Genomic DNA, 57,671 nt, shown 5'->3' with positions numbered 1-57,671 from the left:
TAATATTTCTTTTTCCAGGTTGATAAGCGTATCAGCCGGGGATTCACCAACAACTTCAAACTCCGGATTAGCTGCGCCTATCCCCGTTATTCCGTTTTCAAGTTTTATTTCAAGAAAAACATTCTCTACATCTTCAATCTGCTGCCTGGCAATAGTATATGGTTTTTTTAACCGCAGGTTTTTGATAAACGCATTTGCCTCTATAATCTTCATATTAATATTTTGCTGTTGTTCACTAAAGAAGCAAGTACAGGAACAAGTGTTGTTACTCCTTTTTCTAAAGGAAGCAATACCGGCAATCCAAGATCGGTTTCGTATTTTTTTTGAAACTGTTCCGCTTCGGCAAGGTTACAATGTTCAGTATTCAGCGCTATTGCAATAACTTTTGAACCATATTTTTCTATCAGTTCGATTTCAGAAGACAGGGAGTGTATTTTCCCCAATGCAGGCTTAAAATCGTAATATTCCCGTTTAGGCGCATGCAACAGCACTACCGATTTTGCACAGCCTGAAATCAACATTTCAGCACCACAGGGTCCGCTGGGATTGCGTAGGGCAGCCTGACCTTCTATAAAAATAATCTCCGCACCTGTTTCTTTAACGCAGCTTAATACAGCATGTTCCAGTTCCCCTGAAACAAAATCATTTGGTGTGGCATCCAGTACAAAACCATATTTACCTCCCTGCAACCAGCCGGTTTGCCCGGTATAAATCATTGCCGCCTTTATACCGGCGGCATTGCAGGCATGCATTAAAAAGCGGGTTGTTGTGCGTTTACCTAAGCCGCAGTCTGTTCCAAGTACGGCAACTATGGGTGTGGTAAGTGATAAAATATCGCCCGACCAGAAATGAAGTTCTTTCATCTTTTTCGGTCTTCGTATATCCGTTAACGTTACTCCTTTCAATTTTGCAAGCGCTACTATATCTTCATTGTCACTTAACAGGTCGTGTAATCCGTTCACTACAGATAATCCCAGTTGTATGGCTTCTTTTACCTCATCCAGTAATGCTCCGGGAAAAATACCTCCGGAGGTGGCTACACCCACAATACAATGAACAGGCTGCACGACTGCTACAGCTTCCGCTACTGTTGCAAATACCGGTATATTGCGGGAACGTCCATCCAGTATTTCGCCTGCATCCCTGCCTGCGTGTACAGCATCTACCAGACCGGCAATTGTATAACGGTTGCTTTCCCGTATAAGACCATGCGCGGTTTTTGCATCTTCAGTAGCCAGTAAGCCGTTGGTTAAAATAATTGCCTTTTCCATAAACTTCAATTTGTGCTGAGCCAAAAATAAATTAATATACTAATTTAAACTACTGTTGCTGTTCATCACTGGTTTCCAACCTTGCGGTTTACACAATCGTATATCTTCCATTCATTGGCTTGTCATGGTTTTGTCGGTTTTTACTTTATCAAAAAAATACATTACCTGTCATGCAATGGTTATTCAACTTTTCCTGTCAGCCAGTTGTTTCGCTTTCTCATAACCTAAAAATGCTGCTATGATAAAGAAGCTAATTCCCATTATATGTGTGTGTTGTATTTCTGCCTGCACGGTTGATCCTCCACCTCCAAAAGAAACAGAAGGATATGTACCTGTGTATGCCGAAAAGGCAAAACCATCATCTGTCAGCTTTCAACAACCACAGGCTATTGAAAATGCAGGAAAGATTTATGTGAAAGATAAACTCTTATACCAGGTAGAAAATGGGAAAGGCATTCATGTAATATCTATTGCGGACCCTTCCAAACCGGTTAGAGAAGGATTTATTCCGATAGCCGGTGCACAGGAAATCAGCATCCTGAACAATTCACTTTATACCAATACTTATAATGACTTACTGGTGCTTGATATCAGTTCGCCGGAAAATATTACTATAACAAAGTATATAGAGAATGCCTTCACGTTAGTGTCGACAGTTACACCGCCCGAAAGCGGTTATTTTGAATGTGTTGATCCCGCGAAAGGAATGGTTATTGGCTGGACGAAGAAGAAAATTTATTCACCCAAATGCAAATACTAAAATGAAATTACGATATCTGTATATATTGGTGTTTATTCTGCTTGCAGCTATAGGCTGTGAAAAAGACAGTAACAGAAGCGTTGCTGCTACGGGTAAAGGCGGATCAACAGCAAGGTTTACTATTTCCGGAATGCACCTGTATGTGGTAGACGGAGATGAGCTGCACACCTTCAGCCTGCAAAATCCTGCTGAGCCAGAACAGGTAAACTCCCTTCAACTGGGCTGGAATAATAGTATTGAAACTATTTTTCCCTGGAAGGATAAGCTGTTTATTGGTTCTACAGATGCCATGTATGTTATTTCCATCAGTAATCCCGGGCAACCGGTTGTTGAAGGTACTGCTTCGCATATACGTGCCTGCGACCCTGTGGTGGCCGATGATAAATATGCTTATGTAACTGTTAGAACAGGTAATAACTGCAGTGGTGATATTAACGCGTTATATGTGTATGATGTAAGTGCGGGTGCCGGATCGCCATCCAGGGTATTCGGTCAGGATATGAATAATCCACATGGTTTGGGCCTGCATAATAATTATTTGTATGTGTGCGATGGCGCGGCAGGCCTGGACGTGTTTAATGTACAGGATGGCGCTAATCCCAGGCTGGTTACTACTAAAAAAGGATATACTTTTTTTGATTGCATTCCGGTGGATAATGTGCTTATTTGTATGATAGAAGGAGGGATGGTATTGTATGATATCAGCACCCCGGCAAACCCGGTGGTATTATCCGAAATAAAAAAATGATCTCTGCAATAATGAAAAAGCATTTTCTTTCATTTTTATTTGTTATATCCTTCTTCGGTTTATATGCACAAAAAAACAACAAATCTGAATTGTTGTACAGTTGGCCGGTATCGGTAACACCCTTATCGCTTTGGGATAGTGATATAAGTGCTTCGGCGGGAGCAGAATACCGTTTTCATCCTTCTTTTTCAGTACGTTTTGCAGCCGATTATATTTATGGTGATTATGGGTATGAAAAAACTGCAACGAGTGGAGTGCGGCTGAGACATGAACTTCGCTATTATATTGCGGGAAACAGGCTTATCAACAGCAGATCAAAGGCCTGGCCGTATCTCTCGGTTTCTTACGGTAATAAGTGGGTAACCACCAGGTTTTCCGGGTGGCACTATTTTTACGAAAATGATCAATCCTATCAAAGATGGCAATCTTATAATGCACACAACAGGGAATGGTACTTATTGGGCAGGGCTGGCATGCAAACCGTATTTGGAAAGGATAAAAGATGCCTGTTTGATTTCAGTATCGGGGCAGGTGTCTCACACAATAGCGTTTCATTTTCTTTTCCTGATGGAGATGACATGCGTCCGGAAGTTTCTGCAAACAGTGATAATGATTTTGTAGAAGCCAGCCGCAACAGGTACAATGGCAGATTCAGGGCTTTTAATATAGAAGCTTGTTTTGGATACCGGTTGCTGAAATGATAAATAGCCAAAGCCTGCACTGTATTTTATTTGCGTATTCGCAGTATTACAGCTTTCTATATCGCTTTACTAAAGGTTTTAATGCCGGTAGTTACTTTGTTTTTTTGCAGGTAAAGGTCAAAGACGCTGCAAATATTCCTGATAAAATAATTTCCTTTTTGTGTCAGTTCCAATGCTTCGTCATTGTATACTACCAAACCATCTTTAACCGGTTGCTCAAGCAGTGGAAAACAAATTTCGCGCAAAAGCGGAAGGTTTTCCGGGCGAAACCTGGTATAACCATTGCAGGAGATGTTTTTAATATAATTGCGGAAGACTACATCCTCCTCATCCAGGAAGTATCCCCGGTTTATTGCAAGCCTCCCGTTATTGATATTATCATAGTAATCATGCAAAGTTTTTTCGTTCTGTGCAAAAGCATTTCCTGTATCGCTGATAGAAGATACACCAAGACCCAGCAGAATGCCTGTATCCTGCACTGTATATCCCATAAAATTCCGGTGTAATTTGCCTTGTTGTTTCGCAATGTATAATTCATCTTCCGGCAATGCAAAATGATCCATTCCCACATCGTAATAACCTGCAGATACCAGGAGTTTTTTTCCAAGCAGGTATAATTGGATTTTTTCTTCTGCCGAAGGAAGATCAGATTCGTCAAACAACCGCTGTGCCTTGCTTGTCCATGGCACATGTGCATAACTGTAAAAAGCAATACGCTCAGGTTTGAGCGATATAACTTCACGAATGGTATTTTCAATACTTTGTTTTGTTTGCAGCGGCAATCCGTAAATGAGATCAAAGTTTACCGATGTAAAACCTGCCGCTCTTGCCTGTTCCGTAGCATACCTTACCTGTGACGCTGGTTGTATGCGATTGATTACCTGCTGAACCTTCGGATCAAGATCCTGCACGCCATAGCTGATACGCCGGAAACCCAGGCTATATAAGGTATCGAGGTGCTGCCTTGTAGTATTATTGGGATGTCCTTCTATACTAAAAGCATGATCGGGGTGTGTATGGCTGTCGTCTAAAAATATATGGAGAAGGCGCTCAAGGTTTTCCGGTGAAAAGAAAGTAGGTGTTCCGCCGCCAAGATGTATTTCCCTGATGAGCGGTTTTTCCGCCATTAAAGCCTTGTAGAGCTTCCATTCTTTTTCAATGGCATCAATATAATTATCCTCGACAGAATGATTGGTAGTGATTTTTTTATTGCAGCCGCAATAGGTGCAAAGCGATTCACAGAATGGCAGGTGAATATACAGGCTGATGCCGGTGTTGCTGTTTTGCAGGGAAAACTGTTTGCTGAATGTTTCCGACCAGGAGTTTTTATCAATATTATTTTTCCAGAAGGGTACTGTAGGGTAGCTGGTATAACGGGGAATTGGCTGGTTATACCTTGTAATTAACGCATGATCGAATGTGGAATCTGACATAATGGGCAAAATTCCTATACATTCTTCAGTTATAATATGATTTTGATTATACTAACCGGGTGATTTTAATTAGGTATGTGCCTTTGAATATTTTGTTAACCGCAAAGATCACAAAGCATGTTACAGAGACAGCAAAAGGGGTGCTTTTGCCTGGTCAAATTATAGCCTTCGTTGTTTTCTCTAAAACGCTGTGCGTCTTTACGGTTATTTATAACAATCTTAAAGCTACTTTTTTACAAATTTTCCAACCGCACGTCCTGCTGTAGCATAGCATTCAGAAAGACGCTCGCCGGTATCATAATCATTTCCCCAGAAGGATTTTCCCGGAGCTTTGTCTATACTGATCTTTGCAAGCACTTTACTTTTATTGGCTGTTTCTACAATAAGCGCTTCGCCATTGATGGTAGCATTTTTTCTGGTAATGCCAATATTAAATCCTGGCTCTAAAAAAGTAGTATGGAATATAATGGTATACTTTGAATTTTTATTCAGGGTAAGGTCACTGTACTTGGTAAACAGTTCATCAAACTTAGGTTCAAACCTGTTTTTCCTGTCTGCAATCCAGCTTTTAGCCCAATTATCGCCGCGACCGGGTTCTTTTTGATTATACTCTTCCGTTTTAGCTTTAATGTAATCTTCTTCTTTATCGTATTTACCTACGCCAATATTTTCATAGGTAAATTCTGTGTTAACAGATTTTTGGTCTTTAAAATCGGCAGGAATATCTCCTTCTAAAACTTTAATTCTTTGCGCAAAACTGCTTATTGAAATGCAGAGTGCAAGAATAAGTAAAGGTAATTTCAGATGTTTCATTTGAATAGTTGTTTAAGTATTTTTTCGAATTAATTAGAGTGCTATGCAATAACTGTAAAGTCCTGAATTGTTACCAAACGATTTATGAAATATTTTAGTATTAATCTTATATAGTTATTTGTTAATGAGTATAAAACCATGTTGTATTCCTTTATAATTGTTATAGATAAGGATATGCTGCATGGTAGTTCCGGGATACCCGGATTTAAACATCTGCGCAGGTAGCCTGCCATGACAAATCAGCCAAAGCGCAACTGCCGTGGATGTTGGAAACTCGCCTGTCATATGCTTATACCTGGCTATGGAAGTGCGTTGATGAAAAATGCTTTCTACACCCGTATAATATTTTAACAACCTGTTGTCTCCATTCTCACCATTCAGCAGCAAGTCTATATTTTCGGGTGCAATTTTATTTTTTTTCAGGAAAACCGTTAGTGCGTTTTTTACCAGCAGCACATCTGTTGTATGAATGGTATAAATGTCTTTGATCTGTGCAGATGCATTAACGTTATTATTGTTAACCAGAAACATTGCAGCTCCTTCACCTGCCATACTGCCTTCAGATGCGGTATCGTATAAACCTGTATTGGTAATCTTTTCTTTTTTATACCAGCCTTCCAGGTAATCAATATTATAATTATACGCAGATATTTCATCTACGCCACCAACAAGGTATTTTGCTTCCGGGTTTTCTTTCAGCATCATCATTGCATCAAGCAGGCTGTTTTCAAAAGCCAGTCCCCTGTGCACATGTGTAATGTTGTAAGATTTGTTGGCAGCCATTAAGCCGGTCTGCGCGGCAATGGCATTAGGTGTGCTTTGCACAAAATTGCCCGGGGTAAGCATGCCTTCTTCATAGTCAATGATCTGGTTAAGGAACTTTATACAGTCTTCCATTCCTCCATTGGCTGTACCAATGATAATACCGTCAATGCCTTCATTATTTTTAATGACCGGCAATGCGGTGCCAACTCCCAGTCTGACCGCCTTGCCCATACGGCGTAAAATACCGGGAGGGATACCTTCGTATTTCGGCTCAATAGCCAAAAGCTTATTATTTACTGATTCTTTTATGGTATTTAAATCAATAGCGTCAAATGTTTGCTGCGCTGAAATACAGGTGTGCTGGTGAATATACATTGCGGCAAATGTCTGCAATTTATATGGAAATAGCACATAGCAGCAGAGGTTTCGCTTTTAGAAAAAATCTTCAGTAGTTTCCATTCTGAAAGTTGCAGGAGGTTCACCCGCCGCAAAATACCTTTAATTCAAAGTTCACGAGGGCGGGTTCGGAAAGACGGCTGCCGGTTTGCGTCATATTGAACGAGCAACACGGGGATTGTGCTATCATCGTTTTTACGCGAGTGAAATATCTGCCGGGCTTTGGTACTAATGCTCAGGTTTTGCTCTATAGCCCAACGGATTCCTCTCCCGCCGTAAATTGGTTTAATTAATTACAACGTACAGGCGGGATCGGAATGACGTTAACAGGCGTCATCTCGAACGAGCAACCTCAATTCCTTCATAAATCTTCTTTTATCGCTTATTATAACAGGCGTTTTTCTTTTGAAATTAAAATGTCTTTTTTAAATGAAATCTCTGTATTGTGGAGGCTTTCGGATGCTTCCTCAGGTTAATTATACTTCGAAAACAATAAAGAACTGCAATTACCGCCAAAGCCAAAGGAGTTTGACATTACATGCTGAATAGTATGGCTTTTATATTCACGTACAGGCTGCAATCCCGTTGATTCGATAGGGTTATTAAAATTTAATGCGGGATATATTTCCTGGTAATGCAGGTTGAAAATACTGTATACTGCTTCAATAGCGCCGGCAGCGCCAAGGGTATGCCCGGTATTGCCTTTGGTAGAAGTAAAGGGTGGGGGAGAAGTAAATAATCTTAACATCGCGGTGCTTTCTACCGCGTCATTATTTTCCGTGGCGGTGCCATGTGCATTTATATAGCTGATATCGGCTGCGGATAAACCTGCGGTTTGTAATGCGCTTTGCATAGACAGGTATGGTCCTTCTCCGGCATCTGATAATGAAGAGGGATGATAGGCATCGTTACTGTTGCCATAACCGGACAATACTGCATATACCTTTTTGCCGGCAACATCTTCTTCTTTTTCCAATACTAAAAAGGCAGCGCCTTCTCCAAGATTTAAACCCTTTCTGTCTCTGTCAAACGGAGCGCATTTTTCAGGAGATAATATATGCAGCGCATTAAAACCATTAATGGTAAACTTGGCAAGACTATCCGTGCCACCAACAATAACCCTTTTGGCCAAACTGTGTTTTAACAGTCTTGCACCATATATAACAGCATTGGCGGATGATGAACAGGCCGTATTGATGGTGTTAATAATTCCTGCCATTTTATAGCGTTGCTGCAGGTACAGGTTAACGGATGCGCAATCATACGATGCGAGGTATTCCGAACCTTCTTCGCCGGAGTTTGCATCATGATATAATTCATCTGTAAGGCACATGCCGCCAACCGTGCTTCCGCCGATTAAAGCGGTATCTGTGGCTGCAATTTGCGCCGGAGTAAGATTTGCATCAGCGCATGCTTCCATAAAAGCGTGTAGCCCTAACAGTGAGCTGCGTGTTACGCCGCTTTCGTGTGCGTTAAGTATATCCTTAAGCTGCCGGGTTGATTTTTTTATTTCACCGCAGGGGCGTAATCCCGCGTACTTTGTTTCACAAAACTCAAGATTGGAAATGCCGCAAACGCCGTTTATTAAAGCGTTCCTGTTTGTTTCTGCATTATCGCCAATAGCACTGATGATGCCGATACCTGTTACAACAATACTGCTCAATACCTGGAATTTATTTGGTGCGGTGCTGCTCAATATAATCTGCCATTGTGTTGATATCTACCAACACTTTCCTGCCTTCTTTGGGGTCTTGTATACTGATGCCATATTCCCTTGAGAGTAAAACGATCAGTTCAATAGAATCAATAGAATCAAGCCCCAGGCCTTCACCAAAAAGCGGTTCATCATCCTTTATATCCTCTGGCTTTTTATCTGTAAGGTTAAGAAACTGTATGATCTGCTCTTTCAGCTTTTGCTTCAGCTGTTCTTTATCTATTGCTTCCATATCAAATTAAATTTTTTCTTTTCAGACCGTACCATGCTAAAAACTGGAGCAATATGGTAATAGTCAGTAAAGGTGTAATATTAGTAAAAATATCTTTCAAATTGCCTTCTTCCAGGAAAAGTCCGTAATACGCTTCAAGGCACCAGTGCAATGGTGAAAGCCGCATAATGAACTGGAAGGAAGACGGCATGGCAAACGATGGCACCAATAAGCCGCCGACGGCAGCAAGCAAAACTATAGAAACTGCGCCAAAACCGTTTGCCTGTTCCTGCGTGTTGGCAAATATACCAATACAAATAGCGAAGCTGGCAGCGCACCAGCCGCAGAGGAGTGTTACAATCAGTAATGCGCTAATATCGTGCGGTATATTCAATGCAGGTAATCCCATTTTTGGGAAAAGATATTTTCCGATAGCAAAAATTACGGCAGCCTGCAGGAGTGTAACAATGATATAGGTGATTTCCTTAGATATGATTGAAATGCCGAAATGGGTGGGCAATGTTCTGAGACGGATAATGCTGCCGCTTAATTTTTCCCGTACCACGCTGCTGCCTAAGGATATTACGATAAAGAACATGGCGAATATTGTCCATGCAGGAATATTGTGCTGTGTAGCATTAGGTATGCCGTGCATATTTCCTTTTGATACCGCTATCTGCTGCACGGGTGTCTGGTTGCTGATGATCTGGTTTTCGAGACTGTCTGGAATAGCTTCATCATTAATGTATTGATACAGGCTTTGCACGATGTATTTACTCTGCACCACCTGCAGGGCGCTCTGCAAGCCACCATCAATGCTTTTACGGAAAGATTGTTGCAATACCGGGTGATAATACAGTATTATATTCATGGCAGTATCGGTAACTGCTGCTGAAGGATCTGCCGGTATATCAAGATCTTTCAGCGCTTTGCGTGAAACGGCCTTCGCTTTTTGCAATACTTTATCGGAATAATTTTCAGGAATTACGGCGGCTATCAACGCGTCTTTTGTATTGATATGATTTTTTATATCATCGCCATTTTTTATTGTATCAATTGTATTGATGTTGAACATGCCAACTTTATCCAGGGCTTTTTCCAGTTCAATTGAAACAGCTTTTTTGTCTTTATTATAAATCAGCAGCGGAATTTTATTTTCGTTCACCAGTTCAAAAGTGCTGTTTTGTACAGATGTAATTACAATAGCCAGCACCACGGGCATCAGGAACATAAGGGTTAGCCCCACTTTATCTCTTGTGAGTATGCGAAAATCCTTCAGTATGGTAGACCAAAGTTTAAACATAATCAGCTGTCAGCCGTCAGCTATCAGCAGCCTTTTGCTTTTTTAGGAGTGTTATTAATTTAATTTTTGTTATCATAAAAATGCTCTTGCAACAACTCATCCCGGCTTCCCCGCAGGGGGGAGGCCTGCGCGTAATCCTTTGTGAAAAATTACATCGTCGTGTCTTTGTAGTCCAAAAAAACAATTCCCACACTCTCACATTTTCACATTTCCACATTATTCCATTTTCAAATTAATCCCTGTATGCCCTACCTGTCAAATTCAAAAACAGTCCTTCCAGTCCATCCTGCAGGTGATCTTTCAAAAGGTTTTCTAAACTGTCGTGCACAATTATATTGCCTTCATCTATCATGGCTACGGTATTGCATAAATCTTCTGCCTCTTTCAAATGATGGGATGTATAGACCAGCGTTGTGCCTTTTTCATTCAGCGATTTAAGATAGTCTATAATCGCATAACGCGTTTGTACATCTACGCCAACCGTTGGCTCATCTAAGAATAATATTTCGGGCTCATGCATTACGGCTATGGCAAGATTTACCCTTCTTTTCATGCCTCCTGAAAAGTTCTTAACAGGTGTATCACGTACATGGGTAAGCGATAATATGTTCAGCAATTCACCTGTTCTTTCTTTTATCTGCTTTTTGTGCAGCCCTGCCCATGCACCAAAAAATTCCATATTCTCTGCCGGACTTAATTCATGGTAGAATGAAAAATCCTGTGGTACAAAGCCGAAAAGTGTTTTTATTTTATTCCGGTTGGTTTTTATTTCATTGCCCAGTAATTGAATAGAGCCGGAGGAATAGGGCAGAAGACCTGTCATAAGGTTCATCAATGTTGTTTTGCCGGCGCCGTTAGGTCCGAAAATACCGAAGCGATCACCTTTTTGAATATGCAGGCTGAGATTATTAATAAGCTTTTGGGCACTGCCCTTGTAGGTGAAATCAAGATTTTGTATGGAAATGGTATTCGTCACTAATAAATAAGTCAAATTAAATGATTACCAAAACTTCCACCAAGCTGTGTTTGTGTTAGCTGCCTTTTGTGTTTTTTCGACTTGTAAATCCCGGATTGATGCTGTTGTTTCTATTTTATCTAAAGAGTTGTTTAGCCAAAGCTCATACCAATTTAAAAAAGTGATTTTACCTTTGTTACCTAACTCATAAGATGGATGTATTCCATTGTTATTTACCCTGTCATTTGTCCAGATATTTCCATACTCTTTTCCGTTTACAACTAAATTTAAACTTATCCCACAGCCATAATTGCAAATGGCAATTACTCCATTTAATTGTTTGGAATCAAAATATATTTCTTCAAACTCTTGTAGCTGTAACTCATATTCTTCTATATTTTCTTTCTCATCTAGTGTTGGTTTAAAATTTAAATTCCAGGGTTCTGTGTGCAAAAAAAGATTGCTTGGATCTAATAAAGACATTGGGTCTTTGTAATCTAAATCCTCAAATAATGCGTTTTCCAGAGGCTCGAGCCCATAAAATGGTCCCGCACCTCCATTTCCAACATTAATTAAAAATTCCTTATAGTCATTAGGTAAGGATATTTTATTTCTCAACTCAAACTTTTCAATTTTTTCACTTGATATAGGTGGATTTAGATGATATCTATGTTTTAGGGAACCGAACAGACTGTAATTACTGTCTAACTTTTTAAGTTGATACAATTTTTCTTCTATTTGTTTAAGCTGTTCGTTCATTTTGCATACAGGTAAATGGTAGTGTGACTTATTTCATTTTCTTTACCACTTCCGATAAGTCTTCAAATGCTTTTTTCTCGAGATCAGCAATTTTCAGGAGGTAATCACCCATCATATCATAATCAGATTGTTCGGTAAGCCTGCCTTTATAAATACCGGAAGCCTGGATGGCAGCATCTCTCCATAGATCACCGGTATGGGTAAACTGTTTTGAAATGTCTATCAGTTCATCAACAGGATGGTATGTATGAGCCTGCTGCAAAAATGCGCCATATATAAAGCGGAATCCGCCGCCACCGGTTCCTATCTCTTCCTGCATACGCACCAACTGCGCTAAATAACTTCTTGATTTTTCCGTACCGAGCTTATTCTTCCAGCCTTTGATTTTTTTAGCAGTATAGCGTATACCCTTTATGCCGGCTATATTACCCGGAATGCGCAGCATATCACGAACATTTCTTTTAATACCGGTTACAATCGCCTTTTTAATCTGTTCATCTGTTACCTGCCGGTTTTCTTTAGGATAATATAATTGTCCGCGAGGCGCTAACGGGCCTTTTGCAAAACGAACTCTTTCCAGTTCATAGCTGCTCATAGTTACCAGCGTTTCCATTATAGGATCGCTGATAATATAGTTATCACCTTCTCTGCCAACCACAATCAGGTTGTGAGCATTAAAGTGAAAACGATATTCCTTAGGAAAATAAGTAAGATAATACACCCCAACCTGGCAGGCTGCCGGCTGACCTGCTTTTAACCGCTCATTTAATTCCTGTTGCGCTTTTTCAGGTGATGAAAATTTTTTTCTGAAAACCGGTATGTCTAACGAATTACAGGTTCTTTTAAATATCATGCCCGGCATTGTGCGAAAAGATATAGCCGGACCATTATTTACTTTTAAAAAAGGTATATAAATAAAAAACAGTCCTGAGCCTATGCCAAATGCCAGCGGCTCCGTTATTTGCTGCACACCTGTGTGCCGTAATAAACTGGTGGTAACGCCATTTTCGCAATGCGCGGCCTGAATGTGGTTAAAATCCAATTGCATGTTTTCTTCTTACGTTTAATTTTAATCAGGCCTTCTAAGATACTTGTGAAAGCTGCTCTTTGGATATTTCAAAAAGTTTGGCGTATTTTTCTAATTTCCTGTCGGGTAGTTTTTTAAATACTTCCGGTTTTAAATGCTTTTTTACCTGCCATTTCCAGAAGCCGGTATAACCTGCCACAATTTCCACATCCATCAGCTTCAGTTCCATATAATACAGCAAAGGACTTGCTTCGCCATTCAATACTTTTTGTTTTGCTTCGGCTATTCTTTTCTCCACATTTTCCCAGGCTACATCAAGGGCTTTCATTTTTATTTCCCAACCCGTGCTGAAGCCTGTAGTATAATTCCCATTTTCATCTACAACATAAGACAATTCTTTCGCTATCTTACCCAAAGCTCCGGGATCCTGGGGTATTTCATCTTTTTTCATATGTGTTGTATTTGGCTGTGGGCTGTCAGCAGTCAGCTATCAGCGTTTACAATTCATAACCTTTTTACACCTTATCACTTACTACTTACGCCTTACCACTTGCTCAGCATACTGTAAGCAAACCATACATATACGAGAATCGTGAACTTTCAGGAACAACCAGTAAAAGCTTGTCTCCTTTTTTAAGTTTACCGCTTTTAAATAGTTCATCAACCATGAAATACACTGATGCTGCGCCAACATTACCAACAGTGCTTAAATTCACAAACCATTTTTCATAAGGTATTTCAAGACCATTTTTCACCTGCTCCTGGTAAATTTTATCCTTAAAAAAGCTACTTGACATATGGGGCAAGAAGTATGCAATATCATCGGGTGTAATTCCTTTGGTTTCAAACAAACGTTTCAGCATTTTGCCGCCGTAGGGAACAATATTTTCACTTAATAACTTTACATCCTGTTTTATGCTTAACACAGATTTCTCATTCATGTCATGATGATCAAACTCAAGATAACTTTTTAATGTGCCATCTGCCTGTTTTTCCGCACCCATATACATACAGGTTTCCATATGATCCGCGTAAGATATGCCTTCCAGCCACTCAACCTTTAAACTTAGTCCTTCTTCATTCTTTTTGCCGGATAACAAAAATGCCGCTGCCCCGTCAGATAACATCCAGCGCAAAAATTCTTTGTCAAAACTGATATACGGGTTCTCTTCAAGCTCTTCCAACTTATGAATTTCATCTTCAAACTGGTGCGCTACAAGCGATGCGGAAAAACGTTCGGAACCTGTAGCCACCGCGGTTTGAGCATCACCGGTTTTTACCGCCATATAGGCATATTTTAAGGCATGCATACCTGCACAGCAAACCCCACTGGGCGATACTACTTCGAGCGAACCCATTTCAGGCAGCCAACCATGAACCATGCAACCATGCGATGGCATCATCTGATCAGGAGATGAAGTGCCGCATGATAATACATCTACTTTTTTTATTCCCTGTGGGTCATTCTTAAATAATTCTTTTACAGCAAGCGCTGTAAGCTGCGCATTGGTGTGTGTAGGTTTGCCGCCCTTTTCCAGTGCATAATAGCGGTTGGTTATAGCGTTATTGCGTAAAACTATTCTACGTGATTTTGAAGGTTTGCCATTGATATAGCCAAGGTAGTCTTCCATTTCGTCATTAGAAACAGGGTTATTCGGAAAAAAAGAAGCTGTTCTTGTAATATATACTTCGTTTAATGCCATCTTAACGTTTAATAAAATTCAAAAATAAAATATCTCATCTTACCCGTCGTGCCCGCAAAATTAATGGATTACTCCTTTGATTTTGCTATTAAAATAGAGGTATTCTCTTATGATTCAAGGGTTACCCCCTCATAATATGCTTTTTGTTTTTTTATACGTTTACCAAGAAAAGGTTTAAAGAATATAGCATCAACCGTTAATATTATGGGTGCGGCTATACAAAGGGCAATTAAAAGATAATATTTGAATCCAACAAGCCAGGCTGCCCTGTTTTTCTTGCCATGTATAATCTTCGACCATATTTTAAAAATTTTTCCTGCTTTGCGTTCAATAAACATGAGCGAATATTTAACATCCACTCCCTTTTGCTGCACCAACGCGGGTTGCAAACCATCCCAGTCGTCTGCAAGAAGATGTTTTTTTACTGTTTCTCCAAATACGGAAGCGCCTGCAATATCTTCATCCGAAACGCCTGGTCTTGGAAATACTCCCCACTTACGATCTTTTTTACCGGTAAGCATCCAGTAAAAAATAGTAATAAGGCTTGCATAATTATTATGTTTATCCACCAGGGCTATATTTCCTTTTAACAGCGTACCTGCGCTTTTAAAATGCCGTTTTAGTTTTTCCTGTGCATTAATCCACATATTCCGGCAGCCGCTGATGGTTACCAGCGGTGTATCTTTTGCCACAGCGATAAAACCAGGATGCTGGGCCAGGGAGCTCATCGGTATACTTGGAGAAAGAAACCAGGGTTGATAGCCAAAAATAATCAGGTCGTATTTTGACTCCTTAAATGAAAAATTTTCAAGCTCAGCCGGAACGCCGTCAACACTTTCCGGCATGGCATCAAAAAATGTGGGAGAGGTCCAGGGAAAGGGAAATTTTTTCTGCGGTTCAATGCGCACTTTTTCAACGGTAATATCGCCTGAATCACTTAATGGCCGGGTAAACTCATGTATAATTTGCTCTAATTGTCCGGATTGGGTAAAATATACCGCTAATACTTTTTTACTCATTCTTTCCAGGGTTAAAAATCTGATAGTGATAATATTTTCGAAGATTTACTGTAATCCCTGATAGCCTGTTGTGTGGCTTCAGGAATGGTTTTAAAATTTGTCACAATATATTTATGATCTTCTTCCAGTTCTTTATGATAACCCAAAATTTTAGGGGCATTTTCCTGTATAATAAGGCGCAAAAATCTTAATTCGGCGTTGTCCTGGGTTTTTGCCAATATATCTTCCAGTTTTTGGCGGCCGGCTTTAAACTCCTTTAGCTTATTGGGTGCACCTTTTAATAATCCTGCCTTTTTCATCATCAGGGCGCCTTCAAAGGCTTCTTTATATTTTTCTCCGCTGTTTTTTACAAATTCAATTTGGGTATTGATGGATTCAAGATTTTCAGAAGCTATTATTTTATAATAATTACTCCTGTCTATTTTTAATGAAGACTGGGCTTGCGGAAAAAAATAACAGGCACACAAAAAAAGTGTAGCTAAAATACTTTTCATAAGAATATAATTTTCAAATATAAAGAATAATTGTTGCCATTCATTTCTTTGGTTTAGAGGTTGTTAAAGCTGGGAAAATTGAGCCACGAATAACATTTCTTTATAATGAGTGCAGTTTTCATACCGTATCTTTGGGCTCAAATTATGATTCTTATGATGAAAAGATATTTAGGATTAACCCTGGTTGCCGTTGGCATATCAGCTATCAGTTTTGCACAGGTTACTTATAAAAATGCCATTGGAGCAAGAGTATCTCCTGTCAGCTATTATGATTTCTTCTCTTTTTCGTATAAAACCTTTGTAACAAATGCCGGCGCTATTGAAGTTAATGCAGGTATTGGTCACAAATCATATGTAGGGCATTCTCCATTTACCTTTGCCGCGTCTGCCGCGTACCAGCATCATTTTGCCATACCTGTTGAAGGGTTAAACTGGTATGTTGGTGGTGGATTGACGATGTATAATTCTTTCAGCGATAAAAATGGTGGTTACCGTGGGCTTGGGTTTGGTTTTTTTCCAACCGGCGGTATAGATTATAAATTCCCCACCATTCCACTGAACCTTTCTGCAGACTATAGGCCAAGTATTTTCTTTACCAAGCCTGATTTCCAGGACTCTTTTTTTGCAACAAACTTCGGGATATCGGTAAGGTATGTGTTAGGAAGCAGGTAAGATAAAACAGGCAGCCTTACGAACTTCCCTAAAGGGGAGGAAACCTGTTAACCAGGTCAGCTTTTAAATTATTTCGAATAATTAAATAAAACTCCTGATGCTTTGTAGGTTATGTTGCGGAAATTTTCACAACCGCATTGCAAAGCAAGTACTGTGTGTCGGTTCTCCCCCTGAAGGGCGGGTCAATTCATCTCTTGTATATTAAGAATGTATCTGTCCTTCCTTAGGAGATAAGGGGTATGAATAGCCCTGCCCTTCAGGGCGGGGAATATTTGATTATCTTTGCCGGCACTAAAACCAGATGAACGAGAACGATATTCTAAGGGAAACATTCAATGACCGGCAATTGTGCGTTATTATTCCAACCTATAATAATGCAGGTACACTGCCTGCTGTTATTGCAGATGTAGCCGGGTATACAAAAAATATCATTGTTGTAAATGATGGCTCTTCCGATAATACGGAAACTGTTGTTTCATCATTCTCATTTATAACATATATTGGCTATTCAAAAAATGTTGGTAAAGGTTGGGCGCTGCGTAAAGGTTTTGAAAAAGCGATAGCGCTGGGCTTTGATTATGCTATTACTATTGATTCAGATGGTCAGCATTTCGCTAAGGACATTCCTGTATTTATTGAAAAGCTGAAAACATCTCCTGGCGGGATAATAATCGGCTCAAGAAATCTTAACCAGGAAAACATGCCGGGTAAAAATACTTTCGGTAATAAGTTTTCTAATTTTTGGTTTAAAATAGAAACAGGTATTAACATGCCTGATACACAATCGGGCTATCGCTTATATCCTGTACAACATTTTAAGCATACCCGCTTTTTTACCACCAAGTATGAGTTTGAAATTGAAGTGCTGGTAAGAGCAGCATGGAAAGGGCTGGAAATAACCCCTGTTCCCATATCGGTATATTATGCGCCTGCAGGCGAAAGGATCACGCATTTCAGGCCGTTTAAAGATTTTTTCAGGATTGGTGTGTTGAATACCATACTTGTGCTGATTGCTTTCTTATATATAAAGCCGCGAAATTTTTTCCGCTCTTTGTTTAAAAGAGAGAGCCGTGAAGCATTTGTCCGCGATCATCTTATTAATGTAAATGAACCGGATCATATAAAAGCATTGTCAGTGGCACTGGGTGTATTTATGGGTATTGTGCCTATCTGGGGATTCCAGTTGGTAACTGCCATTTTTCTTGCCATAGTATTGCGGTTGAATAAGGCGCTTGTTATAATCGCGGCCAATATCAGTATTCCGCCAATGATACCGCTGATTGTTTTTTTAAGTTATAAAACCGGCGCTATTTGGATGGCTAACGGTAGCGGAGATCTATTGTTTACCCGCGATCTGAGTTTCGATTCTGTAAAAAATAATTTTCAGCAATATATATATGGAAGCATTACCCTGGCTGTTGCGGCAGCTGTTGCAGGCGGTGTAATTACATGGATACTGCTGAGTGTGTTTAAGAAAAAGGCGAGTACCGTAGTTTAACATCAACCCATGCAGCAATTTTTCTCCAACATATATGCTTTTTTCAGGCAAAGAAGATGGTTGCTGTACAGCCTGTTTGCCGCGTTTATTTTATTCTCCGCTTTTTTTGCCCGTAAATTAAAATTTGAAGAAGATATATCGAGGATACTGCCTAAGGATCCGAAAGTTGAAAAGCTGAACGAAGTTTTTCAGCATTCAAAATTTATGGATAAACTGGTGGTGATGGTATCATTGAAAGATACGAATGCGGTACCGCCTGATAGCCTGATATTATTTGCAGATACTTTTGTTGAGCATGTCAGCAGCAAACTTGCTCCCTATATCCGTAAGATAAATTACCGTGTTGATGATGATATGACGGCAACGTTATTTGATATTGTTAATGAACACCTGCCTGTTTATCTCACCCCGCAGGATTATAAAACTATTGATAGCTTGATTCAGCCCGGCATATTAAAGGGAACGCTTGAACACAACCTGCAACTGCTGACTTCACCCGCTGGTTTTGCATTAAAAAATATGATTGCCGGCGACCCTTCAGGCATATCTTTCATCGGTTTAAAAAAGTTGCAGCAATTACAATACGATGAAAATTTTGAGTTGTATGATGATTGTGTGATGACCAAAGATCAAAAAAACCTGCTGCTTTTTATTACACCGGTATACCCCCCTAACAATACAGGTAAAAACCAACTGTTTTTGAGCGGGCTCGACAGCATCGCTGCTACCTGCCCAGGTGATATAGGTGTTGCCTATTTTGGTGCAACGGCAGTTTCGGCAGGCAATGCGGCACAACTCAGTAAAGATACCGGGCTAACACAGGGCATAACGGTTCTTTTCCTTGTGCTCTTCATCGGTTTTTATTTTAAAAGAAAATCAGCGCCGCTGGTAATTATGATACCCGTGGTTGCAGGAGCATTGTTTGCACTCGCAGCGGTATATTTAATCAGGGGAAGTATATCTGTAATTGCTATAGGTACAGGTTCGGTTATACTGGGCATAGCGGTAAACTACTCGCTGCATGTATTTAATCATTACCGGCATACGGGTGATATAAAAAAGGTAATTGATGATCTTGCTTTTCCTTTAACGCTGGGTAGTGCTACAACCATCGGCGGTTTTTTCTGTCTTACTTTTGCCGAGTCTGATATGCTGAAGGATCTCGGTTTATTTGCGGGCTTCAGTTTAATAGGCGCAGCGCTTTCATCGCTTATTTTTTTACCACATTTCATCAGTAAGCATAAAAAAAAGGATGCTGATGAATATAGCCATTCATGGATTGACAAACTGGCTGCATTACGCCCGGAGCATAATAAATTTATTATAGCCGGAATACTATTGTTAACGATCGGTTTTGCCTTTACATCGCAGAAAGTTGGTTTTGAAACCGATCTCAACAATATGAATTATATGCCTCCTGCATTAAAACAGGCAGAGCAAAAATTGAACGCGATCAACCAGGCGGCTACACAATCCGTATATATTATTGCTGAAGGAAAAAATCTTGAAGAAGCGCTTTTGCAAAGTGAAAAAGTGCAGCAGGATATAGAGGCGCTAAAAGATAAATCCATTGTCAATAAATATTCCGGCGTTTCTTCACTCATTATATCAGGAGCATTGCAGCAGGAACGGATACAGCGCTGGAATGCATACTGGACGCCGGAGAAAAAAGCGGCAGTTTTAACAGTCATAAAAAAGGAAGGCACAGCGCTTGGCTATAGTGCAACCGCTTTTGATCGTTTTACTGATTTACTTAACCAAACATACACGGTTGTTGATACCGCTACGCTTCATCAATTGCGAAGCTCTTTCCTGGATGATTATATAGCGGAATATAATGACCGCACAACCGTGGTTACGCTGGTAAAAGCAGAAGCAGCCAACAAACCTGCTATATATGAAACCTTCGATAATAAAGCCGGTATCACTGTGCTGGACCGCCAGTATCTTACCGGCAGGTTTGTTGAACTGATCAATATAGATTTTACCCGCATCGCTTTAATTACCTCTGTTTTTGTTTTTACCGTTTTGCTTATTACATACGGGAGGATAGAGCTGGCGCTGATGGCTTTTCTTCCTATGTTCATTACATGGATATGGATATTGGGAATAATGGGTTTGCTTGGCATTAAATTCAATATCATCAACATCATTGTATCAACGCTCATTTTTGGACTGGGTGATGATTACAGTATATTTATTATAGATGGTTTATTGCAGGAGTATAAAACCGGCAGGAAAAATCTGGCTTCTTTTAAATCATCAATTATCCTGTCTGCGGTGACTACACTGGCAGGCCTGGGTGTGCTGATATTCGCCAAACATCCTGCGCTTCGTTCCATTGCTTCCATATCTGTAACAGGTATACTTTGTGTTGTACTGGTATCGCAGGTTTGTATACCTTACCTGTTTAATTTTTTAATCAGCAACCGCGTAAAACGGGGCGTCTATCCGTGGACATTCTGGTCGCTCAGCAAAACCATCTTCTCCCAGGTCTGGTTTATTTTCGGAAGCATACTATTGGTTCTTATCGGCATTATACTCGTTAAGCTTAATCCTTTCAATAAAGAGAAAGGAAAGCTGCTTTATCATAAAGTGATCGCTAAATTCTCCAGGTCACTGATATATATAATGGGCAATGTAAAGAAGACGATCATCAATTCGTTAAAAGAAGATTTCTCCAGTCCTGCTATCATTATTTGTAATCACCAGTCGGGGCTCGATAATTTTGTAATGATGATGATGCACCCCAAGCTGATCGTTTTTACGAATGACAGGGTAAGAAACGCTCCGGTTTCAGGGCTGGCGGTGCGCATGGCTGATTATTATTCTGCTTCAATGGGTGTAGAAAATAACCTGGAGAAGATCAGGGAAAAAGTGAAGCTTGGTTATTCCGTGGTTATTTTTCCAGAGGGTACCAGATCGTCTGACGGGAATATGAAACGTTTTCACAAAGGCGCTTTCTTCCTGGCAGAACAATTGAGCATAGATATACTGCCGGTTATTATTCACGGTACAGGCTATACGCTGAGCAAGGGAGATATGATGCTGAAAGACGGGCATATCGTGTTGAAGTTTTTACCACGTATTTCACCAGAAAATATATCCTTCGGTAATACCTATTCAGAAAGAGCAAAACAGGTAGGGAAATATTTCAGGAGTGAGTTTGACCAGTTAAGACAATCGCTTGAACAACCGGACTGGCACAGAGAAAAATTGTTTTACAATTATATTTACAAAGGCCCGGTGTTGGAATGGTATATGCGCGTGAAGGTAGGGTTAGAAAAAAATTATGCTGTTTTTCATAAACTGCTGCCGCAAAAAGGCAAAATACTCGATATTGGTTGCGGCTATGGCTTTATGCCGTATATGCTGCGTTTTGCTGCTATAGAGCGGGAAATATATGCTGCGGATTATGATGAAGAAAAAATTACCGTTGCGCAGCATTGCTTCAGCAAGGATGAGCGCATACAGTTTGCTTATACAGATGTAACACATTTTGTTTTTGAAAAATACGATGGTATTATCGCGGCAGATATGCTGCACTATCTTCAACCTGGTGAGCAAAAGCACATTATTGAAAAATGCATACAGGCGCTGAATCCTGGCGGTGTTTTAATTATACGGGATGGTGATAAAGAGCGGGTAGAAAAGCACAAAGGCACAAAGCTTACTGAGTTTTTCTCTACAAAGCTTTTACAATTCAATAAAACAACCGATAAAGGATTATCATTTCTTTCAGGCAGCATGATACATGAGATAGCGGCGGCGAACGGTATGTATTGCCGGGAGATAGATGAAACAAAATACACATCCAATATTATTTTTGTGATCAGTAATAAAAATTAATGCAGGCAGATAAATATGATATAGTAATTACAGGAAGCGGTATAGGTGGTTTGGTATCTGCCGCTTTGCTTGCAAAAGAAGGCTATTGCGTTTGCGTACTGGAAAAGAATAAGCAAATAGGAGGCAGCCTTCAAACCTTTGCACGGGATAAAGTGGTTTTTGATTCAGGCGTGCATTATATAGGCGGGCTTGATAAAGGACAAAACCTTTACCAGGTTTTTAAGTACCTGGGTGTAATGGATAAGCTGAAAATACAGCGGATGGATGAAGATGGTTTTGACCGTATTATTATAAGCGGAGATAAGTACGAATATAAACTGGCACAAGGCTATGAAAATTTTGTTCGGCAATTGCTGGTTTATTTTCCTGAGGAAGAAACGGCAATAAGAGCATACTGTGATAAAGTGAAGGAAACCTGTGATAAATTCCCGCTGTATAAATTGCGCACCCACGGTTTGTTTGAAGAAAAGGCAGACGCGATGAGGGAAGATACGCGTACTGTTATTGAAGAGATAACTGATAACCTGAAATTGCAGGCTGTGCTGGTTGGTAATAATGGATTATATGTAGGACGACCTGATGAAACGCCTTTTTATATACATGCGCTTATTCTTAACAGTTATATTGAAAGCTCGTGGAAATGCATTAACGGCGGATCGCAAATTGGGAAAATACTGGCAAAGAATATCCGTGAAATGGGAGGAGAGATCATCCGTCATTTTGAAGTAAAAAAAATACAGGTGCAGGAGGATAAGGTAATATATGTGGAGGCTGCGGATGGCAGGAAAATTTATGGCGATATATTCATCTCCAATATTCACCCGGCAAAAACAATGGAGATGACAGAAACGCCGATCATCAAAAATATTTATCGCAAAAGATTGAGCAGCCTGCCGCATACCATTTCATCTTTTCTTGTGCATATCGCTTTAAAGAAAAACTGTTTTCCCTATATAAAGCATAACTATTATTATCATAAGGAAGGAGAGATATGGAATCTTACAGATTATACGGAAGATAATTGGCCGCTGTCTTATGCCATGTTTGTGCCGCCGGCTTCTGAAAATGATGAATATGGTGAAGCGCTGACTATTTTTGCCTTTATGCGTTATGAAGAGGTGGCGCCCTGGCATGATACATTCAATACTGTGTCAAATGAAAACAGCAGGGGAGAAAACTATGAAGCGTTCAAAAAATATAAGGCGGAAATTTTGCTTGATCTTGTAGAAGAGAGATTCCCTGGATTGAGAAACTGTATTCAATCGTATACTACTTCCACGCCTTTGTCTTACCGGGATTATATCGGTAATTATGACGGATCATTATATGGTATAGCCAAAGATTATAAAGACCCGTTAAAGACATTTATTTCGCCCCGTACAAAGGTGCAGAATCTTTACCTTACCGGTCAGAATATTAATATACATGGTGTGCTTGGCTCAACCATCAGCGCATTGCTTACAAGCATTACTATTTTAGGCAATGAAGCTATAGTAGAAAAAATAAGAAATGCATAGATTGAAAAAAGCAGGCAAATGGCTACTGTATATTGCTATCTCCATTATAGCAATATTGCTGTTGCTGTTTGCTTACGTGGTATATGTGAGTGATATTGATCCGCCTGCAATAGCAGATAAATCAGGTCTGCAACGGGAGCGGGAAGACCACGGGAATAATTTTTATACGCTTGGTAATAACTGGTTCCGTAAAAGCAATTCCGGTTTATATGAAATGTACGTGGAAGGCAAGCCATTTGAGCGTGGTGTGGTAAATGGTAAGCTTTCAAAAGAACTGGTTGTTTTGCAGGAAGATTATTTTAACGCGCAGATCAATAAGATGATCCCTTCAAAATCTTACCTGCATTTTTTAAAATATGTGATAGGCTGGTTTAACCGTAACCTCGATAAAAATATAACAGAAGAATATAAGGAGGAGATATATGGCGTCTCCGAATCAGCGTCTGATCAATATGATTATATCGGCACCAATTACCAGCGTATTCTGAATTATCATGCAGCGCATGATATAGGGCATGCATTGCAGAATATGGCATTGGTAGGCTGCACATCCTTCGGCACATGGAATGCTGCATCTGCAGATAGCCAATTGATCATTGGCAGGAATTTTGATTTTTATGTGGGCGATGATTTTGCAAAAAACAAGATAATAGCTTTTGAAAATCCTGCTGAAGGTTACAAATTTATGAGCGTTACCTGGGGTGGTTTTATCGGCGTTGTTTCAGGCATGAATGAAAAAGGACTAACCGTTACCATAAATGCTGCCAAAAGCGGTATACCCTCTGGTTCTGCAACACCTGTTTCGCTGGTAGCGAGAGAAATATTGCAATATGCATCTGATATAAAAGAGGCAGTAACGATAGCGGGTAAACGAAAAATGTTTGTATCAGAATCCTTCCTGGTTGGTTCTGCTGCTGATAATAAAGCGGTGATCATTGAAAAGACCCCGGATACGCTGGATGTATACGACCCTCAGTCAGACCGCATTCTTTGTTCTAATCATTTCCAGAGTAAAGGGCTTATTGCTTCTGAACCCAATATAGAGCAGCTTGATAAAAGTGCTTCTCCCTATCGCTATAAAAGACTGGAAGAATTGCTGCATGAAAAAGGCGCAAATACCGTTTTGAAAACCGCGGCAATTTTAAGAGACAGGAATGGTTTGCATAATGAAGATATCGGCATGGGGAATGAAAAAGCCATGAACCAGTTGATAGCACATCACGCTATTATTTTTGAGCCAAAGAAGTTATTGGTTTGGGTATCTACATCTCCCTGGCAGCTGGGCGAGTTTAAGGCATATAACCTTCATAAAATTTTTGCTTTGCACGGGCTCAAAGAAAACCAGGAAATATGTGACAGCGTTTTAACCATTCCCGCTGATAGCTTTTTATACAGCCCGCAATACAGGCAGTTTGAAAATTTCAGGCGATACAAGCATATGATAAGTGAAGGGTTGGAAGTGAATACTGACAGCGTGATTGCCAGTAATCCGGAATTTTATCATGCTTATGTTATTGCCGGAGATTATAGTTTTAAACATAAAGATTTTGCTAAAGCAATTGAATATTATAAACAGGCGCTTACCAAAGAAATAGCCACAAAGAACGAAGAAGAATATATTCAGCAGCAGATAACTGCATCACAAAAGCAAACTAAAAGTCATGATTAGCGGCGTAGGCATAGATATAGTGGAGATAGAGCGCATTGCTGCATCTATCAATAAAGAAAAAGGATTCAGGGAACTGGTTTTTTCTGCGCATGAGATCAGCTATTGCGAATCAAAAGCAAAAAAGTTTGAACATTATGCGGCAAGATTCGCGGCGAAAGAAGCATTCTTTAAAGCAATTGGCACAGGCTGGGCAGAAGGCACATCTTTTAGTGAGATAGAAATATATAATGAAACTTCTGGCAAACCACATGTTCGTTTACTCGGTGAAACAGCGGTTTCACTTAAACAATTCAATGCCGCCGATATACATGTTTCACTTTCGCATACGGACAACGTTGCAATCGCGGTGGTGATGATTGCAATAGCTAATAGCTGATACCTGACAGCTATCAGCTATTTCACTTCTTCCGCATCGAAGATTCCCTGATCTCTATAGTTGTTTTCAGCTCAATTGTTTTAAACTGGTGCTGCAGCGTATTTCCCTCAATCATTTCAATTAGTAATCTTGCTGCAGATTGGCCTATATCAAAAGTTGGCTGATGAATGGAGGTAAGCGGAGGGTCAATAAACCGGCTGATGGGGTTATCAAAAAAACCGGCTACGGCTACATCCGCGGGTATGCGCAGTTTCATTTCTTTCAATACTTCAATGCTTCTTATAGCAATGCGTTCAGCCGATGCCAGGATAGCATTAGGTTTGGGTGTTGATTTAAACAATTTGTGTATTGAACTTTTAATATGTTTAATATCAAAATCACAGGCAACTACCCATTTTTTCTGATATGGAATATTGTATTCCTTCAATGCCTCAGTATAGCCATTTGTTCTGTTTTTGGTAACAGATAGTTGCGGGCTCATGGTCATGTGCGCTATCCTGGTATATCCCTGCTCAATCAAATGACGGGTTGCCATGTAAGCGCCTCCTTTGTCATCGGTTACCACCCGCGGGGTATCTACTTCATTACAAATCCTGTCAAACATTACCACAGGTATTCCTTTGTCAATCAACTCCTGTATGTGATTCCCGTTTTTAGTTTCGTTAGAAACAGATATGATCAAACCGTCTATTCTTCTTGATTCAAGTAATTTTATATTCATCAGTTCACGTTGATATTTTTCATGACTTTGAAAAATAACTACGTGGTAACCTTTGTTATAAGCAAAATCTTCAATGCCCGCAATTACTGCAGAACAAAAATAATTAGCTATCTCAGGCACAATTACGCCAATTACTTTTGTCTTTTTTTCCTTAAGCGATAAAGCGATGGGATTAGGTGTGTAGTTTAATTCTTTTGCAAGTTCCTGCACCAGCCTTTTTGTTTCCTCATTTATTTCGGTGCTTCCTCTCAGCGCTCTTGATACGGTAGACGCCGATATGCCCAATCGTTTGGCTATATCTTTAATGGTAACATTCTGCATGAAAAATAAAGGTAAGGTTTTACATTTTAAGCAATAATTTTTTAAAGAGAATAAATCTTTTCGAAATTATACATCAATTACATGAAGAATATTTAATGCAAACGTTGCCGGTAACGAGTGCAAAAAAGGCGCTGTAATTTATGCTGAGAGCGGCTTTGGATAGGATATCCTATCTCCCTATTTTTACTTAACTGATTGCGCAGAACCGACATATGAGAAAAAAGACCCTTTCCGGAACTATATTGCTTTTGTTTTGCCTGCTGTCATCTGCAGGCGCGCAGGTAATTGCGCGGTTTACGCTCAATGTTACCAACAGCATCAGTACGCCTGTTTATATTCCCCTTTATAATATTACTACGCTGCATGATTCCGCATTCTATCTAAGAGAAGTTGTGGGCAAAGATTTTGTCAATATTCCTTTCCAGGTTGAAAACGGACAACAGCGTTTTTTATGGTGGATAATAAAACCTGGCGACAAACATAAAAGAGTTTTTGAATTGTGCAACAGCAATAGCAGGGAACTCCAGCAAAAGCAACCGCTCAATATTTCCTCAAAAGATGGCAATGTCTTAATTACATCCGGCGCCAGCAGGGTTATACAATACAATTATGCCACGCATTATCCGCCAAAGGGCATTGATACTGCATTTAAGAGAAGTGGCTTCATACATCCGTTGTGGTCGCCATCGGGTAATATACTTACACGCATCAATGCGCCTGATCATTATCATCATATGGGCATCTGGAATCCGTGGACGCATGTTCTGTTCCAGGGTAAAGAAGTAGATTTCTGGAATATTGGTGACAAAAAAGGAACGGTGAGATTCAGTAATATTATTGATACTTATAACGGTAATGTGTACACGGGATTCAGGGCATTGCAGCAACACGTGGCATTTAATATACCATCTCCGGGAGCAGAAACAGTTGCTATGAATGAAGTATGGGATGTGCGTGTATATAATATTGCAGAAAAAATGTGGCTTATTGATTTCTCATCTTCCTTAAATTGTGCTACAGACAGCGCTGTAATACTGAAAGAGTACCGCTATGGCGGCTTTGGTTTCAGGGCAAGTGAAGACTGGAACAACAGCAACAGTAAAGTACTTACTTCAGAAGGCAAAGACCGTAAAGCTGCTGATGCATCAACCGCACGATGGTGTATGATAGACGGCGATATGGAGAAAGGGCATTCCGGCATTTTATTTATGGGTTATCCCACCAATTATAACTTCCCGGAACCTATGCGGGTATGGCCGGTGGATGCTAATAAACGCGGCGATGTGTTTTTCAGTTTCAGCCCTACCAGAAATAAAGATTGGCCGCTTTACCCCGGTAATAATTATATTTTGAAATACCGGATGCTGGTATATGAAGATAGTATAACAACACAGCAGGCTGAAGATGCATGGAAAAGTTTTGCTACGCCTCCTGAAATAAAAATAGAACGCCTGGAAAAATAATATATTAAGTATGAAAAGAATGATGAACATTACAAAAGTGATACTGAGCATTATGCTGTTTTTTTATTTTACATCAGCAGGTGCTCAGAAAAAATCTGTGCAGGAGTATAAAGTAAAATGGAAAAATATCAGTGTGCTGGTATATACTAAAAATGGGAAAGGTTATATACACGACAACAGGGCTGCCTGCACAGCCGCTATACAAGAAATAGGAAAACAGCAGGGTTTTAAAGTAGACGTATCCGATGATGCGGCAAGTATGACGGAAGACAACCTGAAAAAATATACCCTGGTTATTTTCAATAATACCAACAACGAAACCTTTGATACCGATGAGCAAAAAGTAGCTTTCATGCGTTATGTGCAGGCAGGAGGAGGTTTTGTAGGCATACACTCTGCCACAGGGTCTGAGCGCCAGTGGCCCTGGTTTAAAAGATTGATAGGCGCGTCTTTCTTACGCCATGCAAAACACCAGCCTTTCAAAGAAATTATTATTGATGATACGCATCCTTCTACTTCTTTTCTGCCTAAAATATGGCAGCGGGACGATGAGTGTTATTTTTTTAAAGAATACAACCCGGATATTCATGTGCTGATCGTGCATGATCTTCCTCCGCTTGATGATAAAGATAAGCCAGCTTACTACGGAGGAACTTCTTCTCCATCCGTATGGTGTCATGAATTTGATGGTGGAAGACAATGGTATACATCCCTGGGGCATGACAGCGCAACTTACGCAGAACCTGAATTTCAAAAGCATATATTGGGTGGAATAATATGGGTGATAGGAAAGAACAAACCGCTTGATTATAGTAAAGCAAGAGCCAAAAGCCCGGATGACCCTTTACCGTACTGATGCTATGTGAAACCTGAGAAGTGATATAGGAGACGTCTAAAGCGAGATGAGCTTTTAGATCTTACACCTGATGTTTCACTTCTCACATAATAACTGGATTGACAGTAAAACTTATAAACGATTGCCATAATAGAAAAAACATAATCATGAGCAAAAAAACAAATTCATCCCGCAGGAATTTTTTAAAAAACACGTTGAAAGGAACTGCAGGAGCAGCAATGCTTGCCAACATTCCAACAATTGTTCCTGCATCAGTGCTGGGAAAATACGCGCCATCTAACCGCATCAATGTTGGAGCTATAGGCGCCGGCAGAATTGCACGCGACTGGGATATACCCGGCACCATGAAGCAGGAAACTTCAAGGGTATTGGCCGTATGTGATCTTGACAGCAAAAGATTACAACTGGGTAAAAAGTTTATTGATGATTACTATGCCGGCAAAGGTCAATCTGGTTACAACAGCACCAAAACGTACGAACATTATGAAGAACTGATTGCTGACAAAGATATTGATGCGGTGATCATTGCTACACCAGACCACTGGCATGTACTCCCTGCTATAACCGCTGCACGTGCCGGAAAACATATATACATGGAAAAACCTGCTTCCTTGTGCATCAGTGAGGGAAGAAGATTAAGCGACGAAGTGCATCGTGCAGGCGTTGTGTTCCAGGTAGGAAGCCAGCAACGCTCTATGCCGCAATTTAAAAAAGCATGCGAACTGGTAAGAAACGGGCGAGTAGGAAAATTGCATACGATATATGTTGGGCTGCCGGTTGATAACCCTAAAGAAAGTACGCCTGAAAAAGAAATGCCCATTCCTTCAAATCTCAATTTTGAAAAATGGCTTGGAGCAACGCCTTATGTTTCCTACACAGAAAAATTAGTGCATCCACAAAATGATTTTTCAAGACCCGGCTGGCTGCGTTGCGAACAATTTGGAGCAGGTATGATCACCGGGTGGGGATCGCACCACTTTGATATTGCCAACTGGGGTATGGGCACGGAAGATACCGGCCCGATAGAACTTTCGGGCACTGCGGATTGGCCGGATGAAAAGGCGCTGTGGGATGTGCATGGTAATTTTAAAACAGAAACAATATTTGCCAATGGTGTAAAAGTGCTGGCAAGCAATGAATATCCGAATGGAGTAAAATTTGTCGGCGATGAAGGCTGGATTTTTGTAACAAGGGGAAATTATTCTGTAACCGCCAGCGATCCTATAAAAAAAGGCAATAACAGCAAAGCGCTTGATGCCAGCAATCCTAAGATACTTGATTCTGTAATAGGTCCCAACGAAATTCATTTGATTGACAGCAAGGAGCATCATGCCAACTGGCTTAATGCCATCATCACAGGAGAGCCCAATATCGCGCCGATAGAAGCAGGGCACAGAGCCTGCTCTGTTTGTCTGCTGAATAATATTACCATGCAGCTTAAACGAAAATTATATTGGGATCCTGTATTGGAAAGGTTTAAAAATGATGACGAGGCTAACTTCATGCTGAAGCGTTCAGAAAGATGGCCCTACCAGATTGATAAAGGATTTAATGTAAAAACAACAATGTAAGAATTGACATTTGAGATTTAAAATTTGAGATTGGTAACATGATGAAACGTATTACAATAATTATTCTTGTGGCTTTAACAGCAGCTTTCGGATGCCAGTCGCCATCTGAAACAAAAGCAGATAGTGAAAAAAATGATAGCAGTATGGTAAGGCTTTTAACACTTGACCCCGGCCATTTTCACGCGGCACTGGTGCAGAAAACAAGCTACCCGGATATTGATACTACCGTGTATGTATATGCGCCGGAAGGAGCAGAGGTTGATGCGCATCTGAGCCTGATCAATCAATATAATACCAGGGATGAAAACCCAACACATTGGAATGAAGTGGTATATAAAGGTGCTGATTTTGCAGAGAAAATGCTTGCTGAAAAGAAAGGCAATGTGGTAGTGCTGGCAGGCAATAACCGGCTGAAAACAGATTATATCAAACGTTCGGTTGATGCAGGGTTGAATGTTTTGGGTGATAAGCCCATGGCTATTAATACCGATAATTTTACCAAACTGGTTGAAGCGTTTGATGCAGCTAAGAAAAACAATGTATTGCTGTATGATATTATGACTGAAAGGTCGGAGATCACTAATATTATTCAAAAAGAATTAATGCATGACCCGGTGCTGTTTGGTGAAATAAAAAAGGGTTCCGAAAAAGATCCATCCGTATTTATTGAGAGCATCCATTATTTTTTCAAGAACGTTTCAGGCAAGCCGCTGGTTCGTCCTTTATGGTTTTTTGACCCTGCTCAACAGGGAGATGCTATTGCTGATGTGGCAACGCACCTTGTTGACCTGGTACAATGGCAATGCCTTCCGGAGGTATCCCTTGATTATAGCAAGGATATCAATATTACTTCAGCAAGCATATGGCCAACGCCACTTACGCCAACACAGTTTGCCAGCATAACTGGTAAAAATGAGTATCCTGATTACCTGAAACCTTTAATTGAAAAAGATTCTATCCTGCAAACACATGCCAACGGCGAAATGAATTATACCATAAAAGGTATACCTGTAAAAATTATAGCTCGGTGGGATTATAAAGCTGAAGCGGGTGGCGACTCACATCATGCAATAGTGAAAGGAACAAAATCTACACTTGAAATAAGGCAGGGTAAGGAAGAAAATTTTAAACCCGTGCTCTACATTATTCCTGCCAATGGTAAAGATGCAGATAGTGTCATTACACAATCTATTGCAACCATCAGCACAAAATATCCCGGTGTGAGCGTTGAAAAAATAAATACCAAGGAATGGAAAGTTATTATACCTGCTAAGTATAATGTGGGGCATGAAGCGCATTTTGGACAGGTAATGGAACGGTACCTTCAATATCTAAAAGAAAAAAAATTACCGGAATGGGAAGTACCCGGTATGTTGGCGAAATACTACACAACCACAAAGGCATTAGAGATAGCAATGAGCAAAGGGAAGTGAGCTATTGGCTGTCAGCTGATAGCTGACAGCCAATAGCTATAAAAAAATACAAATGCACAACAAATTTGATTTAACAGGTAAAAAGGTATTGATAACCGGTGGTGGCAAAGGGTTGGGATTTGCTATTGCTAACACTATGGCACATCATGGCGCCAAAGTAATTATTACAGGGAGAAATGAGCTACAGCTAAAAGAAGCATGTGGAAATATAGGAACATCCTGCGCATACCATGTGTTTGATTTAACAGATATAAAAGCTATTCCATTGTTTGTTGAAGCAGTAATAAATAAGCATGGGCATATTGATGTGCTGGTAAACAATGCCGGCATTAATATGAAAAAAGATATACTTGAGGTAACTGATGAAGATTTCGAATCTGTTATAAAAACCAACCAGTCGGCAGTATTTTCTCTCAGCAGGGAATTTGCGAAAAGAATGGTGCAAAGAAAAAACGGTGTGATACTGCTTATAAGCTCAATGGCATCGCAGTATGGCATTCCGAAAGTGATTGCATATACCGCATCTAAATCAGCTATAGAAGGCATGACAAGAGCGATGGCAGTAGAATTATCACCGCTGGGCATAAGGGTGAATTGTATAGCTCCGGGTTTTATTGAAACAGATATGTCTTCAAAAGCATTAAACAGCGATCCCGATAGAAAACAAAAAGTGTTATCACGCACACCTATGGCTAAGCTTGGAAAACCTGATGATATAGGCTATGCCGCGGCATTTCTTGCGGGTGATGCCGCCAATTATATAACAGGAATTGTATTACCCGTTGACGGAGGCAACGCTATTGGATTTTAGCGGTCAGCAATCAGCTATGAGCTTTCGGCTGTGAGCGATTTAAAGCACAAAATTCACTTGAGTCGGCTAACTGCTGATTACCGGCTGCAGAATACTGATAGCTGGAAGCTGACGGCTGAAAGCTGAAAGCCCACAGCTCATTAATTTTTTTTAACAAAACCATTATTAACTAACAAAAGCTGCTATTATGATGAAAAAATCTCTTCACAGATTTCTCCTGCTGCTATGTTTTTTTGCAGGTATATGGGGAAACGCAATCGCACAAAATGTTACGGTAAGTGGCAGGGTAACATCTGCCGAACGCCCGGAGGGAGTACCCGGCGTATCTGTAATAGTACAGGGCACCACAAATGGCGCCATTACCGATGATCAGGGCAGATTTAAGCTTGATAACGTTGCAAAAACTGCCAAACTTTTATTTACATCAGTAGGTTTTAAATCTCAAACTATTACGGTTGGTAATCAAACCAATATTAATGTATCGCTCGAAAATGATGCGTCATCACTTGACCAGGTAGTGGTAATTGGTTATGGCACTACTAAAAAGAAAGATCTGACAGGAGCTATTGCTTCTGTTAAAGCAACACAACTGGTTAATGAGCATCCGGCTTCAGTGCAGGATGTTTTAAGAGCAAATGTACCAGGATTGAATGTAGGATTCAATGCTTCTGCTAAGGGCGATGCCAGTCTGCAGGTAAGAGGGAAAAATACGTTGAATGCAGGATCAAGCCCATTGATTGTAATGGATGGCGTTATTTATTATGGCGCATTGGCAGACATTAATCCTAATGATATTGAAACAGTAGATGTATTGAAAGATGCAAGTTCTGCTGCGGTATATGGTGCTAAGGCTGCAAGTGGTGTAATTCAGATTACTACCAAAAGAGGTAAGACAGGCAAACCTACTATTAATGTAAACTCAAGTGTGGGTGTTGCTACGATGAGTGTTAACGAAAGAGTGTATACTGCGGAGGAGTTCTTATATACATGGAGAAGGAATGTCAAGTACAGTACAAACGTAAATGCCAAACCTTACCAATTTGATGACCCGCGCACTTTACCCTCTGATATTTCTGTTACCGACTGGCTTGCTTATGATAATTCTAATGCTTCTGCTGATCCGGTAACGGTATGGCTTCAACGGTTAAACCTTCAGCCTGTTGAAATTGAAAACTATAAAAAAGGACAATCCATTGACTGGTATGATATGATGTTTCATAATGGTATTCGTCAGGATCATAATATCAGTTTATCGGGGAGAAAAGAAGGGATAAATTATTATTGGTCGTTAGGGTATATGAAAAACGAAGGAGTTATCAAAGGAGATGATTATAATGTAATGCGTTCGCGTTTGAATATAGATGCAAAAGTTACGAATTTCCTGAGTGTTGGTATGAATACTCAATTCAGTATCAGAGACGAAAGTTCTATTCCGGTGGATTGGTCGCTTATTACAGCAAACTCTCCCTGGGGGTCATATTATAATGATGATTCAACAGTATTAAGATTTAATCCCAATGACGAAGTAAGTGGAGGTAATAATCCTTTCGGTGTTCCTACGTACACCAATCGCTTAAAAAAGTATTATGAACTGAATGCAAGTTTATATGCAAAATTATCCCTGCCATTTGGCATAAAGTTTCAAACAAATTTTACGCCCCGGTTTGAATGGTATAACTATTTTAACGGTGAATCTGCTTTATGGCAGGCGTGGACAAATCTTGGAGGAAGAGCTACAAGAGAAAACAGGAATATCTATCAATGGCAAATTGATAACCTCTTAACCTGGGGCAGGGATTTTGGAAAAGACCATCATTTGGATTTTACAGGACTTGTAAATGCGGAAAAATTCCAGGTATGGAGAAATAAAGTGGTAGCTACAGGATTTCAACCCAGTGATGTATTGAGCTACCACAATATGGGAGCAGCTACTAATGTTACGGTTTGTAACTATTGTACTTTTAGTGACGAAGGGGATGATTCAAAGCCCGGGGATGAAGTAAGTACAGCAGACGCTCTTATGGCAAGATTATTTTATTCCTACAAAAGCAGGTATATGCTCACGCTTACCGTAAGGCGCGATGGCTATTCTGCTTTCGGGCAAAGCAATCCGAGGGCAACTTTTCCTTCAGCAGCTTTGGGTTGGGTATTTAGCGATGAATCTTTTATGAGTAAAGCAAGCTGGCTGAATTATGGTAAACTAAGGGTGAGCTACGGGTTAAACGGTAACCGTGATATCGGAAGATATGTAGCATTGGCAGATCTTGCAACCGGCAAGTATCTTCATATTTTATCGGATGGAACAGTATCCCAGGTATCGCAACTGTATGTTAATAATATGCAGAATAAATTGTTGAAATGGGAAACTACAACAGCTTTCAATCTCGGCTTGGATTTTTCTGTAGCTAATAACAGAATAGACGGAAGCATAGACGTATATAAGAGCAAAACCAATGATTTGCTTGTTAAGCGCACACTTCCTCCAATAGGTGGATTTGATATTGTTTGGGATAATCTTGGTCAAGTTGATAACAAGGGTATAGAAATATCCCTGAATACAAAGAATATTCAACGTCCAAACTTTCAGTGGAATACTTCAATTAACTTTTCATTGAACAGAAATAAAATTGTACACCTGTATGGAACTAAGGTTGATGTTAAGGATGCTAATGGAAATGTAATTGGCCAGGTAGAACCGGATGACAAGGCCAACAAATGGTTTATCGGTCAGCCGCTTGATGTAATTTGGGATCAAAAAGCCATCGGTATCTGGCAAACAGCAGATAAAGATGAAGCTGCAATATACGGTGTCCAGCCCGGAGATTTTCATATTGTGGATGTGAATGATGATGGAAAGTATACAGATGATGACAGGATGTATCTTGGTTATACCGAACCGCGTTTTCGCTGGACAATGCGCAATGAATTTACTTTTCTTAAAAATTTCACATTCTCATTCCTGATGTATTCCTATTGGGGGCATAGCGCTACCTACAACCAGGCAAAAAACAGGAGCAACGCATTTCCTGATCGCGTAAATTCTTATGCGCTGCCATTCTGGACAGCCGAAAATCCTATAAATGATTATGCACGTTTGTTCTCAAGCGATGGAGGCGCAAGCTATAGCATTTACAAAAAGAAATCTTTAATAAGGCTTGATAATATTGCTTTAGCTTATAATTTACCGCAAAGCCTGATCAGTCGTATTCATTTACAGGATTTGAGATTTTATTTCACCATTAAAAATGCTGGATTTTATGCTCCTCAGTGGACATTCTGGGATCCGGAAAATTCTGGTCCTACTCCACGGATATATACGCTGGGCATAAACCTCAACCTTTAATCGATAAAGGGAATGTGAAATATTATCTCAAATTATTTTTAAAATATTATACAATGAGAACTTTAGATAAAATTGCATTAAACACTGCGATGATTCTATCAGTTTGCTTTGCAGGCTCGTGCAAAAAAGATTTTCTTACGCCAGAGCCTTTATCCTTTTACACACCTGAAAATACCTTTAACACGGTAGAAGGGTTAAAAAGCTCATTGATTGCATGTGAACGGAATCTTAGGTATGAATGGTTTGGTGATGGCGCCCCTATCATTACCCAGAATATTTTTTCGGAAGTAGCGGTTGAAGGAACTACTGATAAGTCAGGACCAGCACAGGATCTTAACCTTTTGATTACTCCTACGGCAAACCTGAATAGTACAGACTATAACAGAATTGGTTGGTATTGGAGCGAAGGTTATAAAGGAATAAAGTATGCTAATACAGCAATAACATATATTGACCTGCCGGCCTGGAAATCAGAAGAAGAAAAGAATGCAGTTCTTGGAGCAGCATATTTTCACAGAGCTTACAGATATTATATGTTAACCAATGAATTTGGAGATATTCCTGCGATATTGAAGGAAGTTTCGTCTCCAAAAGTAGATTATGCAACGGTTAAGCGGGAAGTGATTCTGCAAAGAATAAAAGAAGATCTTGAATTTGCGGAGCAATGGGTTCCGGTAAAGGCAGATGGCGGGGCTGTTTCGAAAGGCGCTGTTAGTCATCTGCTCACTAAAGTAAATTTGGCGTTAGGAAAATTTGATGATGCCATTGCATCTGCTACACGTGTGATTGACGATGGCGTACATGCCCTGATGACCCAAAGATTTGGAACAGATAAAGACGATGCTACGAAAAACCTGATATGGGATTTGCATCGTCCGCTCAATAAAGCGGTAGCCGCAAATACAGAAGCACTAATGCTGGTAATAGACAGGGATGGGTATATTGATAATGGAGATTTTTCGGGAGGCGGTTCCACGATGAGGCAGGGAGTTCCCTTCTGGTTTTCTAATATCAATACTCCGACAGGCAATAAGGGTACCTCAGACGCTCAAAAAAAGAACCAGCCCCTTATTGACTGGGATCAGGCTAATATGTATGGAAGAGGTATCGGCCGTTGCCGTGGCACATGGTACAGTACGCATACGATATGGGACGATCCAGGAGATATGAGACATGCACCCGGTGTTTGGATGCGCATGGAGGATCTGTTATATAATAATTACACCATCAAATCAGATCCATACTATGGAAAAAATCTTCAGAAATACAATAGCAATGGAGGGATTTTATGTACCGATACTATCCGTAGCTGGTTTGATTGGCCACATTACAAGCTCTTTATCGCAGATAACCAAAACTCCAATCCAAGCGGCGGACATACAGACTGGTACGTATTTCGTCTTGCTGAAACCTATCTTTTACGTGCAGAAGCATATTACTGGAAGGGAGAAAATGAATTAGCTGCCGCTGATTTAAATAAAGTAAGAACAAGGGCAGGGTGCCAGCCTATAACTGCCGCAGACGTTAATATCGGAACTATTCTTGATGAGCGTGCAAGAGAATTATATTATGAAGAGCCCAGAAAAGTAGAGCTTACGCGGATTGCATATTTATTTGCCCTCACTGGCAAGGCTGCTTATAATGGAAAAACATATACACTTGCAAACTTTTCAAAGGATAATTTCTTCTATGACAGGATCATGGAAAAAACGGAGTTCTATAATAAAGGCGTAACAACAAATCACGGGGATAAGTATACTATAAGCCCATACCATGTTTTATGGCCAATTCCCCAGGGAACAATTAATGGCAATGTGGGAGGTGTAATTAATCAAAATGAAGGCTATGACGGCTTCCAGAATAATGTGCCGCCTTTAACAGAAATACCGGCTGAATAGGTGTTTGTTGTATAACTGTTATTTTTAATACAAAAGCGAAACTCAACATTTCGCTTTTGTGTTTTTAAAAGAATTATCCATCTTTTAGACTTTGGACATCATAATCTTTTTTGAAGGAAATCCTTTACTGTAAAGGATTTGCAGCGTTTATTATTTCTCTTGGCATGATATAATCCTCAATAAGTTGTTTTGTCAGCCGCTCACACCTGTATTATTTTTACACTGTAAACGGAAACAGAGAAAAGAAGATGAAGAAAAGTGGTTTCCGAAAAGAGATGATTACGTAGTGAAGTAATCACAAATGAAATAAAGATTATTAAGAATTTTCATATGGCAAGCAATCGTTAGAGGTCATCTGTGTCTACAGAAGACCTTTTTTGTTTTATTGCTTTCCTGCAATGCCTTCCCATATTTTTTAAGTTTATATTTTTATCAGTTGCTCTTTCAGGGCGTTATAATAATTTTCTACAGCATCGTCGCCGTAAGAAAGGTAGAGAAACGGCTCTATCAGCTCCAGTTCCATCAACACAAAGCGCCCGTCTGCGATTAAGCCATCTACTCTTGCATATAAAGTGCCTCCGGCAAATTGCTGCACATAAGCTTCAGCGCTTTTAATAAGCGCTTGTTCAGCGTTAACCGGTACTATTGTTCCTCCATAAATTTGTTGTACCCTGAAGTCGCCGGCTTTAGGCTTCTTAATAATAGTATGACTATACCTGCTGTTAAAAAATATAAAAGACCATTCTCCTTCCTCAATTTGTGACATTAGCGGCTGGGCAATAAAATCGCCCTGTGATAATAGCGATAAAATGTTACCTGCCTGGTCTGCTACTGTATCGCTTTGTATTATAATCGTATTTTTTGAACCACCACTTACACATGGTTTTATGATCAATGTCGTTTCCTGTAATGTTTTAAACAGCGATGATAACTCACCGTTCCATCCTTTATCAAGAAATATAGAAGGAATAACAGGCAGTCCAGCCGCTGCTATTGCTTCCAGGTAATGTTTGTCCATATTCCATCGTACTAAATGGAAATCATTAAGCATTTTAATGCCAAGAGCTTCTATTTTATCAAGCCATGCTTTGAACTGAGTGTATTTTTCATGGTAATCCCAGGGCATTTTTAAGAGTACTACATCATATGCTTCCCAATCTGCTGCAGGGTCATCCCAAATTTCGGCAGTAATATTTAAGCCTTTGTGTTGTAAAAAAGGCAGGAGATCTTCAATTTCATTAAAGTTATTTGCCGGTAAGTATTTTACTTCGCCGCTATAAACGATATAAGCAATATTCATTCGTGGTTATATGATTTCTATTATAAATACAATATGTGTATAACTATGTGCGCATCGGGTGCATATCAAATATGCTTAAAATTTGGAAACAACAGGTAGCGTATGCTATCTTTATAGAACAAACGTTATCAGAAAACCGGCAACGGAAAGATGATAACAACGAGAAACAGAATTCTGTAAAAAGAAGGAAATTTCTCACGAAAGCATCGGGTTAAGTAAAGTAAAAGGCGAAAGCCGGATACGATATAAAACTTGATGCTTTCTTCTTTTATCAATAGCTCATTTCTTCTAATTTATTCAATGCGTAAAATAAGCAGGTAGCATGCATTGCCTGCAGTATCTGGTTGCTTTTCAGCAATGCTTTTATTTCATCTATCGTTAAAAGATATACTTCTATTTCTTCATTATGATCCAACGCCTGCTCTTTTATTTTTTTACCGTTGCGGGCAAGATACATGTGCATGATATTATTGTTGGTAGAAGGATTGGCTGATATTTTACCCAGGTAATCATATTGATCGCATACATAACCGGTTTCTTCCAGCAGCTCACGTGCGGCAGCTTCTTCTAATGATGTATCGGTATCATCAACACAACCCCCGGGTATTTCCATAAGCGTTTCTCCCAGTGCATGGCGATACTGCCTTACCATAATAACTTTATTGTCCTCCGTTAATGCTACTACGGTTACCCAGGTAGGAAATTCATATACATAATAGGGGTCAACAACGGTACCTTCCGGTGTTACACATTTATCTTTTCTAACCGTAAACCATAAATCTTTAAACAAGTAAGAAGATGATAATACTTTCCAGCTAAGATCTTTCATATAAATATTTTAAGCCCAGTTCTTTTTTTGTTTAAGCGAAGTAATATGCGCTGCATGATGTTTGCCATGCCACGCATAGCTGCCCAGCAAGTACCATAATGTCATTGTTTTTTTACTTTCAGGGTGAAACACCGTTCTGTTCCATGTGTTATCATCAATGCTGCAAAGCAAATCATATAACCTGCTGTGCAATGCATGCAAAAGTGTAATGGATATATTGATGGGTAAATGATTATCGTGCAGGTTTGCCCAAAGTTTTTCTTCATAAGGTTTTATAGAGGGATGATCTTCAGTAATTCCCAGTTTAAACCTGCAATAAGCATTTATATGACTGTCGGCAACATGGTGTACCAGTTGCTGAACAGTCCAGCCGCCATCGCGGTAAGGCGTTTGTAATTGCTGCTCATCAAGGTTTAATATCGCATTTTCAAGAAGCTGTGGCAGAAATTTTATATCAGCCAGCCATGCTTCTTTTGTTTGTGCAGAAAAAGGCTGCGGTTCATATTCTCCTATCGGATAACGGGGGTCTGTGTTCATGGCAATATCAGGTTTTAGCTATCAGCTATCAGCCATCAGCTCTTAGTCATTAAAGCGCTTTATTTTTACTGTTTTAGTTGTTACTATTGTTTCTTGCCCACCTTTTACCTTACGCCTTCCACCTTCTTCTATTGCCACCTTCCTCAGCTCAAGCAGGTTTAAACTATTGGGTACAAAATTACGAATACGGGGCTGTATCAGCCGCACAACCATATCATACCATAAAGGAACAACAACCGCATCTGAAATAATCATTTTATCCATCTCATTATACATTTTATATCTCAGGCTATCGTTTTCTTCTGTTAAAGCCTGTTCATATAATTTGTCGTATGCGGTGTTTTTATACCTTGTATAGTTAGGGGGTGCCGGATTTTTCCCATAAAAAACACTGAGATAATTTTCCGCATCCGGATAATCTGCCATCCAGCTTCCACGGAAAAACAACGCATTTGATTTAGCCGTTTGTTCCAGCAACAAACTTTTTTGTACTACTTCAACCTGCACTTTCACGCCAATATCTTCCAGTTGTTTGGCAACAAAGCTACCCAACTCTGCGTATACAGGTATTGTCAGCAATGTAAATTCCGGCAGGCCTTTTCCCTCGGGGAAACCGGCTTCTTTCAGCAGTTGCGCAGATTTTGCAATATCATAATCATATCCCCAGTTTTGTGCGTTAAAAGAAGGTAATCCTGCCGGAATAAAACCGCCTGTTGCAGGTAGACCTAATGAATTACGGAGATACATGATCATTTTGCTCCTGTCGATGCCGTAATTAACTGCCTGCCTTACTTTTTTTAGCCTGAGTGGATTGTTTTTTAATAAAGGATTATTTGTGTCAGCAAGAATGCCGAGGTATTCTGTATTTAGAAAAGTGTGTTTGCTTAAAGCCGCTTTATCTTTCCATTCCTTTCGCAGTTCTCCTTTTTTAGTCAGCACTTCGTCTTTAAACGATGCGTCAATATCATTTACAAAATCAAGCTTGCCTTGTGTAAATTCAAGAAACTCCGTTGCTTTGCTGTCTAAAAAAGATACTTTAATGCCATCAATATAAGGCAGGTTTTTGCCGGCACTGTCTTTTTCAAAGTAATGTTCGTTTTTCGACATAAGCAATAACTGTCCTTCTTCCCACAACGTGAATTTAAAAGGACCCGTTCCGCAGGGATTTCTCCTGAATGCATTGCCATATTGCGCTACTGCTTCATGAGGAACAACCGAGCAGTATTGCATACTCAGAATATTCAGTATGGGATTAAAAGGCTTTAATAGCTTTAATTGAAAAGTAGAATCATTTAACGCCGTAAATGCGTTTACAGGATCAACCCTGTTATTAAAGATCCAGGCGCCCGGCGATGCGGTTTTTTTATCAATGATCCTGTGCAGGCTGAAAGCTATATCCCCTGCAATCATTTTTCTTCCCTTTCCGGAGGCAAAAGCTGTATTATCATGAAAATATACATCATTGCGAAGATGAAAAGTATATGTCAGGCGGTCAGCGGATATTTCCCAGCTTTTGCATAAAGATGGACGTATCTGCATATTTTCATCAACTTCTACCAGTGTATTGTACAACTGGTGTGTTGCCCACATAATGGACTGATTTTTTGCAAAAGCAGGATCTAATGAAGCTATACCTTCAGATTGATTGTAGCGAAATATTTTTTTTGTGTTATTATGTTTGCTTCTGCAACCTGCCAATAACATGATTATGCCTGTTATTAGTAGTATTGTTATGGAAGAAATTAAACGAAATGCACGGGTATGTGAATCTGGATACTTACCGTTTAAAGGAACTTTGGGGTTTATCACCATAATTTGTCTGCGGTATTCGTAAATCATGCTAAATTTAGCGCTTAAATCGTTTGTATAGTGCAAAAAATAAAGTCTGTAGCGGTTTTATTACTGCTTTCCTTTTGTTCGGTTCAGCTTTTTTCGCAGCTAACACATCAGCCTGGCGAGTTTACACGGGCAGATACGCTCAGGGGCACCATAACACCTGAAAGAAGCTGGTGGAATGTTACAAAATATGATTTGACCTGCAGCTTTGATTTTAATAAACGGAGCATAGCAGGAAAGAATATTATTGCTTACCAGGTTTTGTCAACCCCCACAAAAGAAATGCAGGTTGATCTGCAGGTGGGACTGGATATAGATAGTGTTATACTTGATGGTAAATCGCTTATGTTTCGCAGAGATGGGAATGCGTATTTTGTGAGTGTACCACAAAACCAGGAAATAAAAGCAATAAAGAATATTATAGTATATTATCATGGTATTCCCCGTCCTGCCATCCGCCCGCCCTGGGATGGCGGTGTAATATGGAGTAAAGATAAAAGTGGAAATCCGTGGATCAGTGTTGCCTGCCAGGGACTTGGCGCAAGCGTTTGGTATCCATGTAAAGATCACCAGAGCGATGAACCGGACAGTGCTTCAGTAACCATGATCGTTCCTGATACATTGGTTGCAATATCGAATGGAAGATGGAGAAGTACCATTAAGAACGGTGATGGAACGACAGCATATACCTGGGCGGTAACCAATCCTATCAACAATTATAATATCATTCCTTATATAGGCAAGTATGCGCACTGGCATGAAGATTTTGCAGGTGAAAAAGGGAAACTGGACTGCGATTATTGGGTGCTGGATTATAACCTTGATAAAGCAAAAGAACAATTTAAGCAGGCTGCCCAAATGCTGAAATGTTTTGAGCACTGGTTTGGGCCTTACCCTTTTTATGAAGATGGTTATAAGCTGGTTGAAGCGCCGCATTTGGGTATGGAACACCAGAGCGCTGTGGCTTATGGAAATAATTTTGCCAATGGTTACAGGGGAACTGATCTTTCGGAGACAGGCTGGGGATTAAAATGGGACTTCATAATTGTGCATGAAAGCGGGCATGAATGGTTTGGTAATAATATAACTTCCAATGATGTTGCTGATATGTGGGTGCATGAGAGCTTTACCAATTATTCAGAAACCATTTTTGTAACCTGCGAATTTGGCAAAGAAGCAGGCAATGATTATGTGATAGGTACGAGAAGCAGGATACAGAATAAGCTTCCCGTGCAAGGCCCGTATGGTGTTAACCAGGAAGGCTCGGGCGATATGTATTATAAAGGAGGAAATATGATTCACACCATTCGACAGGTAATTAATGATGATGAAAAGTTCAGGAAGATATTAAGAGGATTGAATGGAAAATTTTATCATAAAACCGTTGATGGTGCGGATGTAAAGCAATACATCAGCAAAGAAGCCGGTATTGATTTTTCGAAAGTATTTGATCAGTACCTGAACAATGTTCAAATACCGGTGCTTGAATATAAAATTGAAGGGAAAAAAATTACTTATCGCTGGACCAACTGCATAAACGGATTTGATTTGCCTTTAAAGGTACAAGCCGGCGGTGCAGCATTCTGGATAAGCCCAACACAAAGATGGAAAAAGTTGAAAGTGAAACAAGCGGTTACTGAATTTTCTGTTGACAGGAATTTTTATGTGGAGATAAAGAAAGTTAATTAATTGAATGAAACCGGCGTTAAAGAAATGTTATATAAAGATTGTTTTTTCTCAACCATGCCTGTTAATGTATTGGTTGAAGGAGTGAGAAATATTACAGTACCTGCCTATATAATATATACTGCCCGCTCACCTGAATACCGGGACATTCTTATTGCCGGTATTCTTTCATCTAAACTGGATATCACAAAAAAGCAGGAAATTTTTATTCACAACTGATCTTTGAGCATATGCTGAAAAATACGGATATCGTTTTATTTGATACTACTCAAAGAGGATCGCTTTTTCCCTTTACACAAACACGGGCCGTAGCGGATATTCGTTTTGGTATATTAACACCCAAAGAAAGATGGGAATATATTACCGGAAAGAAGGTAGAAACGCTCACAGCGGAATATATCAGTAATAAGGGAATGAGCCCGGGGAAAAAGCTTTTTATCAATGCTGCTATTCTTCCCGGTAGTGTATTGCTGGCAATGTTAGATGAATTGCAGCATGATGAAGCTATTGTATATAAGAATAATATTATTGCCTTTTATACGGAGCAGCATCAAAATGTGCAGGTAGATGATATAAAAATTTCAGCATTTAATAAAACAACACAACTTGATGGGGAGGTGGTTTATATCAGCTATCCCTGGCATCTGTTTCAATATAATGATGAAGCAATACGTTTCGACTTTCAATTAATAACAGGTGGCAGGCAGTCAAAAAAAATTGCTGACACCAATAGGGTAGTAGCTCCTGAAAATATTTTTATTGAAGATGGCGCAATAGTGGAGCACTGTATTATTAATGCCTCTGCCGGTCCGGTATATATTGGCCGCAATGCAACTATCATGGAAGGTTGCATGATAAGAGGGGCATTTGCTTTGGGTGAGTCTGCTGTGCTTAAAATGGGAACAGCTATATATGGCGCAACTACTATAGGTCCATTTTGCCATGCAGGCGGAGAAATAAAAAATAGTATTCTGATGGGTTATTCTAATAAAGCGCATCATGGATATCTTGGCGATTCGGTAATAGGAGAGTGGTGCAACCTGGGAGCCGGCACTTCCAATTCAAATATAAAAAACGATGCAGGCGATATCATTAAATTATTTCCGGGTAGTGAGCATATAAACGCAGGATTAAAATGTGGTGTAATGATGGGAGATTATACCAGAACCGCTATTAATACTTCACTGAATACCGCTACATTTGCAGGCGTAGCCTGTAATATTTTTGGAGAAGGATTAAGCGCTAAACACATCCCTGATTTTACATGGGGAGTAAACGACCGGTATATTCTTGAAAAAGCATTGCAGCACATTGATAACTGGAAAAAGCTGAAGCATCAAAAATTAACAGATAAAGAAACAGCCATTTTAAAACATTTATACAAAACAACACTATAATGAGACAACAAGTAGCCGCCGCCAACTGGAAAATGAATCTTACGATTACGCAGGCAGAGGAATTATTAAATAACCTGCTGCAGCAGTCCAAACAACTTTCAGATCATCAGAAGGTAGTATTCGCGGTTCCATTTCCGTATCTCGCTCTTGCGCAAAGCAAGGTAAACAGCCATCCTAATTATTTTGTTGCGGCACAAAACTGTTCTGAAAAAAAATCAGGAGCTTATACCGGGGAAACTTCGGTAGAAATGATTCATTCTCTTGGTGTGGAATATGTGGTATTGGGGCACTCTGAAAGAAGAGAATATTTTTCTGAATCCAATGCATTGCTTGCACAGAAAGTGGATATGGCATTAAGCTACGGACTTACACCCATTTTTTGTTGCGGAGAGCCTTTGAACATTCGTGAGGCAGGAACACAAAACAGCTTTGTGGAAAAACAATTAAAAGAGAGTCTTTTTCATTTGTCTGCAGAGCAACTGGCAAAAATAGTGATTGCCTATGAACCAATATGGGCAATAGGAACAGGAAAAACCGCCACTGCAGACCAGGCGCAGGAAATGCATCAACATCTCAGAGCTGTATTAGCCGCTCAATATGGTAAAGAAACTGCCGGTATTGTTCCGATTTTATATGGCGGCAGTGTAAAAGGCAGTAATGCTAAAGAAATATTTTCAAAACCGGATGTAGACGGAGGATTGGTTGGAGGAGCTTCGCTGGTCGCTGCAGACTTCACGCAGATTATCGATGCATTGAAATAATCAATGAAACTTCGCAGCCTTATATATCAAAGTGTACTGTGGAGGGGTATATACTTCGCATCTGTGCTGCTGCTGAATATTATGATAGCCCGCTATTACGAAGCATCGTATAGCGGGCTTATTTATTTTGTTGTAAATAATTTCGCGCTAATTGTTGCCATATCAGGTTTAAGTATGGAGTCTGGGGTGGCATATTATACTGCTTCAGGTGAAGTGCCGGTATTAAAACTTGCTAATTTCTCGGTGTTGTGGACGCTGTTCTCCACTATTGTGGTGTTTATTCTCTTAGAGGTATCTATATATGCTGGCTTTATTCCCGAATCATATGCTCAACAATTTTTTCCGGCGGTATGTTATGTTTCCGGCTGTATGCTTGTTAACTTTTTTACTGCGGCTTTTTACGCCAAAAAGAATTTTGCCCTGCCCAACATGTTACTTGCATTGATAAACATCGTGCTTGTCGCTTTAATTCCTTTCTCCAATGGATTATTGTTCAGTTCTCAAACATATATAAATATATTTTTCGCCGGGTTTCTTATACAGGGTGTATTAACGGCAATATTGTTTTATGCAAAATATGGTAGGCCGGCATTGTTTAAGATACCGGTGAAACGAGATCTTATAAAAATTGCGAAATATAGTTTTGTAGCTTTTTCTGCGAATATTCTTTTTTTTCTGGTATACAGAATAGATTATTGGTTTGTTGAATATTATTGTTCCGCGACAGCATTGGGAAATTATATACAGGTATCAAAGCTGGCACAAACACTTTTCATTTTGCCGTCAATTATTGCCAGCGCGGTATTCCCGTCAATTATCGGTTCGGGTGAAAGTCGTATAAGTGAAAAGATTGCCATTATTGCAAGAGTATTGCTCTTGATATATGTATTTGTTTGCCTGGGGCTTGCAGCAACAGGTTTTTGGTTATTTCCATTTATTTTTGGTAAAACATTCAACGAAATGTATACTTCATTTTTATTGCTGATACCAGGTGTATTGGCATTAGTAATGTTGTATCCTGTAACAGCATACTATGCGGGCGTTAAAAGAATAAAGATTAATGTTATAACCTTATGTTTTACCTTAGGAGTGATTATTGCCGGTAATATGATTATTACGCCACGGTATGGTATAAATGGCGCTGCCACTGTCAGCAGTATCGGATATATTTTTTATCATATTTTTCTTCTCTCAGTTTTCAGAAAGGAAAATTCAATATCTTATCTGCGGTTTTACAAAATCAGTATGGCAGACTTTTATCAATTAAAGCAAATGATTGTAGAAAACTGGAAGCCCCGTTTATGAAGATAAGCAGTAATGAATTTTATACAGGAGGAAGTTACCTGGAGCACAACCAAAACTGGAATCTTGAAGATGCTTCGTGGAAGGCGGCTATAATTCATAAACTGCTGAAAAGAAATAATATTTTACCAGCTGATATAGTAGATGTGGGTTGTGGAGCAGGTGGAGTTCTGGAAGAACTTGCTAAGAAAGATCTGGGTACAAAAACATTTACGGGGTTTGATATTGCTCCTGATGCTATTGCCATTGCCTGTAAAAAAGGTACCGGTAATGTACAATTTATAAATGATGATTATACCAAAGATGGTTATCCTCAAACCAACCTGTTGTTAGCTATAGATGTTATTGAACATATAGATGATTTTTATGGCTTTTTACGGAAGTTGAAAGCACGAAGCGAATATTTTATATTTCATATTCCACTTGATTTGTGTTGCTGGTCATTGCTCAGACCGCATATATTATTGCAACAAAGAAATGCGGTAGGACATATTCATTATTTTTCAAAGGAAATGGTATTATGGTTTTTGGCTGATATCGGCTTTACTGTTATTGATTTTGAATATTCAAAACCCGACCTGGATATTAAGCCGGCTGCAACGTTTAAATTATTTGTAAAAAAACAATTGAGGAAAATAAGTTTTGCAATCAATAAAGAATTAAGCATTAAACTTTGGGGAGGTTACTCAATGATGATTTTGCTGAAATGATACAAGCAACATGACATGAAAATACTTTGGCTGGCAAGTTGGTATCCCAATAAAATCTCTCCGCTAGAAGGAGATTTTGTACAACGCCATGCCCGTGCGGTATCAAAATTTGCTGATATATCCGTAATATATGTTGAACAACACGGCGAAACAATAGCAATACCACAAACAGGCAGGGAAGAAATACTAAATGAAGGCGTCAGGGAGTTGAGGATATATTTCAAATTCCCCCGAACGGGAATTAAAATCCTGGATAAATTTTTTTACAACTGGAAATATTATAAAACATACCGCTCTGTAATAAGAGCGTATTTTGATAAAAACGGTGTTCCTGATCTCGTTCATGTACATGTGCCTATGAAAGCAGGTGTGATTGCTAAATGGATAAAAAAGAAATGGGGTATTCCTTATCTTGTTTCAGAACATTCCGCTACATATGTGCCGGGTCCGTCCGATACATTTGAAAACAGGTCTGCCTGGTTTCGTAAAAATGTTCGTTCGGTTTTCCGGAATGCAATTGCTGTTACATCTGTTTCGCGGCATGACAGCAATATTATACAGAAGCTGTTTGCGTTAAAACCTGTTAGCGTAATTCATAATGTTGTAAACACCAACTATTTTTTTTATAAACCAAGAACTATGCCGGTGAAGTTCCGGTTTGTTCATATTTCTGTAATGAGCTATCAGAAGAATACTGTAGGGATTCTTAATGCCTGCACAAAGCTTAAAAATATCAGGCAGGATTGGGAGCTGGAACTGATAGGAAATGCTGATAATGTCATGCAGCAATATATTGATGACCTGGGATTGACGGGGTTTGTATATTTAAAGGGAGAACTCAGCTATGCAGCAGTTGCACAGCATATGCTGCAGGCTTCCGCGCTTGTAATGTTCAGCCGTTACGAAAATTTTCCCTGTGTGATCATTGAAGCACTTTGCTGCGGATTACCTGTTGTTGCTACAGATGTCGCCGGTATACCAGAAGCCGTTGATCAATCAAATGGTATACTGGTTAAATCAGAAAATGAAGATCAGTTGCTGAGTGCTATGCTTGATATGATGGACAAATATGCTTCGTTTGACAAACAAATGATTGCGGAAGATGCGGTTAAGAAGTATAATTATGATGAGATTGGGAAACAGTTTAATAAAATATACAGAACCGTTATTACTGATACAACTCAGCCCTTGTCTTAGGTCTTCTTGCTTCCTGCCATTTAAAATTTCTGAAACGCTGCCGGTCTTCAGGTACCTGGTTCACAGGATAGAACCCGCCTTCCACATCATTTATCCACGAGATTTTATCCAGTTCTTTTTTAGCAAAGTATAAATTGATCAGGTCGGCTTTAGCATAGTTAGCGCCGGTGTAAGCACTATCATCATCCTGCAGGTAATATAAACTTTCGGCGCTGCCTTTGGCCCGTATATGTTCTATCTCGCCTTCATTAAAAAATCCATTGATAGTATTGCCCTTTAGCTGGTTATAAAACTCATCGTTGCTTTTACTTATGCTGAAAGCATTTTCCCATACTTCTACCCGTTCCGGTTTTTTATTTTTTGTATAAAGATGTATGGTATCTCCTGATATCTGGCTTTCCTTCGACCATACGATGGGGTCATTGTATAACCGGAAAATAGAATCTTTGCCTGAGAAAAACATGCTGTCGCAAACTGCCTGCATCGAATCTTCAAACATTTTTACATGATGATAGGCTACAAAAAAACGAACACTGTCAACCCTGTCTATTTTTCTCGCAGCCATTGCCTTTATGGAATCCTGTTTGCGAACAGCATCTCTTTTTAGTATGCTATCCGCGGCAGCTTTGTTCAAAGCAATAGCCCTTGCCAGGCTGTCAATATTAGTGCTGTCGCTTATTGCTTCAGGCACTGCAAACGAAGAATCTTTTATTGGGTTTGCAAGGATTGCAATAGACTTTGAAGTATCCGGGGGGAGTGGTATATCCTTTTTAATATCTGTTGGTAGTTGTGGATTATTGTCTGCCGGTTTTTTGCCCGCAGGTGGCCGCTTTGCGCCAGGGCGTGCTCCCATTCCAGGTCTTCCTGCTATATTATCCTGCAGTTTATCGGGTAACGGCTTATGAATGTCCATTTTTACGGCATCGGGTATATTGCCTTTGATATCTGCTTTGGTTGTCTGCGTTAAGCTTAAAGAGTCCTGCACATATGTAGTGTCCAGGCGTATGCCTGAGTATAAAGTATCTGCTGTAAGAAACAGGGAATCCTGGTCCTGCTTAATGATCATTAATGGCTTTTCGGTAGCAAGGAATGTCTTAGCGTCGCGGTTAAAAAAACTTCGTTCAGCCAATACCGTTATTCCCTGGGTTGTATCTCTGTACACGAAGTTTCCCTTGGCAAAACCTTCCCCTGTATTCTTATCAAAAGCAATACTGTCTGCTGTAATAAATTGTGTGCTGTCTTCAATAGTAGGGCGGCTCCCAAAATTTGCCAGCCCCCTGTTCATATCATACGAACCATCCGATGTCCGGATAATAGATTTTCCGTCATTTATTGTGGTGGGCGCTACAAATGTGGCCACCTGTGTTTCCGTATTATACAAAAGCGTATCTGTTGCCATTGTATAATTAGGATCAACCATTTTTACATTTTTCTTAAAGTAGGCGTCTTTTGTATCTGCATAATAATAGCCTTCCTTACTGGTAAGGATAGACGAACCGTTCACAATTTTACCACCATTTACGTAAGTGCCGGTTTTACTATTAAGATCATATTCCAGTTCATCTGTAGTAAGAGTGGCTTTACCATCTGTAAGTTTAACTGATTTTTTTAGATTGGCAATTTTGGTATTGCCATAGTATATGAGGTATTGAGAGTACACATTTACACTGTCTGAATCATTAATATGAATATTGCCAAAAACTTCAATTACGTTCCTTGTTTTATCCATTACTATACTGTCTCCGTAAAAAAGTGTTTTGTCCTGTTGCAATATCACATCGCCTACCAGCACTTGTAGTTCCGTAGAATCTTTTTGTTCAAACCTTAAAACATTGGAGCGTATAAGATTGATATTTTTTGTAGTATCCTGCTGCGTAGCGGGCGACGCAGGGGTTGCCGGAGGTTTTTGTTGCGCAAGCGCAAATAATATGGTTACTATAAATAATGCAGATAATCCTATCCTCCTTAATGTGTTCATCACTTCTTTTTATCAACCGGTACAGTACTTAAAGTATCTGGTAACGGGGTCATTAGCGGTGCTGATTTGTCTTTTTTTCCAAACACCAATCCACCGGTATAACGGCGGGGATGTACCCTGAAATCCTGTAACAATACATTCAGGCTGTTTGATGCAGAGGTAAGATTCGTATACAGTTTCTTATCATTCATCAGTAAGCCTAATGTGCCATCATTGGTGTTTATTTTGTTCAAGGTAGTATTAAGTTCGCCGGCAACATTCTGCAGTTTTGTTAAAGTCTGTTCCAGCTCAAGGTTTGCCAATTTGGTTGTGGTAGCATTAAGGTTGGAGAATATTTGCGTGATGGTATCATTGTTTTTTTTAAGATTACCTGTAAATGCACTTGCGTTTGATAAGGTTTGAGCCAGTGCGCCGCTTTGTGCATTCAATAAAGTATTAAGATGCGCGGTTGATATAGCAAGATTGGCAAGTATATTCTGAAAGTTCTTTTGAGCATTTGCATCAAGGGCGCCACCTATAAGCTTAAGCACAGAATCCATTGATTGCAGCGCAGCATTTACTTTTACCAGGGTGGGATCAAGCCTTCCTGTAACCTCTTCCAGCAGACCCGGCGAGATATTGGTGGTTAGTGTATCGCCATTTTTTGCATAAACCTGCTCATTTCCCAACTTTACATTAAGTGTTGTATTGCCCAATAAGCTGGATGAAATATATGCCAGTGAGTTTTGAGGGATATTGATATTTTTAGTGAGATTAATGGTTACGATAATGCCTGTAAGATTCTTATCGGCTTCTTCAATGGCATATACTTTACCTACGGGCAAGCCATTGATCATAACAGAATTGGACACTGCCAGTCCATCTACATCAGTAAACCTGGCATACAGGTGAAAAGTTTTTTCAAGCACTGATTTGCCTTTCAAAAAATTAAATCCGAGTATCAGTAAAGTAATAGCAATAGCAGTCAGAGCACCTACTTTGGTTTCATTAGAGACTTTCATCCTATTCGTTTTAATTTAAAACAGGTTCCCCTGTTTATGAAAACATCCCGGCCACATTATATAATATTCACATAAAACTCCAGGATGAACGATTTACACCGTTTACTTATTATTCAAAATCAACACTTTCAATGCAAAAATAGGGTATTACATCAAAGTGCGATCACTTTCCGGATTGGGTCTTGCTGCCAGAAGATTTTGTGGCGGATGCTGCGGTAACCGTGTTTTTTGTTTTAACAGGGGCAGGGTTTGCAGAAGCATTGTCTGTTCCGGCACCACCTCTTGAGCTATCCAGTAATTTTTTAAAATTTACAACAGCCCTCACAATAGCTGCAGACATCTGTTCCTGGCCTTCCTCGCTGTTAAGAAAATCTTCTTCTTCCTTATTGGTGATAAAACCGGTTTCTATGAGCACTGCCGGCATATTGGTTGCCTGAAGTACCCAAATACCTTTTTCATTGCGTTGCAGCACGCCATCGCTTTTGCGGCCTATTTTTACAAATTCATTCTCTATCATGCTGGCCAGGCGAACACTATTCTTAAAATATTTCTGTACCCACAGACGGCTGGCAATAAGACCTTCAGGTGTATTCGGGTCGGGTACATCATCACTTACCTCAGCTTCAGATTCAAAGCGCTCACTCATGGCATTTGCTTTATTATCGTCTCTGTCTGCTGCCCACACGTAAGTGCCGGTTCCATATCTGGGGTTAGGCGTATACCAAACCTTGTAAACAGGTTCTTTTTTGGTATGTTTTTTCCTGTTTTTACCCTTGCCGGTATAATATACTTTATTCCTGTAACCGGTAACTTGTGAATGCCGGATAGGCGGTGCGGCATTTACATGTATGCATACAAATAAATCTCCCTTGTTCTGGTTGGCAAAAGCCGCTTTTTCCGTTACCGGCTGAAATACGTCTGTGGTACGGCTTTGAACGATTTTTGTGTCAGGAAGCTCCTTTTCAAGCAATGCCGCTACTTTAAGGGAAAGCGCCAATGTTATTTGTGCTTCAGTAGAATAAGAACCTTTAGCTCCGGGCTCTCTTCCCCCATGTCCCGCATCAACAATAATTGTTTTAATACGGCTCTTTTGTGCCAGCGAAGCATTATAAGATAACAGGGAGATCAGAATAAAAAAAGATGATACAAATAGTTTTTTGTGCATCTCGTTGTTAAAATTTATCAGGGTTAGTAATTCAAATCAGTTCTTCACGTTTTCTTACCTGTAATATGGCTATTTTTGTTTCCTGTTGATTATATGAGAAATAAACGTCGCAAATTTAAGCGAAATTATATATTTACCTCAACCTTACTGCTGCTTACTATTGCAATAACGTATAATGCATGGTCAAAAAGCAAAAGTAATTTTCCTTTTTACAATAATTTAACAGCTTTTGCTGATACCATTCCGCCTTCAAAAGATACTATACCGGTAAAGAAAATTACAGACAGCTTACCTCCATCTAAAGATACGGTTATAGTTGGTGATACTGATATTTTGCTTGACAGTACTGGTTTGCTACTAACTGACTCGGCTAAGCGAAAAGTGGTTGATACATTCAGCGTAAAAATGTCTAAAGATTCTATTGATGGGCCGATAGATTATAAGGCTAAGGACTCAATGATATTAGATGTTTCAGGAAAGAAGCTTTTTTTATATGGTGAAACAGATGTAAAATATAAAGACATCAACCTTACGGCCCCTGAAATAATATTTGATCAGCAGACCAATATTGTAAAAGCGCGGATGAGGCTTGATACTGCTGGCAAAGTGATAGCCCCGGCAAAGTTGGTGCAGGCTGATATTGTTACAGAAAGCGACAGCCTGGAATTTAATTTTAAAACACAGAAGGGGCTTTCGCACAGCAGTTATTTTCAACAGGCAGAGCTGTATAATTTTGCGGAAGTGGTAAAAAAGGTAGATGCTCAAACGATATATGCGTACAAAGGCCGCTTTACTACCTGTAATTATGATACACCGCACTTTGCTTTCAGGTCTAAAAGAATAAAATATATAACTAAAAAAGTAGCCGTTACCGGGCCTGTAGGCGTAGAATTTGAAAACGTTCCGGTATTGCCTGTTATATTGCCCTTTGGTATGTTCCCGATGAAGCAGGGAAGACAATCCGGTATTCTGCCGCCGCAATTTACAGTTATTGAAACCCTGGGTGTTGGTCTTGAAGGATTAGGTTACTATAAAGTGATCAGCGATAATTTTGATATAACTACAAGGGCTGATATTTATTCTTACGGAAGCTGGCGATTAAATATATCGCCAACCTACCGCGTAAGGTATAAATATAATGGCTCACTGAATTTCAGTTATCAAAATATGCATACCGGGTTTAAAGGTGATCCGGATTATAACAAAACAAAGAGCTATTCTTTAAACTGGAGCCATAGAACAGATAGCAAGGCAAGGCCCGGCGTAAGTTTTTCGGCGAGTGTAAACACTATGTCGAGCTCATATGCAAAGTATAATACCACCAATGCTTATGTAAACCAAACCAATAGTTCAAACTACAGCTATAGCCAGCCGCTTGCTTTTACCAACCAGTTAAGCTCTTCCATTTCATATCAAAAATCGTGGATCAACAAACCATATAATTTATCTGTAAACCTGAACCATTCGCAGAATACATTGAATAAAACGGTTAATCTTAACCTTCCTGATATCAATTTTAATGTAACTACATTATACCCGTTGCAACCAAAAGAAATGGTAGGTTCTGGAAAATGGTACCAGAAATTAGGGATAGGATATACTGGTAGTGTAAAGGGACAGGCGATGTTTTATGATACCGCTTTTAGCTTCAGGCAATTGATCGATACTTTTCAATACGGGGCACAGCATAATATACCAATAACACTTGCATTGCCGCAGCTTGGTCCTATACAGATATCGCCGGGCTTCAGTTACCAGGAAAGATGGTATTCCCAAAAGCTGCACCGGCAATGGGTGGATTCTACCAATTCTGTAAGCAAGCAAATTGAAAAAGGCTTTTTTACCGCGCGGGATATTTCAATGTCTATATCATTCAGCACATCCATGTTCGGAACGCTTACTATGAAAAACAAAGATGCTAAAATTCAGGCTATACGTCATACCATGCGTCCGCAGTTAAGCATAGGGTATAAACCGGATCTGTCTCAATCATATTATCGTAATACACAAATAGACAGTTTAGGGCATTATGCGATGTTGTCGCAGTTTGACGGGTCAACTTATGGCTCATTTGGTTACGGCAGATCCGGAAGCATTGGGTTTGGTATAGATAATTTTCTTGAAATGAAAGTGAGGAACAAAAGAGATACTGCCAGTGCAGGAGATGAACAAAGCGAAGAAGAAGGCGTGAAGAAAGTAAAAATAATAGATGGGTTTGGTATAACAAGCAGTTATAACCTGCTTGCAGATTCGTTTAACCTTTCCAATTTTAATATATATGCCAGGAGCACGCTGTTTGAAAAAATAAATATTACCGCAAGTGCAAATATTGACCCCTATCAAACAGACCAGTACGGATACAGGGTGAATAAATATGCATGGTCAGGAGAAAAGTTTTCCTTAGGGCGTATTACGAATGGAAGCCTTGCTGTATCTACCAGCTTTAAAAGTAAACCTAAAGATGAAAAGAAGGATAAGAAAGTGGAGGATCAATACGATAACTATGATAACCTGACTGCAGATGAAATGCAGTCGCAAATGGATTATATAAGAAGAAATCCTTCTGAATTCGTTGACTTCAATATTCCCTGGTCAGTGAATGTTTCCTATTCGCTGAGCTTTAGTAAAACATTGCAAACAGACTCGCTGAGCTATACATACAAAACGAATTTTTCATCCAGTCTTCAGTTCAATGGCGATTTCAGCCTTACTGAAAAATGGAAAATGGGCGCAAACGGGTATTTTGATTTTCGCACATTGAAAATTCCTTCCTTCAGCATGTATATCACCCGCGAGATGCATTGCTGGCAGATGTCTATAAACGTTACACCGTTCGGCCCCTGGCGTTCCTTCAATATATCCATCTTTCCCAAATCAGGCATGCTGCGTGATCTGAAAATAAACAGAACAAGGACGTTCAGGAATTATTAGGGGTTATTGACTACGTGTTTTTCCCGGGATATTTTTCTTTTATCGTGTGCTTTTTTAGCGCCATAAGCTATGCCTGCAGCTACCAATAAACCTACACCACCATCAATGGGTACTTCTGTATCAGGATCACCACCCGGATCAACAGGCTGCACCTGAAGATCTTGTGCATATGCTATTCCACACATAAGGATCAACGTAATAAAAAATGTTTTTAGTTTCATACCTGTCATTTTTAAGAAGTAAAGTTAAGTGTATTAGCAGATAAATAAGCAGCGTAGAAGGTGCAAGGGTTTATACGCTTCCACCTTCTCACTTTTACCTGCTTATTTCTTAAATATTTTTATCACTTTTCGCATATCCCTGCCTGTTATTCTTACCTGGTAAATACCTGAGGTAATATTATTATTTATATCTACGTTGCGGGTTCTGCTGCCTTCTGCCAGATGTATGAGTTTACGGAATACTACCTGCCCTGCATTGTTTACTAACTCAACCGTATAAGCGCCGCCTTTAATGTTATCAAATGTCAGGTTGATGTTGCCGGTTGTTACAGGGTTAGGATAAGCTGATACAACAGCTTCTAATGCTCTGTTCAATCCCGGTAATCCTTTCTTATTCAGGATTATTACACTGAACCTGTCTGCCGCTGCTGATCTGCTGTCGCTGCCTACCTGGAAGAATACCTGCGAGGTTTCTGTTACACTGATATGGGTATTTGTTTTCAGGTAATTATCTACCAGTGTTACTGATTCTGCCCCGGCAAGCTCAATCGGGCTGAACTCAAACATATAGGTTGATACGGATGTATTGGTGAGGTTCAGCCTCAACGTATCTGCTGACTGTATCCAGTTTCTCCTGTCTACCATCAATGCCTGACCTTTTCTTATGATAGCAAGATTCTCCATCACATTATCCGCTTTCAAAGCATCCATATTATCTATCTCATCAGAGAAGCTTGTGCTGTAAGAGGC

The 57,671-nt window shown here is 39.8% G+C and carries 49 protein-coding genes (1 of these 49 running past the window's edge); 24 read left to right on the top strand and 25 right to left on the bottom strand.

Features of this window, described 5'->3' with window-relative positions; all coding sequences use genetic code 11:
* Together DC498_RS15530 and DC498_RS15525 are read right to left on the bottom strand one after the other, a co-directional pair.
* A protein-coding gene (locus DC498_RS15530; RefSeq protein WP_116875095.1) for a mandelate racemase/muconate lactonizing enzyme family protein crosses the window boundary here: on the bottom strand, nt 1–213 show its 5' end (the start). 855 nt of this gene lie to the left of the window's left edge; the window shows 213 of its 1,068 coding nt (coding positions 1–213); the start codon lies at nt 211–213; its stop codon lies off the left edge, out of view.
* A complete protein-coding gene (locus tag DC498_RS15525) occupies nt 210–1,271 on the bottom strand; it encodes a DUF1611 domain-containing protein (protein WP_116875168.1) in 1,062 nt (353 codons plus the stop codon). The genes DC498_RS15530 and DC498_RS15525 overlap by 4 nt, the downstream gene beginning before the upstream one ends.
* 238 nt (nt 1,272–1,509) lie before the next feature.
* Here DC498_RS15525 and DC498_RS15520 point away from each other — a divergent pair, with 238 nt between their 5' ends.
* Genes DC498_RS15520 through DC498_RS15510 form a run of 3 tightly spaced genes read left to right on the top strand, consistent with a single transcriptional unit; the run spans nt 1,510 to nt 3,480 of the window.
* Nucleotides 1,510–2,031 (top strand): hypothetical protein, encoded by a 522-nt coding sequence (locus DC498_RS15520; protein WP_116875094.1) that lies wholly within the window; start codon nt 1,510–1,512, stop codon nt 2,029–2,031.
* A 1-nt stretch (nt 2,032) separates the two neighbouring features.
* Nucleotides 2,033–2,779 carry an LVIVD repeat-containing protein gene (locus DC498_RS15515; RefSeq protein WP_116875093.1) on the top strand — a complete coding sequence of 249 codons (747 nt, stop codon included), beginning with the start codon at nt 2,033–2,035 and terminating at the stop codon, nt 2,777–2,779.
* An 11-nt stretch (nt 2,780–2,790) separates the two neighbouring features.
* Complete coding sequence (locus DC498_RS15510) at nt 2,791–3,480, top strand: hypothetical protein (protein ID WP_133176867.1); 690 nt, start codon at nt 2,791–2,793, stop codon at nt 3,478–3,480.
* A 56-nt stretch (nt 3,481–3,536) separates the two neighbouring features.
* On the opposite strand, the gene hemN is transcribed toward DC498_RS15510, so the two are convergent.
* The 13 genes from hemN to DC498_RS15445 form a co-directional block, all read right to left on the bottom strand.
* Nucleotides 3,537–4,913 carry an oxygen-independent coproporphyrinogen III oxidase gene (hemN, locus tag DC498_RS15505; RefSeq protein ID WP_116875091.1) on the bottom strand — a complete coding sequence of 459 codons (1,377 nt, stop codon included), beginning with the start codon at nt 4,911–4,913 and terminating at the stop codon, nt 3,537–3,539.
* Between the two features lie 225 nt (nt 4,914–5,138).
* Nucleotides 5,139–5,726 (bottom strand): hypothetical protein, encoded by a 588-nt coding sequence (locus DC498_RS15500; RefSeq protein WP_116875090.1) that lies wholly within the window; start codon nt 5,724–5,726, stop codon nt 5,139–5,141.
* 114 nt (nt 5,727–5,840) lie between these two features.
* On the bottom strand, nt 5,841–6,866 hold the full coding sequence (locus DC498_RS15495; RefSeq protein ID WP_116875089.1) for a beta-ketoacyl synthase chain length factor: 1,026 nt from the start codon (nt 6,864–6,866) through the stop codon (nt 5,841–5,843).
* A gap of 493 nt (nt 6,867–7,359) precedes the next feature.
* Nucleotides 7,360–8,550 carry a beta-ketoacyl-[acyl-carrier-protein] synthase family protein gene (locus DC498_RS15490; RefSeq protein ID WP_116875088.1) on the bottom strand — a complete coding sequence of 397 codons (1,191 nt, stop codon included), beginning with the start codon at nt 8,548–8,550 and terminating at the stop codon, nt 7,360–7,362.
* A gap of 10 nt (nt 8,551–8,560) precedes the next feature.
* A complete protein-coding gene (locus DC498_RS15485) occupies nt 8,561–8,833 on the bottom strand; it encodes a phosphopantetheine-binding protein (protein ID WP_116875087.1) in 273 nt (90 codons plus the stop codon).
* Nucleotide 8,834: 1 nt separating this feature from the next.
* On the bottom strand, nt 8,835–10,115 hold the full coding sequence (locus DC498_RS15480) for an ABC transporter permease (RefSeq protein ID WP_116875086.1): 1,281 nt from the start codon (nt 10,113–10,115) through the stop codon (nt 8,835–8,837).
* 232 nt (nt 10,116–10,347) lie between these two features.
* Nucleotides 10,348–11,106, bottom strand: coding sequence for an ABC transporter ATP-binding protein (locus DC498_RS15475; RefSeq protein WP_240628030.1), 759 nt, complete (start codon nt 11,104–11,106; stop codon nt 10,348–10,350).
* Between the two features lie 9 nt (nt 11,107–11,115).
* Complete coding sequence (locus DC498_RS15470) at nt 11,116–11,829, bottom strand: SMI1/KNR4 family protein (RefSeq protein WP_116875085.1); 714 nt, start codon at nt 11,827–11,829, stop codon at nt 11,116–11,118.
* 28 nt (nt 11,830–11,857) lie between these two features.
* Nucleotides 11,858–12,877, bottom strand: coding sequence for a BtrH N-terminal domain-containing protein (locus tag DC498_RS15465; RefSeq protein ID WP_116875084.1), 1,020 nt, complete (start codon nt 12,875–12,877; stop codon nt 11,858–11,860).
* Nucleotides 12,878–12,911: 34 nt separating this feature from the next.
* Nucleotides 12,912–13,307, bottom strand: coding sequence for a hypothetical protein (locus DC498_RS15460; protein WP_116875083.1), 396 nt, complete (start codon nt 13,305–13,307; stop codon nt 12,912–12,914).
* A gap of 103 nt (nt 13,308–13,410) precedes the next feature.
* The gene (locus DC498_RS15455) at nt 13,411–14,559 is read right to left on the bottom strand and encodes a beta-ketoacyl-ACP synthase III (RefSeq protein WP_116875082.1); all 1,149 of its coding nucleotides are present in this window, start codon (nt 14,557–14,559) and stop codon (nt 13,411–13,413) included.
* A gap of 107 nt (nt 14,560–14,666) precedes the next feature.
* Entirely contained in the window at nt 14,667–15,578 is a 912-nt protein-coding gene (locus DC498_RS15450; RefSeq protein ID WP_116875081.1) for a hypothetical protein, read from the bottom strand.
* 11 nt (nt 15,579–15,589) lie between these two features.
* Nucleotides 15,590–16,072, bottom strand: a complete 483-nt coding sequence (locus DC498_RS15445; protein ID WP_116875080.1) for a hypothetical protein — start codon at nt 16,070–16,072, stop codon at nt 15,590–15,592.
* A gap of 153 nt (nt 16,073–16,225) precedes the next feature.
* On the opposite strand from DC498_RS15445, the gene DC498_RS15440 reads away from it, so the two are divergent.
* The 6 genes from DC498_RS15440 (at nt 16,226) to acpS (ending at nt 25,653) form a co-directional block, all read left to right on the top strand.
* Nucleotides 16,226–16,744, top strand: a complete 519-nt coding sequence (locus DC498_RS15440; protein WP_133176866.1) for a hypothetical protein — start codon at nt 16,226–16,228, stop codon at nt 16,742–16,744.
* A 301-nt stretch (nt 16,745–17,045) separates the two neighbouring features.
* On the top strand, nt 17,046–18,242 hold the full coding sequence (locus tag DC498_RS15435) for a DUF2062 domain-containing protein (RefSeq protein ID WP_116875078.1): 1,197 nt from the start codon (nt 17,046–17,048) through the stop codon (nt 18,240–18,242).
* A 9-nt stretch (nt 18,243–18,251) separates the two neighbouring features.
* Entirely contained in the window at nt 18,252–22,091 is a 3,840-nt protein-coding gene (locus DC498_RS15430; RefSeq protein ID WP_116875077.1) for a trifunctional MMPL family transporter/lysophospholipid acyltransferase/class I SAM-dependent methyltransferase, read from the top strand.
* Nucleotides 22,091–23,608: a phytoene desaturase family protein gene (locus tag DC498_RS15425; protein WP_116875076.1), complete on the top strand. Its 1,518-nt coding sequence runs from the start codon at nt 22,091–22,093 to the stop codon at nt 23,606–23,608. Before DC498_RS15430 ends, DC498_RS15425 begins: the two co-directional genes overlap by 1 nt.
* The gene (locus DC498_RS15420; protein WP_116875075.1) at nt 23,601–25,277 is read left to right on the top strand and encodes a C45 family autoproteolytic acyltransferase/hydolase; all 1,677 of its coding nucleotides are present in this window, start codon (nt 23,601–23,603) and stop codon (nt 25,275–25,277) included. The genes DC498_RS15425 and DC498_RS15420 overlap by 8 nt, the downstream gene beginning before the upstream one ends.
* Complete coding sequence (acpS, locus tag DC498_RS15415) at nt 25,270–25,653, top strand: holo-ACP synthase (RefSeq protein WP_116875074.1); 384 nt, start codon at nt 25,270–25,272, stop codon at nt 25,651–25,653. Before DC498_RS15420 ends, acpS begins: the two co-directional genes overlap by 8 nt.
* Before the next feature lie 22 nt (nt 25,654–25,675).
* Here acpS and DC498_RS15410 read toward each other — a convergent pair whose 3' ends face one another.
* Nucleotides 25,676–26,695 carry a LacI family DNA-binding transcriptional regulator gene (locus tag DC498_RS15410; RefSeq protein ID WP_116875073.1) on the bottom strand — a complete coding sequence of 340 codons (1,020 nt, stop codon included), beginning with the start codon at nt 26,693–26,695 and terminating at the stop codon, nt 25,676–25,678.
* A gap of 212 nt (nt 26,696–26,907) precedes the next feature.
* On the opposite strand from DC498_RS15410, the gene DC498_RS15405 reads away from it, so the two are divergent.
* The 7 genes from DC498_RS15405 to DC498_RS15375 all read left to right on the top strand — a co-directional run bounded on the left by DC498_RS15405 (nt 26,908) and on the right by DC498_RS15375 (nt 38,070).
* On the top strand, nt 26,908–28,158 hold the full coding sequence (locus DC498_RS15405) for a PmoA family protein (RefSeq protein ID WP_116875072.1): 1,251 nt from the start codon (nt 26,908–26,910) through the stop codon (nt 28,156–28,158).
* A 10-nt stretch (nt 28,159–28,168) separates the two neighbouring features.
* Complete coding sequence (locus tag DC498_RS15400) at nt 28,169–29,014, top strand: ThuA domain-containing protein (RefSeq protein WP_240628029.1); 846 nt, start codon at nt 28,169–28,171, stop codon at nt 29,012–29,014.
* 146 nt (nt 29,015–29,160) lie between these two features.
* The gene (locus DC498_RS15395; RefSeq protein ID WP_116875071.1) at nt 29,161–30,585 is read left to right on the top strand and encodes a Gfo/Idh/MocA family protein; all 1,425 of its coding nucleotides are present in this window, start codon (nt 29,161–29,163) and stop codon (nt 30,583–30,585) included.
* A gap of 38 nt (nt 30,586–30,623) precedes the next feature.
* A complete protein-coding gene (locus DC498_RS15390; RefSeq protein WP_240628028.1) occupies nt 30,624–32,018 on the top strand; it encodes a putative oxidoreductase C-terminal domain-containing protein in 1,395 nt (464 codons plus the stop codon).
* Nucleotides 32,019–32,070: 52 nt separating this feature from the next.
* Nucleotides 32,071–32,829 carry an SDR family NAD(P)-dependent oxidoreductase gene (locus DC498_RS15385; protein WP_116875069.1) on the top strand — a complete coding sequence of 253 codons (759 nt, stop codon included), beginning with the start codon at nt 32,071–32,073 and terminating at the stop codon, nt 32,827–32,829.
* A 187-nt stretch (nt 32,830–33,016) separates the two neighbouring features.
* Entirely contained in the window at nt 33,017–36,172 is a 3,156-nt protein-coding gene (locus DC498_RS15380) for a SusC/RagA family TonB-linked outer membrane protein (protein ID WP_206197638.1), read from the top strand.
* Between the two features lie 53 nt (nt 36,173–36,225).
* Nucleotides 36,226–38,070, top strand: coding sequence for a RagB/SusD family nutrient uptake outer membrane protein (locus tag DC498_RS15375; protein ID WP_116875164.1), 1,845 nt, complete (start codon nt 36,226–36,228; stop codon nt 38,068–38,070).
* Between the two features lie 421 nt (nt 38,071–38,491).
* Here DC498_RS15375 and DC498_RS15370 read toward each other — a convergent pair whose 3' ends face one another.
* From DC498_RS15370 to DC498_RS15355, 4 genes are all read right to left on the bottom strand, one after another.
* Nucleotides 38,492–39,370, bottom strand: a complete 879-nt coding sequence (locus DC498_RS15370; RefSeq protein WP_116875068.1) for an ATP-grasp domain-containing protein — start codon at nt 39,368–39,370, stop codon at nt 38,492–38,494.
* Nucleotides 39,371–39,641: 271 nt separating this feature from the next.
* On the bottom strand, nt 39,642–40,199 hold the full coding sequence (locus DC498_RS15365; RefSeq protein WP_116875067.1) for an NUDIX hydrolase: 558 nt from the start codon (nt 40,197–40,199) through the stop codon (nt 39,642–39,644).
* Nucleotides 40,200–40,208: 9 nt separating this feature from the next.
* On the bottom strand, nt 40,209–40,736 hold the full coding sequence (locus DC498_RS15360) for a YfiT family bacillithiol transferase (RefSeq protein WP_116875066.1): 528 nt from the start codon (nt 40,734–40,736) through the stop codon (nt 40,209–40,211).
* Nucleotides 40,737–40,778: 42 nt separating this feature from the next.
* Entirely contained in the window at nt 40,779–42,575 is a 1,797-nt protein-coding gene (locus DC498_RS15355) for an ABC transporter substrate-binding protein (protein ID WP_240628027.1), read from the bottom strand.
* Between the two features lie 30 nt (nt 42,576–42,605).
* Here DC498_RS15355 and DC498_RS15350 point away from each other — a divergent pair, with 30 nt between their 5' ends.
* Genes DC498_RS15350 through DC498_RS15320 form a run of 7 tightly spaced genes read left to right on the top strand, consistent with a single transcriptional unit; the run spans nt 42,606 to nt 49,625 of the window.
* A complete protein-coding gene (locus tag DC498_RS15350) occupies nt 42,606–44,261 on the top strand; it encodes a M1 family metallopeptidase (RefSeq protein ID WP_240628026.1) in 1,656 nt (551 codons plus the stop codon).
* Nucleotides 44,262–44,477, top strand: coding sequence for a hypothetical protein (locus tag DC498_RS15345; RefSeq protein ID WP_116875064.1), 216 nt, complete (start codon nt 44,262–44,264; stop codon nt 44,475–44,477).
* 11 nt (nt 44,478–44,488) lie between these two features.
* Nucleotides 44,489–45,655 carry a putative sugar nucleotidyl transferase gene (locus tag DC498_RS15340; protein WP_116875063.1) on the top strand — a complete coding sequence of 389 codons (1,167 nt, stop codon included), beginning with the start codon at nt 44,489–44,491 and terminating at the stop codon, nt 45,653–45,655.
* Nucleotides 45,655–46,416 (top strand): triose-phosphate isomerase, encoded by a 762-nt coding sequence (gene tpiA, locus DC498_RS15335; protein WP_116875062.1) that lies wholly within the window; start codon nt 45,655–45,657, stop codon nt 46,414–46,416. Before DC498_RS15340 ends, tpiA begins: the two co-directional genes overlap by 1 nt.
* A gap of 3 nt (nt 46,417–46,419) precedes the next feature.
* Nucleotides 46,420–47,721, top strand: a complete 1,302-nt coding sequence (locus tag DC498_RS15330) for a polysaccharide biosynthesis C-terminal domain-containing protein (protein WP_116875061.1) — start codon at nt 46,420–46,422, stop codon at nt 47,719–47,721.
* Nucleotides 47,718–48,428 carry a class I SAM-dependent methyltransferase gene (locus tag DC498_RS15325; RefSeq protein ID WP_116875060.1) on the top strand — a complete coding sequence of 237 codons (711 nt, stop codon included), beginning with the start codon at nt 47,718–47,720 and terminating at the stop codon, nt 48,426–48,428. The genes DC498_RS15330 and DC498_RS15325 overlap by 4 nt, the downstream gene beginning before the upstream one ends.
* A gap of 15 nt (nt 48,429–48,443) precedes the next feature.
* A complete protein-coding gene (locus DC498_RS15320; RefSeq protein WP_116875059.1) occupies nt 48,444–49,625 on the top strand; it encodes a glycosyltransferase in 1,182 nt (393 codons plus the stop codon).
* On the opposite strand, the gene DC498_RS15315 is transcribed toward DC498_RS15320, so the two are convergent.
* The 3 genes from DC498_RS15315 to DC498_RS15305 form a co-directional block, all read right to left on the bottom strand.
* Nucleotides 49,597–51,603, bottom strand: a complete 2,007-nt coding sequence (locus tag DC498_RS15315; RefSeq protein WP_116875058.1) for an OstA-like protein — start codon at nt 51,601–51,603, stop codon at nt 49,597–49,599. The genes DC498_RS15320 and DC498_RS15315 overlap by 29 nt on opposite strands.
* Nucleotides 51,603–52,604, bottom strand: a complete 1,002-nt coding sequence (locus DC498_RS15310; protein ID WP_116875057.1) for an MlaD family protein — start codon at nt 52,602–52,604, stop codon at nt 51,603–51,605. Before DC498_RS15310 ends, DC498_RS15315 begins: the two co-directional genes overlap by 1 nt.
* A 163-nt stretch (nt 52,605–52,767) precedes the next feature.
* Entirely contained in the window at nt 52,768–53,769 is a 1,002-nt protein-coding gene (locus DC498_RS15305) for an N-acetylmuramoyl-L-alanine amidase family protein (RefSeq protein ID WP_116875056.1), read from the bottom strand.
* 93 nt (nt 53,770–53,862) lie between these two features.
* Here DC498_RS15305 and DC498_RS15300 point away from each other — a divergent pair, with 93 nt between their 5' ends.
* Entirely contained in the window at nt 53,863–56,700 is a 2,838-nt protein-coding gene (locus DC498_RS15300) for a putative LPS assembly protein LptD (RefSeq protein WP_116875055.1), read from the top strand.
* Here DC498_RS15300 and DC498_RS15295 read toward each other — a convergent pair.
* Nucleotides 56,697–56,921 carry a PID-CTERM protein-sorting domain-containing protein gene (locus DC498_RS15295; protein ID WP_133176865.1) on the bottom strand — a complete coding sequence of 75 codons (225 nt, stop codon included), beginning with the start codon at nt 56,919–56,921 and terminating at the stop codon, nt 56,697–56,699. The genes DC498_RS15300 and DC498_RS15295 overlap by 4 nt on opposite strands.
* Before the next feature lie 102 nt (nt 56,922–57,023).
* The coding region (locus tag DC498_RS15290) for a T9SS type A sorting domain-containing protein (protein ID WP_133176864.1) at nt 57,024–57,671 on the bottom strand (648 nt) is incomplete at its 5' end.

The organism is Terrimonas sp., from assembly GCF_003075435.1.
Lineage (GTDB): Bacteria > Bacteroidota > Bacteroidia > Chitinophagales > Chitinophagaceae > Agriterribacter.
Note: the sequence above shows the minus strand (reverse complement) of the source record. Positions and strands in the feature narration are given on the sequence as shown.

Coding starts and splice junctions, on each gene's coding strand:
- DC498_RS15445 (WP_116875080.1), bottom strand. CDS start 16,072: ATGAAAAGTATTTTAGCTACACTTTTTTTGTGTGCCTGTTATTTTTTT.
- DC498_RS15520 (WP_116875094.1), top strand. CDS start 1,510: ATGATAAAGAAGCTAATTCCCATTATATGTGTGTGTTGTATTTCTGCC.
- DC498_RS15310 (WP_116875057.1), bottom strand. CDS start 52,604: ATGAAAGTCTCTAATGAAACCAAAGTAGGTGCTCTGACTGCTATTGCT.
- DC498_RS15380 (WP_206197638.1), top strand. CDS start 33,017: ATGATGAAAAAATCTCTTCACAGATTTCTCCTGCTGCTATGTTTTTTT.
- DC498_RS15435 (WP_116875078.1), top strand. CDS start 17,046: ATGAACGAGAACGATATTCTAAGGGAAACATTCAATGACCGGCAATTG.
- DC498_RS15370 (WP_116875068.1), bottom strand. CDS start 39,370: ATGAATATTGCTTATATCGTTTATAGCGGCGAAGTAAAATACTTACCG.
- DC498_RS15375 (WP_116875164.1), top strand. CDS start 36,226: ATGAGAACTTTAGATAAAATTGCATTAAACACTGCGATGATTCTATCA.
- DC498_RS15295 (WP_133176865.1), bottom strand. CDS start 56,921: ATGAAACTAAAAACATTTTTTATTACGTTGATCCTTATGTGTGGAATA.
- DC498_RS15430 (WP_116875077.1), top strand. CDS start 18,252: ATGCAGCAATTTTTCTCCAACATATATGCTTTTTTCAGGCAAAGAAGA.
- DC498_RS15405 (WP_116875072.1), top strand. CDS start 26,908: ATGAGAAAAAAGACCCTTTCCGGAACTATATTGCTTTTGTTTTGCCTG.
- DC498_RS15340 (WP_116875063.1), top strand. CDS start 44,489: ATGCTGAAAAATACGGATATCGTTTTATTTGATACTACTCAAAGAGGA.
- DC498_RS15510 (WP_133176867.1), top strand. CDS start 2,791: ATGAAAAAGCATTTTCTTTCATTTTTATTTGTTATATCCTTCTTCGGT.
- DC498_RS15500 (WP_116875090.1), bottom strand. CDS start 5,726: ATGAAACATCTGAAATTACCTTTACTTATTCTTGCACTCTGCATTTCA.
- DC498_RS15410 (WP_116875073.1), bottom strand. CDS start 26,695: ATGCAGAATGTTACCATTAAAGATATAGCCAAACGATTGGGCATATCG.
- DC498_RS15315 (WP_116875058.1), bottom strand. CDS start 51,603: ATGAACACATTAAGGAGGATAGGATTATCTGCATTATTTATAGTAACC.
- DC498_RS15440 (WP_133176866.1), top strand. CDS start 16,226: ATGATGAAAAGATATTTAGGATTAACCCTGGTTGCCGTTGGCATATCA.
- DC498_RS15450 (WP_116875081.1), bottom strand. CDS start 15,578: ATGAGTAAAAAAGTATTAGCGGTATATTTTACCCAATCCGGACAATTA.
- DC498_RS15480 (WP_116875086.1), bottom strand. CDS start 10,115: ATGTTTAAACTTTGGTCTACCATACTGAAGGATTTTCGCATACTCACA.
- DC498_RS15300 (WP_116875055.1), top strand. CDS start 53,863: ATGAGAAATAAACGTCGCAAATTTAAGCGAAATTATATATTTACCTCA.
- DC498_RS15395 (WP_116875071.1), top strand. CDS start 29,161: ATGAGCAAAAAAACAAATTCATCCCGCAGGAATTTTTTAAAAAACACG.
- DC498_RS15325 (WP_116875060.1), top strand. CDS start 47,718: ATGAAGATAAGCAGTAATGAATTTTATACAGGAGGAAGTTACCTGGAG.
- DC498_RS15355 (WP_240628027.1), bottom strand. CDS start 42,575: ATGATTTACGAATACCGCAGACAAATTATGGTGATAAACCCCAAAGTT.
- DC498_RS15515 (WP_116875093.1), top strand. CDS start 2,033: ATGAAATTACGATATCTGTATATATTGGTGTTTATTCTGCTTGCAGCT.
- DC498_RS15455 (WP_116875082.1), bottom strand. CDS start 14,559: ATGGCATTAAACGAAGTATATATTACAAGAACAGCTTCTTTTTTTCCG.
- DC498_RS15365 (WP_116875067.1), bottom strand. CDS start 40,199: ATGAAAGATCTTAGCTGGAAAGTATTATCATCTTCTTACTTGTTTAAA.
- DC498_RS15305 (WP_116875056.1), bottom strand. CDS start 53,769: ATGCACAAAAAACTATTTGTATCATCTTTTTTTATTCTGATCTCCCTG.
- DC498_RS15420 (WP_116875075.1), top strand. CDS start 23,601: ATGCATAGATTGAAAAAAGCAGGCAAATGGCTACTGTATATTGCTATC.
- DC498_RS15320 (WP_116875059.1), top strand. CDS start 48,444: ATGAAAATACTTTGGCTGGCAAGTTGGTATCCCAATAAAATCTCTCCG.
- hemN (WP_116875091.1), bottom strand. CDS start 4,913: ATGTCAGATTCCACATTCGATCATGCGTTAATTACAAGGTATAACCAG.
- tpiA (WP_116875062.1), top strand. CDS start 45,655: ATGAGACAACAAGTAGCCGCCGCCAACTGGAAAATGAATCTTACGATT.
- DC498_RS15525 (WP_116875168.1), bottom strand. CDS start 1,271: ATGGAAAAGGCAATTATTTTAACCAACGGCTTACTGGCTACTGAAGAT.
- DC498_RS15485 (WP_116875087.1), bottom strand. CDS start 8,833: ATGGAAGCAATAGATAAAGAACAGCTGAAGCAAAAGCTGAAAGAGCAG.
- DC498_RS15360 (WP_116875066.1), bottom strand. CDS start 40,736: ATGAACACAGACCCCCGTTATCCGATAGGAGAATATGAACCGCAGCCT.
- DC498_RS15400 (WP_240628029.1), top strand. CDS start 28,169: ATGAAAAGAATGATGAACATTACAAAAGTGATACTGAGCATTATGCTG.
- DC498_RS15460 (WP_116875083.1), bottom strand. CDS start 13,307: ATGAAAAAAGATGAAATACCCCAGGATCCCGGAGCTTTGGGTAAGATA.
- DC498_RS15425 (WP_116875076.1), top strand. CDS start 22,091: ATGCAGGCAGATAAATATGATATAGTAATTACAGGAAGCGGTATAGGT.
- DC498_RS15330 (WP_116875061.1), top strand. CDS start 46,420: ATGAAACTTCGCAGCCTTATATATCAAAGTGTACTGTGGAGGGGTATA.
- DC498_RS15495 (WP_116875089.1), bottom strand. CDS start 6,866: ATGTATATTCACCAGCACACCTGTATTTCAGCGCAGCAAACATTTGAC.
- acpS (WP_116875074.1), top strand. CDS start 25,270: ATGATTAGCGGCGTAGGCATAGATATAGTGGAGATAGAGCGCATTGCT.
- DC498_RS15390 (WP_240628028.1), top strand. CDS start 30,624: ATGATGAAACGTATTACAATAATTATTCTTGTGGCTTTAACAGCAGCT.
- DC498_RS15470 (WP_116875085.1), bottom strand. CDS start 11,829: ATGAACGAACAGCTTAAACAAATAGAAGAAAAATTGTATCAACTTAAA.
- DC498_RS15385 (WP_116875069.1), top strand. CDS start 32,071: ATGCACAACAAATTTGATTTAACAGGTAAAAAGGTATTGATAACCGGT.
- DC498_RS15465 (WP_116875084.1), bottom strand. CDS start 12,877: ATGCAATTGGATTTTAACCACATTCAGGCCGCGCATTGCGAAAATGGC.